At 62.8% G+C, this 56,715-nt stretch carries 53 protein-coding genes and 1 tRNA gene (1 of these 54 only partly in view); 28 read left to right on the top strand and 26 right to left on the bottom strand.

Annotated elements, in window-relative coordinates:
* The 18 genes from EG19_RS05930 to EG19_RS05845 all read left to right on the top strand — a co-directional run.
* On the top strand, positions 1-26 hold the 3' portion of the coding sequence (locus EG19_RS05930) for an acetyl-CoA carboxylase carboxyltransferase subunit alpha (protein ID WP_053334989.1). 928 nt of this gene lie to the left of the window's left edge; the window shows 26 of its 954 coding nt (coding positions 929-954); its start codon lies beyond the left edge, outside the window; it ends in the stop codon at positions 24-26.
* On the top strand, positions 23-1,972 hold the full coding sequence (locus EG19_RS05925) for an LptA/OstA family protein (protein ID WP_038048585.1): 1,950 nt from the start codon (positions 23-25) through the stop codon (positions 1,970-1,972). Before EG19_RS05930 ends, EG19_RS05925 begins: the two co-directional genes overlap by 4 nt.
* Entirely contained in the window at positions 1,957-2,697 is a 741-nt protein-coding gene (gene lptB / locus EG19_RS05920; RefSeq protein WP_081799965.1) for an LPS export ABC transporter ATP-binding protein, read from the top strand. Before EG19_RS05925 ends, lptB begins: the two co-directional genes overlap by 16 nt.
* A gap of 9 nt (positions 2,698-2,706) precedes the next feature.
* The gene (rpoN, locus tag EG19_RS05915) at positions 2,707-4,245 is read left to right on the top strand and encodes an RNA polymerase factor sigma-54 (RefSeq protein WP_161685434.1); all 1,539 of its coding nucleotides are present in this window, start codon (positions 2,707-2,709) and stop codon (positions 4,243-4,245) included.
* Positions 4,246-4,254: 9 nt separating this feature from the next.
* Positions 4,255-4,794 carry a ribosome hibernation-promoting factor, HPF/YfiA family gene (gene hpf, locus EG19_RS05910; protein ID WP_038048582.1) on the top strand — a complete coding sequence of 180 codons (540 nt, stop codon included), beginning with the start codon at positions 4,255-4,257 and terminating at the stop codon, positions 4,792-4,794.
* A gap of 20 nt (positions 4,795-4,814) precedes the next feature.
* On the top strand, positions 4,815-5,273 hold the full coding sequence (locus EG19_RS05905) for a PTS sugar transporter subunit IIA (protein ID WP_038048580.1): 459 nt from the start codon (positions 4,815-4,817) through the stop codon (positions 5,271-5,273).
* Entirely contained in the window at positions 5,270-6,223 is a 954-nt protein-coding gene (gene hprK, locus EG19_RS05900) for an HPr(Ser) kinase/phosphatase (RefSeq protein WP_053334971.1), read from the top strand. The genes EG19_RS05905 and hprK overlap by 4 nt, the downstream gene beginning before the upstream one ends.
* A complete protein-coding gene (gene rapZ, locus EG19_RS05895) occupies positions 6,220-7,089 on the top strand; it encodes an RNase adapter RapZ (RefSeq protein ID WP_038048579.1) in 870 nt (289 codons plus the stop codon). The genes hprK and rapZ overlap by 4 nt, the downstream gene beginning before the upstream one ends.
* A 30-nt stretch (positions 7,090-7,119) precedes the next feature.
* Positions 7,120-7,563, top strand: a complete 444-nt coding sequence (locus EG19_RS05890) for a PTS sugar transporter subunit IIA (RefSeq protein WP_038048578.1) — start codon at positions 7,120-7,122, stop codon at positions 7,561-7,563.
* Positions 7,529-7,813 (top strand): HPr family phosphocarrier protein, encoded by a 285-nt coding sequence (locus tag EG19_RS05885; RefSeq protein ID WP_038048577.1) that lies wholly within the window; start codon positions 7,529-7,531, stop codon positions 7,811-7,813. The genes EG19_RS05890 and EG19_RS05885 overlap by 35 nt, the downstream gene beginning before the upstream one ends.
* Entirely contained in the window at positions 7,810-9,579 is a 1,770-nt protein-coding gene (gene ptsP, locus EG19_RS05880; RefSeq protein ID WP_053334970.1) for a phosphoenolpyruvate--protein phosphotransferase, read from the top strand. The genes EG19_RS05885 and ptsP overlap by 4 nt, the downstream gene beginning before the upstream one ends.
* Positions 9,576-9,941: a cupin domain-containing protein gene (locus tag EG19_RS05875; protein WP_038048576.1), complete on the top strand. Its 366-nt coding sequence runs from the start codon at positions 9,576-9,578 to the stop codon at positions 9,939-9,941. Before ptsP ends, EG19_RS05875 begins: the two co-directional genes overlap by 4 nt.
* Positions 9,919-10,470, top strand: a complete 552-nt coding sequence (locus EG19_RS05870) for a hypothetical protein (protein WP_152543945.1) — start codon at positions 9,919-9,921, stop codon at positions 10,468-10,470. The genes EG19_RS05875 and EG19_RS05870 overlap by 23 nt, the downstream gene beginning before the upstream one ends.
* 108 nt (positions 10,471-10,578) lie before the next feature.
* Positions 10,579-11,964: a tRNA (N6-isopentenyl adenosine(37)-C2)-methylthiotransferase MiaB gene (miaB, locus tag EG19_RS05865; RefSeq protein ID WP_053334969.1), complete on the top strand. Its 1,386-nt coding sequence runs from the start codon at positions 10,579-10,581 to the stop codon at positions 11,962-11,964.
* 49 nt (positions 11,965-12,013) lie between these two features.
* Complete coding sequence (locus tag EG19_RS05860) at positions 12,014-12,505, top strand: bifunctional nuclease family protein (RefSeq protein ID WP_038048574.1); 492 nt, start codon at positions 12,014-12,016, stop codon at positions 12,503-12,505.
* A 135-nt stretch (positions 12,506-12,640) separates the two neighbouring features.
* A complete protein-coding gene (locus tag EG19_RS05855) occupies positions 12,641-13,393 on the top strand; it encodes a ParA family protein (protein ID WP_038048572.1) in 753 nt (250 codons plus the stop codon).
* On the top strand, positions 13,386-14,270 hold the full coding sequence (locus EG19_RS12550; protein ID WP_053334968.1) for a ParB/RepB/Spo0J family partition protein: 885 nt from the start codon (positions 13,386-13,388) through the stop codon (positions 14,268-14,270). Before EG19_RS05855 ends, EG19_RS12550 begins: the two co-directional genes overlap by 8 nt.
* Positions 14,271-14,564: 294 nt before the next feature.
* On the top strand, positions 14,565-16,904 hold the full coding sequence (locus tag EG19_RS05845; protein WP_038048571.1) for an LptF/LptG family permease: 2,340 nt from the start codon (positions 14,565-14,567) through the stop codon (positions 16,902-16,904).
* A gap of 73 nt (positions 16,905-16,977) precedes the next feature.
* On the opposite strand, the gene rocD is transcribed toward EG19_RS05845, so the two are convergent.
* The 3 genes from rocD to EG19_RS13650 form a co-directional block, all read right to left on the bottom strand.
* Positions 16,978-18,201: an ornithine--oxo-acid transaminase gene (gene rocD / locus EG19_RS05840; protein WP_038048569.1), complete on the bottom strand. Its 1,224-nt coding sequence runs from the start codon at positions 18,199-18,201 to the stop codon at positions 16,978-16,980.
* Positions 18,202-18,284: 83 nt separating this feature from the next.
* Positions 18,285-21,764, bottom strand: a complete 3,480-nt coding sequence (gene dnaE / locus EG19_RS05835) for a DNA polymerase III subunit alpha (RefSeq protein ID WP_038048568.1) — start codon at positions 21,762-21,764, stop codon at positions 18,285-18,287.
* A 121-nt stretch (positions 21,765-21,885) separates the two neighbouring features.
* The gene (locus EG19_RS13650; protein WP_161685431.1) at positions 21,886-22,338 is read right to left on the bottom strand and encodes a hypothetical protein; all 453 of its coding nucleotides are present in this window, start codon (positions 22,336-22,338) and stop codon (positions 21,886-21,888) included.
* Between the two features lie 19 nt (positions 22,339-22,357).
* Between EG19_RS13650 and EG19_RS12545 the strand changes: the two genes are divergently transcribed.
* Both EG19_RS12545 and amaB read left to right on the top strand, forming a co-directional pair.
* Complete coding sequence (locus EG19_RS12545; RefSeq protein ID WP_053334967.1) at positions 22,358-22,876, top strand: PaaI family thioesterase; 519 nt, start codon at positions 22,358-22,360, stop codon at positions 22,874-22,876.
* A 111-nt stretch (positions 22,877-22,987) separates the two neighbouring features.
* Entirely contained in the window at positions 22,988-24,511 is a 1,524-nt protein-coding gene (gene amaB / locus EG19_RS05815; protein WP_038048563.1) for an L-piperidine-6-carboxylate dehydrogenase, read from the top strand.
* 3 nt (positions 24,512-24,514) lie between these two features.
* Here the strand turns inward: amaB and EG19_RS05810 are convergent, their stop codons facing one another.
* Genes EG19_RS05810 through EG19_RS05800 form a run of 3 tightly spaced genes read right to left on the bottom strand, consistent with a single transcriptional unit; the run spans position 24,515 to position 26,653 of the window.
* Entirely contained in the window at positions 24,515-24,766 is a 252-nt protein-coding gene (locus EG19_RS05810; RefSeq protein WP_038048561.1) for a hypothetical protein, read from the bottom strand.
* Entirely contained in the window at positions 24,750-26,174 is a 1,425-nt protein-coding gene (locus tag EG19_RS05805) for an FAD-dependent oxidoreductase (RefSeq protein WP_235208708.1), read from the bottom strand. Before EG19_RS05805 ends, EG19_RS05810 begins: the two co-directional genes overlap by 17 nt.
* A gap of 23 nt (positions 26,175-26,197) precedes the next feature.
* Positions 26,198-26,653: an SCP2 sterol-binding domain-containing protein gene (locus tag EG19_RS05800; protein ID WP_152543941.1), complete on the bottom strand. Its 456-nt coding sequence runs from the start codon at positions 26,651-26,653 to the stop codon at positions 26,198-26,200.
* Between the two features lie 48 nt (positions 26,654-26,701).
* Between EG19_RS05800 and EG19_RS05795 the strand changes: the two genes are divergently transcribed.
* Together EG19_RS05795 and EG19_RS12540 are read left to right on the top strand one after the other, a co-directional pair.
* Positions 26,702-27,331 carry a hypothetical protein gene (locus EG19_RS05795; protein ID WP_038048558.1) on the top strand — a complete coding sequence of 210 codons (630 nt, stop codon included), beginning with the start codon at positions 26,702-26,704 and terminating at the stop codon, positions 27,329-27,331.
* 94 nt (positions 27,332-27,425) lie between these two features.
* Positions 27,426-28,088 (top strand): TetR/AcrR family transcriptional regulator, encoded by a 663-nt coding sequence (locus EG19_RS12540; RefSeq protein WP_053334966.1) that lies wholly within the window; start codon positions 27,426-27,428, stop codon positions 28,086-28,088.
* Between the two features lie 27 nt (positions 28,089-28,115).
* On the opposite strand, the gene EG19_RS05785 is transcribed toward EG19_RS12540, so the two are convergent.
* From EG19_RS05785 to EG19_RS05745, 9 genes are all read right to left on the bottom strand, one after another.
* Positions 28,116-29,330 (bottom strand): ABC transporter permease, encoded by a 1,215-nt coding sequence (locus EG19_RS05785; RefSeq protein WP_038048556.1) that lies wholly within the window; start codon positions 29,328-29,330, stop codon positions 28,116-28,118.
* Positions 29,331-29,972 (bottom strand): ABC transporter ATP-binding protein, encoded by a 642-nt coding sequence (locus EG19_RS05780; protein ID WP_081799980.1) that lies wholly within the window; start codon positions 29,970-29,972, stop codon positions 29,331-29,333.
* 65 nt (positions 29,973-30,037) lie between these two features.
* Positions 30,038-30,265 (bottom strand): type II toxin-antitoxin system HicA family toxin, encoded by a 228-nt coding sequence (locus EG19_RS05775; RefSeq protein WP_038048553.1) that lies wholly within the window; start codon positions 30,263-30,265, stop codon positions 30,038-30,040.
* Positions 30,262-30,453: a type II toxin-antitoxin system HicB family antitoxin gene (locus tag EG19_RS05770; RefSeq protein ID WP_038048551.1), complete on the bottom strand. Its 192-nt coding sequence runs from the start codon at positions 30,451-30,453 to the stop codon at positions 30,262-30,264. Before EG19_RS05770 ends, EG19_RS05775 begins: the two co-directional genes overlap by 4 nt.
* Positions 30,454-30,578: 125 nt before the next feature.
* On the bottom strand, positions 30,579-31,775 hold the full coding sequence (locus EG19_RS05765) for an efflux RND transporter periplasmic adaptor subunit (RefSeq protein WP_038048550.1): 1,197 nt from the start codon (positions 31,773-31,775) through the stop codon (positions 30,579-30,581).
* A gap of 4 nt (positions 31,776-31,779) precedes the next feature.
* A complete protein-coding gene (locus tag EG19_RS05760; RefSeq protein WP_038048548.1) occupies positions 31,780-32,517 on the bottom strand; it encodes a YIP1 family protein in 738 nt (245 codons plus the stop codon).
* Positions 32,518-32,527: 10 nt separating this feature from the next.
* Entirely contained in the window at positions 32,528-34,204 is a 1,677-nt protein-coding gene (locus EG19_RS05755; protein WP_038048546.1) for a TolC family protein, read from the bottom strand.
* A gap of 1 nt (position 34,205) precedes the next feature.
* Complete coding sequence (locus tag EG19_RS12535) at positions 34,206-35,165, bottom strand: ATP-binding cassette domain-containing protein (RefSeq protein ID WP_053334965.1); 960 nt, start codon at positions 35,163-35,165, stop codon at positions 34,206-34,208.
* Positions 35,158-36,210, bottom strand: coding sequence for an ABC transporter ATP-binding protein (locus EG19_RS05745; protein ID WP_038048675.1), 1,053 nt, complete (start codon positions 36,208-36,210; stop codon positions 35,158-35,160). The genes EG19_RS12535 and EG19_RS05745 overlap by 8 nt, the downstream gene beginning before the upstream one ends.
* A 135-nt stretch (positions 36,211-36,345) precedes the next feature.
* Here EG19_RS05745 and EG19_RS05740 point away from each other — a divergent pair, with 135 nt between their 5' ends.
* The gene (locus EG19_RS05740) at positions 36,346-36,891 is read left to right on the top strand and encodes a KdsC family phosphatase (protein WP_038048673.1); all 546 of its coding nucleotides are present in this window, start codon (positions 36,346-36,348) and stop codon (positions 36,889-36,891) included.
* Positions 36,892-36,901: 10 nt separating this feature from the next.
* The gene (locus EG19_RS05735) at positions 36,902-37,663 is read left to right on the top strand and encodes a glucose 1-dehydrogenase (protein ID WP_038048544.1); all 762 of its coding nucleotides are present in this window, start codon (positions 36,902-36,904) and stop codon (positions 37,661-37,663) included.
* Positions 37,664-37,754: 91 nt separating this feature from the next.
* Here EG19_RS05735 and EG19_RS05730 read toward each other — a convergent pair whose 3' ends face one another.
* The 4 genes from EG19_RS05730 to EG19_RS05715 are packed head-to-tail and all read right to left on the bottom strand — an operon-like array spanning position 37,755 to position 42,432.
* Entirely contained in the window at positions 37,755-39,128 is a 1,374-nt protein-coding gene (locus tag EG19_RS05730) for an acyclic terpene utilization AtuA family protein (protein WP_038048542.1), read from the bottom strand.
* Positions 39,129-39,148: 20 nt separating this feature from the next.
* Complete coding sequence (recO, locus tag EG19_RS05725; RefSeq protein ID WP_038048540.1) at positions 39,149-39,889, bottom strand: DNA repair protein RecO; 741 nt, start codon at positions 39,887-39,889, stop codon at positions 39,149-39,151.
* Positions 39,890-39,893: 4 nt separating this feature from the next.
* Positions 39,894-41,021: a ribonuclease D gene (locus EG19_RS05720; RefSeq protein WP_038048537.1), complete on the bottom strand. Its 1,128-nt coding sequence runs from the start codon at positions 41,019-41,021 to the stop codon at positions 39,894-39,896.
* A gap of 52 nt (positions 41,022-41,073) precedes the next feature.
* On the bottom strand, positions 41,074-42,432 hold the full coding sequence (locus tag EG19_RS05715) for a DUF4388 domain-containing protein (protein WP_038048535.1): 1,359 nt from the start codon (positions 42,430-42,432) through the stop codon (positions 41,074-41,076).
* A gap of 64 nt (positions 42,433-42,496) precedes the next feature.
* On the opposite strand from EG19_RS05715, the gene EG19_RS12530 reads away from it, so the two are divergent.
* The 3 genes from EG19_RS12530 (at position 42,497) to EG19_RS05700 (ending at position 44,582) form a co-directional block, all read left to right on the top strand.
* Entirely contained in the window at positions 42,497-43,282 is a 786-nt protein-coding gene (locus tag EG19_RS12530) for a TrmH family RNA methyltransferase (RefSeq protein ID WP_161685428.1), read from the top strand.
* 14 nt (positions 43,283-43,296) lie between these two features.
* On the top strand, positions 43,297-44,421 hold the full coding sequence (locus EG19_RS05705) for a baeRF10 domain-containing protein (protein WP_038048532.1): 1,125 nt from the start codon (positions 43,297-43,299) through the stop codon (positions 44,419-44,421).
* Between the two features lie 75 nt (positions 44,422-44,496).
* Positions 44,497-44,582: transfer RNA gene (locus EG19_RS05700), tRNA-Leu, on the top strand.
* A 173-nt stretch (positions 44,583-44,755) separates the two neighbouring features.
* Here EG19_RS05700 and EG19_RS05695 read toward each other — a convergent pair.
* From EG19_RS05695 to EG19_RS05675, 5 genes are all read right to left on the bottom strand, one after another.
* The gene (locus EG19_RS05695) at positions 44,756-45,316 is read right to left on the bottom strand and encodes a hypothetical protein (protein ID WP_038048530.1); all 561 of its coding nucleotides are present in this window, start codon (positions 45,314-45,316) and stop codon (positions 44,756-44,758) included.
* A 180-nt stretch (positions 45,317-45,496) separates the two neighbouring features.
* A complete protein-coding gene (gene carB / locus EG19_RS05690) occupies positions 45,497-48,694 on the bottom strand; it encodes a carbamoyl-phosphate synthase large subunit (RefSeq protein WP_038048527.1) in 3,198 nt (1,065 codons plus the stop codon).
* On the bottom strand, positions 48,691-49,797 hold the full coding sequence (gene carA / locus EG19_RS05685) for a glutamine-hydrolyzing carbamoyl-phosphate synthase small subunit (protein WP_038048523.1): 1,107 nt from the start codon (positions 49,795-49,797) through the stop codon (positions 48,691-48,693). Before carA ends, carB begins: the two co-directional genes overlap by 4 nt.
* A gap of 82 nt (positions 49,798-49,879) precedes the next feature.
* Positions 49,880-50,821 carry an efflux RND transporter permease subunit gene (locus EG19_RS05680; RefSeq protein ID WP_038048521.1) on the bottom strand — a complete coding sequence of 314 codons (942 nt, stop codon included), beginning with the start codon at positions 50,819-50,821 and terminating at the stop codon, positions 49,880-49,882.
* Positions 50,822-50,823: 2 nt separating this feature from the next.
* Positions 50,824-52,875 carry a M1 family metallopeptidase gene (locus tag EG19_RS05675; RefSeq protein ID WP_053334960.1) on the bottom strand — a complete coding sequence of 684 codons (2,052 nt, stop codon included), beginning with the start codon at positions 52,873-52,875 and terminating at the stop codon, positions 50,824-50,826.
* A 158-nt stretch (positions 52,876-53,033) separates the two neighbouring features.
* Here EG19_RS05675 and EG19_RS05670 point away from each other — a divergent pair, with 158 nt between their 5' ends.
* A complete protein-coding gene (locus EG19_RS05670) occupies positions 53,034-54,308 on the top strand; it encodes an acyl-CoA dehydrogenase family protein (RefSeq protein ID WP_038048519.1) in 1,275 nt (424 codons plus the stop codon).
* 909 nt (positions 54,309-55,217) lie between these two features.
* Here EG19_RS05670 and EG19_RS05665 read toward each other — a convergent pair.
* The gene (locus EG19_RS05665; RefSeq protein WP_038048516.1) at positions 55,218-55,628 is read right to left on the bottom strand and encodes a hypothetical protein; all 411 of its coding nucleotides are present in this window, start codon (positions 55,626-55,628) and stop codon (positions 55,218-55,220) included.
* A 644-nt stretch (positions 55,629-56,272) separates the two neighbouring features.
* Positions 56,273-56,560 carry a hypothetical protein gene (locus tag EG19_RS05655; protein ID WP_038048510.1) on the bottom strand — a complete coding sequence of 96 codons (288 nt, stop codon included), beginning with the start codon at positions 56,558-56,560 and terminating at the stop codon, positions 56,273-56,275.
* Between the last annotated feature and the right edge of the window lie 155 nt (positions 56,561-56,715).

The raw sequence follows: 56,715 nt of genomic DNA, 5'->3' as shown, positions 1-56,715 counted from the left end.
CGTTGGGAGTCTTCGCCGAGCGGTGAAAGCCCGCACCCGCCTTTATCGAACGGTCACCGCCAGCTTGCTGGGGGTTTGGCTTGGCTTGCTCGTTGGGCTTTTGATTTACCGCCAGTGGCAACGCCGGGCCCCGGTCACCGAAGCTCCCGCCCGGACGCCCACGACCGACCAAACCGAACAACCGGTGCGGGTGCAAAAGGGCTTCGTCTTTACCTACGCGCTGGGGGTGAGCCCCAGCATCCGCCTGGCGGCCAAGGAGTCGGTGGAGTTTGCCTCCGGCTGGCTGGAGCTCACCGACGTGGATCTCACGTTTTTCCAGGGCGGGGAAGTGGCTTACGGCCTGGTAGCCAAAAAGGCCCGCTTTCACCAGCGCACCAGCCAAGCGGTGGTGGAGGGGGATCCGCTTTTGAGCCTGGGGCACGGGGTGGTGGCCCGAGCCCAGGGTTTTTCCCTGGAAAGCGGCGAGCAGCTGCTGCGCTCCCGGGGGCCGGTGAGCTTTGCAGGGGTGGGATGGGGCGGTTTGGCGGGCTCGCTTTCCTCCGCGCTTTCCGAGGACCTGGTCACGGTGGAAAACGGCGTGAGTCTGGTGGCCGAGGAAAACGGCGGCCAGCGGGTGACGCTCCTGGCGCCGATGGCCCAATACCGGCGCAAGCAAGGGACGGTGGAGTTTCCCAAAGGGGTGATGCTCTTCCGGCAGAGCTTTCGCTTTGAAGCCCCGGGAGGAACCCTCTTTTTGGACGACGAGACCGGTTCACTTGAGAAGCTGGCGCTACAAGGCCCGGTGGCGGTGGTGGGGCAAACGGAAAACGGCGAAACCGTAGAAGGCCAGTGGGGTGACAGCCAAGCCCAGCGCCAAATTGATGGGACGTGGGCCTTTGTGGCGCAAAGCTCCAGCGAGAGCGGGTGGGCCCGGCTGCGGGTGCTCTTGCCCGGTGGCGAGGTACGGGAGCTTCAAGCTTGGCGTTTTGAAGGAGTCGCAGCGCAGGAGGGTTTGCAGAAGCTGGAGGGTTTGGGGCTAGCCTGCGCCCTCCGTTCGCGACCCCGGGAGCAGCCCTCCCGGCTTTCCGCCGAAAGGCTGGTGGTGGCCTTTGCCGAAGGGCAGGCCCAGGAACTGCGGGCGAACGGCAATGTCGTCCTGGAGGAGGCCGCCGGGCAAGCCAGGGGCGATACCCTGGTGGCCAAGCTGCCCAACGGTCCCGGTGAGCTCACCGCTGACCGGCAGGTGGAGTTTTCCTCCCGGGAACTTTACGGGGTGTGCCAGCGCATCGCCTTTGACGAGCAGGGGAACTTCACGGCTTCCGGCGGCGTGCAGGGCACAGTGAAGCAGCAAGGGCAAGCCCAGGAGCTGCGTTTTGCCGCAAGCCAAGCCAAAGGCGCCGTGGCCAGCAGCAACCGGGTCACCCTCCTGGGGGATGCCCGCATTTGGCAAAACGCCCAGGTGCTCCGTGCCGATGAGATGCTTCTCGACGAGGAAGCCGCCACCCTCCAGGCGCGCGGCAGGGTCCTTTCCAAAAGTGCCGGCGAAGGGCAGGTGGCAGGCACCATCGAGGCCTCCCAGCTCACCTACATGCGTGCCAAAGGGGAGGCTTTCTTTTCCGGAGGGGTTCGGGTTTTGGACCAGCGGGGGACCATCGAAAGCCAGACGCTGCAGGCCTTCCTCACGGAAAAGGGGGAAATCCTCCGGGGGGAGTTCCGCGAGCACGTGGTGATCCGGGAAAAGGCCAGCGGACGCCGCATCTTCGGTGATGTGGCGGTTTACGACGGCAGCAGCGAGACCCTGCTGATCACCGGTCAACCCGCCATTGCCGAGGAACCCTCGGGCAACCGCGTGCAGGCTTCCCGCATCACCTGGAACCGCAAGACGGGGAGCATGGACGTGGGCGGCGATGTGGATACGCCCTCGCAAACCTTGTACCATCCCGAAGGACCGGCCAAGACGCCGGCAAGGAGGACGCCATTACCGCAGAAGTAGCCAACGGAAGCCTCATCGCTCGCGGGCTCTGCAAGCGGTACGGAGCCAGAACGGTGGTGGACGGGGTCTGCCTCGATCTCCACCCGGGCGAGGTGGTGGGGCTTTTGGGACCCAACGGCGCCGGCAAGACCACCACCTTTTACATGCTGGTGGGCTTGGTTTGGCCCGATGGAGGCGAGGTGCGGTTGGGAGGCGTGGACATCACCCACGAGCCCATGTACCGGCGGGCGCGGCTGGGGCTTTCCTACCTGCCCCAGGAGCCTTCGGTTTTCCGCAAGCTCACCGTGGAGCAAAACCTCTTTGGCGTTTTGGAGCTTTTAGGGGTGAGCTGGAGTGAAGCGGAGGACCGGGTCAACCAGCTGCTGGCCGAATTCGGCCTGGAAAAAGTGCGCTTCCAGCCGGCGGAAACCCTCTCGGGAGGGGAGCGCCGGAGGCTGGAGATCGCCCGCGCCCTGGTGACGCAGCCCCGTTTTTTGCTGTTGGACGAGCCTTTTGCCGGCATTGACCCCATCACCGTTTTGGACCTGCAGCGCCTCATCCGCCACCTCAAGAAGGAGGGGTTTGGCATCCTCATTACCGACCACAACGTTCGCGACACCTTGAAAATCACCGACCGCGCGTCCATCATAAAAGACGGCAAGGTTCTTGCAAGCGGGGATCCGGCGAGCCTGGCTTCCGACCCGCTGGTGAGGCAAGTTTACCTTGGAGAGGAGTTTGAACTGTAGCCTATGCCGGTGAACCAAAAGCCCTCGCTGAAGCTTTCCCAAAAGCTTCTCATGACACCGGCACTGCAGCAGGCCATCAAGCTCCTTCAGCTGACGCGGCTCGAGCTGGAGCAGGTGCTGCGCCAGGAGTTGGAAGCCAACCCCCTCTTAGAGCTGGCCGAAGATGTGGAGCTAGAGGAGCAGGAGGAAGTTGCCGCGGCGGAAGCGGTGGGAGCGCCGGCAATGACGGAAGAGCCCGCCACCCCTGAGCTTCCGGCGCCCGAACGGGCCAACGGGGACGGCAACGAAGAGGCGGAAACCGCTCCCAGCTTTGAGGAGGTGGAGCTCTCGGCGCTGTTTGCCAACGACCTCCACGATGTCCCGCCCCTGGGGGATCCCTCCTTCGATGAGGAGGAGCTGGACCCGCTTTTCAACCTCCCCAACCCCGAACCCTCGCTAGCCGATGCCCTCATTGACCAGCTGCGCCTTTTGCCGGTTCCCCCTGAGCTTTCGCCGCTCTGCGAGTTCCTCATTGGCAACCTGGAAAACGACGGCTACCTCCGCATCCCTTTGCCTGACCTGGCGGCGCAGGTGGGTGTGTCCGTTGAAACGCTGGAGGAGGCCCTCCGCTGGGTGCAGATGCTCGATCCCGCGGGAGTAGGGGCCCGCGATTTGCGTGAATGCTTGCTTTTGCAGCTGGAACGCATTGCTAAGCCCACCGAGGAAGAACGGCTGGCCACGGCCATCGTGAAGGAAGCGTTCGGCCTGCTCCTGCAGCAGAACTGGGAGGGCATGGCGGCGCACCTTGGGGTGAGCCTGGAGAGCCTCCGCCGGGCTCTGGAGGTCCTGCGCAAGCTGCCGGCCCATCCCGGGGCGCTGGTGGGGGCCAGCGGCAGCACCGCCATCGAGCCGGACGTGGTGGTCAAGAAGGTGGGGGGGCGTTGGGTGGTGGAGCTGGTGGATGACAACCTGCCACAGGTCCACCTCTCGCCGCGCTACCTGCAGCTTTTGCAAAACCCCACCGCTGACCCGCAAACGCAGGCGTTTGTGCGAGAGCGCATGAAACAAGCGCTGTGGTTTTTGCGGGCGGTGGAGCAACGGCACAGCACCATCCTGCGGGTGGCGGAAACCATTGTCCGGCGGCAGGAGGCTTTCTTGGAGCACGGCATCCAGTACCTCCGGCCCATGGTTTTGAAAGACGTGGCCGACGAAATCGGCATGCACGAGAGCACCGTAAGCCGGGTGGTGCAAGCCAAGTACATGGCCACGCCCCGCGGTGTTTTTCCTTTTAAGTTTTTCTTCCATTCGGGCTTAAGCCACGCCCTGGAGGGCGATGTTTCCTCGGTGGCGGTAAAGGAGAAGATCCGCGAGCTCATCGAAAACGAGGACCCCGCCCGGCCGCTGGCCGATGCCCGGATTGCCCGCTTGCTCAACCGGCAAGGGATTAGGATTGCCCGGCGAACGGTTGCCAAGTATCGGGAGGAGATGGGCATCCCCTCCTCAGAGGTGCGCAAGCGGGGCCTGTGGATGAGAAACTCGGCAGAACCGTCTAAAATAGGGTCCAGGTAGGAGGGTACCGTGGAGTTTGAAATCGTCACCCGCAACGTGGAGCTCACCCCCAAAGACCAATCCCTCATCCAAAAAAAGGTTGCGCGTTTGGGCAAGTACTTCCGGGAGGTCCACGAGGCCCGGCTCACCTTTTCCCAGGAAAAGCACCGCATGCTGGTGGACGGCTACATCCGGGCCAAAGGCGCGGAAATAGCCGCCTCCGCGCAAAACCCCGAGTGGTCGGTGGCCTTTCAGGAGGTCGTGAATCGCTTGGAGGAGCAAGCGAGAAGGCTCAAGCAAAAGGTTCGCGACCGGCGGCAAAAGGGTGCCGGCCGGGAAGTGGCCTGGGAGCTGCGGGTGGTGGAAGCCGAGTCGGTGCGCTCAGGCACCCCGCGCATCGTGGAAACCACCTACGTGCCGGTGCGGCCCATGACCGTGGAGGAAGCGGCCTTGGAGCTCGATGCCAGCAAGCAGGACTTCATCGTGTTCCGGGACGCCGATTCGGACCAAATCAACGTGCTCTACCGCCGTCGGGACAACACCTACGGCTTGGTGACGCCGGAGATCTAGAAGGTCGCACGGAAAACCCTGTGAGGCTCGATCATCTCCTGCTGCCGGAGCACGTGCTCCTGGATATCCCCGCTCGTACCCGGGAGGAGGTTCTGTACTTCGTGGCCCAGGCTTTGGAGCGCAGTGGCCTGGTGAACAGCGCTGAGGACCTGGTGGACCACCTTTTGGAAAGGGAAAAGCTGGGGGCCACGGTGGTGGGCCATGAGGCGGCCATACCCCACTGCAAGCTACCGTCCCTCAAGCAGGTGGTGGTGGCCTTTGCCCGCACTCAAGAACCGGTTCCCTTTGGCCCCGAACCCAAGGACCGGGCCCGCTTTTTCTTTTTTGTGTTGTCCCCGCCCGATGAGCCGGCCGCGCACCTGCAGGTGCTCGCGGAAATCGCCAGGCTCCTGCGGGACCGGGACGTGGAAGCCGGGTTGGCCAAGGTCAAAACGCCGCAAGAGCTTTTGGTGCTTTTGGCCAAGCGAGACAACGCATGAGCCAACCACCAGCTCCTCTTAAGGTTTCCCAGTTCCTTGCGGACAAGAGGCTTGCCGGGCTTGAGCTCACACTTTCGGTGGCTTCGCCGGTGGGTCTGGAGCGGCCCATCCTTTCCCCCCGTTTGCAAAAACCGGGTTTGGCGCTGGCGGGTTTTTTGGCTTCTCTTCGGCCAGGGAGGGTGCAGGTCATTGGGGCCAGCGAAGCGGAGTTTTTAAAAACCCTCCCGGAGCCCACGCGGCAGGAGCGGGTGGCGAGTCTCGTCGCCAGCACCCCGCCCCTGGTGGTGGTGAGCAAGGGCAACTGGGAAACCGCGGAGCTTTTCGCCAACTTTTGCAAGGCCCATGAGGTGGTTTTGGCGGTAAGCCCGGCCAACACCTCGGAGGTCATCGAGCGGCTTTCCTCCGCCCTGGAAGTGCTTCTGGCCCCGCGAACCCGGATTCACGGCGACCTCCTGGACATCTTTGCGGTGGGCGTGTTGCTGCAGGGTGAATCGGGCCTGGGCAAGAGCGAATGCGCCCTGGAGCTCATTTACCGGGGCCACCGCTTGGTGGCCGACGACGTGGTGGAGGTCTTCCGGGTGCGGCAGGACCAGCTCATCGGCCAGGCCCCGGAAAAGGGGCGCGGCGTGATGGAGGTCCGGGGCCTGGGGATCATCAACATTGATCAGCTTTTTGGAGCCGCAGCCATCCGTGATTGGAAACCCATCGATCTGGTCATCCAGCTGGTCCCCGAGGAGACCCTGCCCGTGGAACGGCTGGGGCTGGACCAGAAGTTCACCGAGATCCTGGGGGTGCGTCGTCCGCTCCTGCAGGTTCCGGTGGCCGCCGGGCGCAGCCTCTCGTTGCTGGTGGAATGCGCGGCCCGGCGGCATTTGCTGCTCCAGCGGGGGGTCAGCGACATGGGCCGGGCCTTCGTGGAGGCCCACGACCACGTGCTCAAACCGGAATGAGCCAAGCCACCAAACCCCGAGCCATCATCGTCACCGGCCTTTCGGGTGCGGGTAAGTCCATCGTCACCCGCTGCTTCGAGGACCTGGGCTTTACCTGCGTGGACAACCTGCCCCTGGACCTCATCGAGCCGCTTTTTGAAAGGGCGTTTGAAGCCCAGGGGCCGCCCTGGGTGGTGGTGGTGGACGTGCGGACGCCAGCCTTTGCCGCCGGCTTTCCTGCGCTGGTGGAAAAGCTCAAGGCCAGGTTTCCGGGCATTGAGGTGCTGTTCGTGGATGCTGCCGACGAAGTCATCGTGCGCCGCTTCCAGGAAACCAGGCGCCCTCACCCCTTTCGTCATTTGGACCTGCCGGAAGCCGTGGCATACGAGCGTCAAATCCTCCAGGCGGTGCGGGCGGTGGCTTCGGCGGTGTTGGACACCTCCAACTACACCCCCCACGAGCTGCGTGCCGAGGTGGCCAAGCGGTTTGGCACCACCGAGCTGGCGCAACCGCTGGTGGTGCGCTGCGAAAGCTTTGGCTTCAAGTTTGGTTTGCCCCCCGACGCCACCCTGGTGTTTGACGTGCGCTTTCTGCCCAACCCTTACTTCGTCCCGGAGCTGCGCCCGCTGCCCGGCGATCACCCCGACGTGGTGGCCTGGCTTTCCAGCCACCAGGAGGTGGAAACCGTGTACGGCCGGCTCAAAGGGCTGGTGGAGGAGCTGTTGCCCTACTACAAGCGCGAGCAAAAGAGCTACGTGGTGATTGCCTTCGGCTGCACCGGTGGTCGCCACCGGTCGGTATACTTAGCTTCCCGATTGGGGGAGGACTTGCGGAGGGCGGGGTGGTTTGTGCGGGTCCACCATCGCGATCGGGATAGGGAAGCGTGAGCCGTTAGCAAGGAGGGGGCAGGCAAGAACATGGTGGGAATCCTCATCATTTCGCACGGTAGCTTGGCGGAGGAGCTCCTTTCGGCCGGAAGGAAGATTGACTCCACGTTGGCGCAGCAGGCCAAGGCTCTTTCCTTGGAGTGGAACGTCGAGCCGGCCAAGGCCAAGGCCGATATTGCCTCAGCCCTCAAGGAGCTGGATTCGGGCGAGGGCGTCATCGTGCTCACCGATATGTTTGGCGGCACGCCCACCAACCTCTCGCTGGCTTTCCTGGACCCTGCCCGCTCGGAGCTGGTCACCGGGGTCAACCTTCCCATGCTGGTGAAGCTTGCTTCCCTGCGCCGGGAGCAAAACTGGACGCTTAAAGCCCTGGCCCGGGCCGTGGCGGAAAAGGGGCAAAAGAGCATTTACGTGGTAAGCGAGGTGCTGGAGCACAAAGGTGGAAAGGGCAGCGAAGCATCAAAGAACAGTTGAGCTGGTAAACCGGCTGGGCCTTCATGCCCGCGCGGCTTCCAAGTTTGTGCAAGAGGCGTCCCGTTTCCAGGCGGAAATTCGGGTGCGCCACAACGACGAGGAAGTGAACGGGAAGTCCATCCTCGGCCTTTTGCTGCTTGCGGCTCCCTGTGGCTCCAAGCTTACCATTTCCGCCGAGGGTGTGGACGCTGAAGAGGCTTTGCAAGCGCTGGTCCAGCTGGTGGCCGATCGCTTTGGAGAGCCCAGTTGACGGCTTCTCGCACCCTTTCCGGCTTGCCTGCCTCCCCGGGTATCGCCATGGGCGAGCCGCTTTTGGTAGAAAACCAGCCACTGCCGGTCATCCGCGTGGCCATTCCCGAAGAGCGGGTGGAGGAGGAAATCGCCCGGCTGCACGAAGCCGCCTCGCGGGTGGCGGCCCGCTTGGCCGAGCTCAAGGAAGCCGCCGGCGCGCGCATGGGCCCCGAATTTGCCGCCATCCTGGAAGCCCACAGGCTCCTGCTTTCCGATCCCACCCTGGCCGCGGAGGTGGAGGAGGTCATCCGCCGGGAGCGGGTCTGTGCCGAGTGGGCCCTGGAGGAAGTGGTGCGGGGCCTCCTCCAGCGCTTTGAGCAGCTGGCGGACGTGTACCTGCGGGAGCGGCAGGTGGACCTTTTGGACGTGGCCGCCCACTGGCAGCGGGAACTGCAGGGAAAGCCGCAGCCCCGGCTCGTCAACGGGCAGCCCCGCATCCTGGTGGCCGATGACATCCCGCCTTCCCAGGCGATTCAGCTTGCCGCCGGAAGCGTCATTGGCTTTGCCTCGGAAGCCGGAGGGCTCACCTCCCACACCACGATCATCGCCAAGTCCCTGGGGATTCCGGCGGTGGTGGGTGTGGAAGGGCTGGTGGAAGCTACCCGTCACGGCAACTTTGTGATCGTGGACGGCTTTGAGGGCCACGTGCTCATTAACCCCGAGCCTGCTTTGGTTGAGGTTTACCGCTGGCGGGCCCAGGAACACCGGCGCCGGCAGCAAAACCTGCTGCAGCAGGCGGGGCTGCCCGCCGAAACCACCGATGGTCACCGGGTGCGGCTTTTGGCCAACGTGGACCTCCTCCACGAAATCGAGGACGCCCACCGCGCCGGCGCCGAAGGCGTGGGCCTCTTCCGCTCGGAGTTTTTGTTCATGCAAACCGCCCCGCTGTTGCCCGACGAGGAGGCGCAATACCAGGTGTACCGAAAGCTGGTGGAGGGCTTCCCCGGCCAGGTGGTGACCATCCGCACCTACGACCTGGGTGGCAAGAAGCTTGCCCGGGAGGTCCTGGGGCAATTGGAGGCCAACCCCGCCCTGGGCCTGCGGGGCGTGCGCCTCTCCTTGGCTAGGCCCGACTTCTTCCGCACCCAGCTGCGCGCCTTATTGCGGGTGGCCGGGGAGTTTCCCGGCCAGGTGCGGGTAATGGTGCCGATGGTGGGCCACCTGGAAGAGGTGCGCACCGTCAAGGTAATGCTGGAGCGCCTGCGGCACGAGCTCGAAGAGGAAGGGAAGGCAACGCCTCCCGAGCTGGCCCTGGGCGCCATGGTGGAGGTCCCGGCGGCAGCGCTCTTGGCCGAGCACTTTGCCCGGGAGCTGGCGTTTCTCTCCATTGGTACCAACGACCTCACGCAGTACACCTTGGCGGTGGACCGGGCCAACCGGGAGCTGGCCCGCACCTACCGGCCGCTGCACCCGGCGGTATTGCGCCTCATTGAGAGGGTCATTACCGCGGGCCGACGCGCCGGTATCCCCGTGTCCCTCTGCGGCGAGCTGGCCGCCGACCCCATTGCGGTTCCGGTGCTCCTGGGATTAGGGCTTACCGAGTTTTCCATGCACCCCCCGGCCCTTCCTGTGGTGCGGAGCCTCATCCGCGCTATTTCCTTTGCCGATGCCAAGCGCATTGCCCGCCGCGCCCTGAGCATGGCCAGCGCCAAGGAGGTGGAGGAGTTTCTGTGGGAAATCGTGGCGGGTCTTTTGGCCAAGCTGCAACTGAGGGTACGGATATGACGCGATTCGTGGAAAAACCGTGGGGTCAGGAAGAAATCTTTGCGGAAACCCCGTACTACGTGGGCAAGATCCTCACCGTGAAGGCAGGCCATGCCCTCTCCCTGCAGTACCACGAGCGGAAAATCGAAACCATGCGGGTTTTGGCCGGGGAAGGGGAGCTCCACCTGGGTACGCTCCCCTTGACCGGCCCCATGCAGGTGGTGGCCATTGCTCCCGGCTCGGTCTTTCACCTGGAGCCGCGAACCGTGCATCGGGTGGTGGCGGTGAGCGACCTCACCATTTTGGAGGTTTCCACCCCGCACCTTGACGACGTGGTGCGCCTGGAGGATCGTTATGGCCGTGAGGGCACAAACAAACCTTAGGCGCGGGGTGGCCCAGGCCTTGTTGGTTGTGCTGGTTGCCGGCGTAGGGTGGGCTCAAGAAGCCACCCCAACGCCGCCTCCTGTGGGTCTTTCTGACCTTGCCCGCGGCATCAAGCTCAAGCTGCCCCCGGGCACCCGCAAGCTGGACAACGAAGCGGTAAAGCGGCTCGGTAGCGAAGCCACGCTCACCAAAGGCCCATCGGCAAAAGAGGGGGCCTCGTCCCTTTCGACAATTGAGGCATGGCAAAAGCGGTACCAGGAGGCCAGGGCGCGGGTCCTGGGCCTGGAGCTTTTCCTGCAACAGGCGCGAGCGCAAGCGTACTCTCCCGGCAGTGCGGCCAGCGCTGTGCTGCAGCGCAGCATCCGCCGGGCGGAAACCGAACTGGAAATCATGCGCGGGGCTCCCGAGCAGGTGATCAAGCAAGCGCTGGCGGCGGGTGGCAAGCGCGAGTGGTTCTCGGACCTCCCCGTGCCCGAGCCGATCTTTCCATCGTGGGTTGATAGAGGGCAGGGCTCGCCGCAGCCTTAGCTCCGCAAGGGTTTGCACAAAGCAAGACTTGGTTGCAAAATGGTAGGGGCCAGCGGTCGTCCGCCCCTACTGGCGCGCACCACGGTGGCGAAAGGTAACGGGAGGAGCATGAAGACGTACTGGATTGAAACCTGGGGTTGTCAGATGAACGTGCTCGACTCCGAGTATCTGGCGGGGATGTTGCAAGCTTTTGGCCTGGCTCCGGTGGCGGACCCTCAAGAAGCGGACGTGGTGCTCTTAAACACCTGTGCGGTGCGCGAAAAGGCCGTGCAAAAGGTGCTTTCCCGCCTGGGGGAGCTGCGCTTCCTCAAACAAACGGTGGGAAAACCCGAGGTCATCGGCCTTTGCGGTTGCGTGGCCGAACAGGAGGGTGCCCGGGCCCTGGCTAAAAGCCAGGTCCTGGACTTCGTTTTGGGCCCCGGCCGCATTGCCCAGCTGCCCATGGCCTTGCAGGCGGTGCACAAGGGGAGGAGGCTTTCGCTTACCGGTTTTGAGGAAAGCCGGGATCTGGACACCCACCTCATCGCCCGCTCCCATTCGGCCCGGCAGTACGTCACCGCCATCCACGGTTGCAACCAGCACTGCACCTTTTGCATCGTCCCGTATACCCGTGGTCAGGAGATCAGCCGACCGCTTGCCGAAATCGTGAGCGAGGTTAAGGCTCTGGTGGCCCGGGGTACGCTGGAGGTTACGCTCCTCGGGCAAACCATCAACGCCTACCGCTGTCCCCAAACCGGTGCCGATTTTGCGGACCTTCTGACCGCGGTTTGTGAGGTGGAAGGCCTCTGGCGGGTGCAGTTCATTACCTCCCACCCCCGGTTCTTTGACGACAAGCTCATCCGCACCCTGGGTTCCCTCCCGCAGTTGGGCACCTACTTGCACCTGCCGTTCCAGGCGGGCTCCAACCGCATCCTCAAGGCCATGCGCCGCCGCTACACCCGCGAGGAGTACCTGGAGCTGGTGGCCAAGGTCCGCGAGGTGCGGCCGGAGGTAGCCCTTTCCACCGACGTCATCGTGGGTTTCCCTGGCGAAAGCGAGGAAGACTTCGAACAGACGTTGGATCTTGTTGAAAAGATTAGATTTAGCCAGCTCTACGGGTTCATCTTCTCACCCCGACCCAAAACCCCGGCCGCCAAGTACCCCGACAGGGTGCCGCGAGCGGTGGCCGGGGAAAGGCTGGAGCGCCTGTTTGCCGCGCAAGCGGCCATTGCCCTCAGCTTGAACCAGGCCCTCATCGGCAAGGTGGTGGAGGTTTTGGTGGATGGCCCGGCCAAGCGCGGGGAGGGTCTGTGGCAGGGGAGGGGCGAGGACCATCGGGTGGTGAACTTCCCGGGTTGGGAGGGCATTGCCGCCGGCCAGCTGGTGGAAATCCGCATTACCGGCGCCACCGCCCACGCCCTCTTGGGAGAGCGAGTGGCTACTGGTGCCCGCGAGAAGGAGGCGGCAGCCAACCCGCTTTTGCCGGTTGCCGCCAACGCCCCCGTTCGCCCTTGACAGGGGATCACCTCGGGTTGATCTTGGAAGGTGAGGGGAGGGAGGCGACATGGAGCAGCACCTTGTGGAAATCAAAGGCCTGATTTTGGATCCGGTCTCCAACACCCCCATTGTGATCCTCAAGAAAGCAGACGAGAACGTGCTTTTGCCCATCTGGATTGGGGTTTTTGAGGCCAACGCCATTGCCATGGAGCTGGAAGGGGTGCAAACGCCTCGCCCCATGACCCATGACCTCATGCGCTCGGTGATCGAAGCCCTGGGCGCAGTGGTGGAGGGCGTTTTGGTGCACTCCCTGGTGGAAAACACCTTCCACGCCACGGTGGCGCTCCGCACCGCCGAAGGTCGTCGGGTGGAGGTGGACGCCCGTCCCTCTGATGCCATTGCCCTGGCTTTGCGCGCCCGCGCCCCCATCAAGGTGGCCGAGGCGGTGTTCCAGCAGGCTCACGCCCTGGAAGTTCGGGATGAAGGTAGCGAAGAAGAAAAGCTCAAGGAGTGGCTGGACTCCTTAACCCCCGAAGACATCGGCAAATACAAGATGTAACCGGCAACCCTCCGGGAGCTCGCTGCACCCCGGAAACCCCGCAACGTGGTAACCTATCCCCACGCTGGGTTCGTGGGCAGTGCGAACTCAGGTTGGACCGGAAAGCCTCTGAACGGAAGGGGATGCGATCGCGCCATGATCATCACGATTGCCAATCAAAAAGGAGGAGTTGGCAAAACCACCACCGCCATTAACCTCGCCGCTGCTTTCGCACTAAAAGGGCTGGCGACGCTGCTGGTGGATTTGGATCCCCAGGCTAACGCCACCATGTCCTTTGTGGACAACCACGAGCTCGCCGCCAGTATGTACGACGTGATGGTGGGGCAAACGCCGCTGGAGGAAATTCTGGTCCCCACCCACCTGGAAAAGCTCCAGCTGGCGCCGGCGAAAATCAGCTTGGCCAAGCTGGAGGCGGCGCTGGTGGGGGAGTTGGACGCCCACTTTCGCCTGAAGGACCGCCTTAGCCCGGTGGCTGACCGTTTTGAAGCGGTGATCGTGGACACCCCGCCCACCCTCGGGCTTTTAACCGTAAACGCCATGGTGGCGGCTACCCACCTTTTGATCCCCATCCAGTCCTCCTACTTTGCGCTGGAAGGCACCGACGACCTTTTGGAAACCGTGGACAAGATCAAGGCCCGGGCCAACCCGGACCTGCAAATCCTCGGCGCGGTCATCACGCTCTACGACAAGCGCACGGTGCTGGCCCGGGACATCCACGAGCAAATCGCCAAGGTGTTTGGCGACAAGCTGTTCAGAACGGTCATTTCCCGTTCGGTGCGCCTGGAAGAAAGCCCGGCCTATCGGGCTTCCATCTTTGAGCACGCCCCTGAGTCCAGCGGGGCTACCGAGTACTACGCGCTTTGTGAGGAGGTTATGGCCCGTGTCTAGCCGCCGCGGTCTTCCCGATTTTCGCAAGATGCGTCACGACCGCCACTTCGTGGAGGAGCTGGCCTCCAAGTCGGTGGTGGGGGTAGGCGTCATGCTCCCGGTTTCGCAAATCGAAACCAACCGCGAGCAGCCGCGGACCAACCTTGGGGACTTAAGCGAGCTCACCGAATCCATCCGCCAGCGGGGCGTTCTGGAGCCGCTCCTGGTGCGCAAGGTGGCCTCCGGCCGCTACCAGCTGGTGGCGGGGGAGCGGCGGTTCCATGCGGCGGTGGCGGCGGGTCTTACGGAAGTGCCCTGCGTGGAGATGTCGCTGAGCGACCAGGAGGCCCTGGAGGTAGCCCTGGTGGAGAACCTCCAGCGCCGGGACCTCAACCCCTTCGAGGAAGCCGAGGGCTACCGCACGCTGGTGGAAAAGTACGGTTACACCCACGAACAGGTGGCGCAGGCGGTGGGGAAGTCGCGGACTTCCATTACCGAGACGCTTTCGCTCTTGAACATCCCTCCCGCCATCCGTGACCTCTGTCGGCATGCCGACATTACCGCCAAGAGCAAGCTGCTCATCATTGCCCGGGCCAAGAGCATTGATGAAATGGAGCGCCTGGTGCAGGCGGTGCTGGAGGAAGGCGCCGATCGCGAGGCTCTCCGTGCTTTGCAGGCCACGGATGCCAAGCAGCCTGAAAGTACGGGACCTACGCCTGCACCCCCGCGTTTCCGCCCAATTCAACTCCGTTACCGTCCCAGCCCCACGGCGCCAGTGCGGGTGTCCCTTACCGTCGCACGGCCGGGGGTAAGCAAGGAAGAAATCCTTCAAGCCTTGGAAGACCTCATCAGCAAGCTGCGCTCCGGCGAGTTCGACCAGCGCCTGGGGAACGGATAAACGCCAGCGCCAAAGAAACAACGCAAAGCAAAGCCAGGAAACCAACAGCCTGTGAGGAACACGACCACACCCAGAATCGCTCACAATTGCCGTTTCGGAGGAGAGGACCGAGACGGGTTGAGCGCCCTTGGCGTGCCGTTCATGCGGTTTCGGCATTCTGTATTTAACATAATATATCTTATCGGACCTTCGCTGGCGCGCTTGGGTTTGTGGAAAACCCCGGCCCTGTGGAAAACCCTGTGGAATCAGGTTCGCAGCCAGGCCTCGCCGCCGTGCGCTACACTTCGTGGCTGTATGAGGCGGTTTCCCTGGATTGTGGGTCGGGCGGTGGTTCGCGAGGCGCTGGGGCCGTTTTTCCTGGCGGCCTCGGTGACCACCTTTTTGCTGGTGATCAGGTTTCTTTTCACCTTTGCCGAGCTGCTGGTTTCCCGCGATGCATCCACCGCTGACGTCTTGCGGCTGTTGGCGTACTCCCTGCCGCACGTGGTGGTGCTCACGCTGCCCATGGCCTTGTTGTTTTCCGCAGTGCTTACGGTTTCCCGCTGGTCGGCGGATTCCGAGGTGATTGCCCTGCAGGCGTGCGGTGTGCGGGCCTCCTGGCTCATGCGACCGCTTTTTGGCTTTGGGGTTCTGATTTTTGCGCTGGATGTAGCGCTGGCCCTGTGGGTTTTGCCGGAGGCCAACCGCCGCTTTCAGGAAACCACCCGGCGCATGTACTTCGCCGCCGCCCGCGCCGCCCTGGAGCCCCGGGTTTTCAACTCGGCGTTTACCGGTCAGCTGGTGTACGTGGATCGCATGCATCCCGCCACCGGCCTCTGGGAAGGGGTCCTGGTTTTCGACCTGACCGATGCGGCCCAGGAAACGCTGATTACCGCCCAGCACGGCTTTCTGGTTGAGGACAGCAGCACCGGTGAGCTCTGGCTTTCCCTGCGGGAAGCCACCGTTCACACCCTTCGACCGGAGCGGCCCGACCGATACCAGAGGAGCCGCAACAGCGAGATGCGCATTTTGCTGCAGGCTCCCCCTTCCGCTTCTGTCACCATCCGCTACGGCCCCCGGGAATCCTCCACGGCCGAGCTCTGGAGCCGCGCCCACAGCCCTCAGGAATCGGAATCCGAGCGGCGGGAGTCCTGGGTGGAGCTGCACAAGCGGGTGGCGCTTCCGGCGGCCACCGTAGCCTTTTCGCTTTTGGGTTTCCCCCTGGGGTTGCGCAACCGGCGCGGCGGCAAAGGCTACGGGCTTACCGTTTCGGTGCTGGTGGTGGTGGGTTACTACGTGTTGTTCAACAACGGCGAGCTTCTGGCCCGCAGCGGCAAGCTGCCGGTGATGCTGGGGATTTGGCTGCCCAACCTGCTGGTGGTGGCTTTGGCGTTTGCTTTCCTGCAGGTGGTAAGCAAATCCCCCAGCGTGCGGAACCCCGGCCCTTCCCAGCTGGTGGCCTTGTGGCAGCGCCTTGCGGGGGTTTGGCGCCTCTTTCGGGCACGCCGCAACGCCGCCGCTGCCAACGGGCGAGCCTGGGCCGCCCAGCGCTGTGCGCCACCCCTGCTTTTGGGTTGCATTGACCGCTGGGTCCTGCGGCAAACGATGACCTTCTTCTTATTGGTCTTAGTGGCGGTTTGCGGGCTTTACATTGCCGTCAATTTTTCGGAACAGGTGGAGGAAATTCAAAAAAACCAGGTGCCTCTAGTGGTGGTGGCAAGCTTCTACCTGCACCTCCTCCCGCAAATCCTCCACGACACCCTGCCCCTGGCGTTCCTCATTGCTTTCTTAGGCACCGCCGCGGTTTTGGAAAAGAACAACGAAACCGTGGCCCTGAAGGCTGCGGGGATTTCTTTAGCCCGGGTGGCGCTGCCGCTTTTGGGCGTTGGCCTGGCCTTGAGCGTCACGCTCTTCGTCCTGGACGAAACGGTAGTGCAAAAGGCGAACCGCACCAGCGAGAAGCTGGAGGATGTCATAAAGGGCCGGCACGGACCCAGGAGCTACCGATTCACCGATCATTCCTTCCTGTTTTTGCCCGACGGCCGAACGGTGGTGAACTTCCTGCTGTTTGATGCCGAAAAGAAAACGCTGGTTCGCCCTTCGGTGTACGTTTTCGACGATGCGCTGGCGCTGCGGGCCCGCTGGTTTGCGCAAAAGGCCACCTATCAGGACGGCACCTGGTGGGGCGAAAACGTGTGGAGCCGCGTGTTCCTTCCCGACGGCGGCGAAGACTTCTCCCCCCGCAGCGGACGTGTGGCCCTCCCCATCACCGTGAGCCCCGAGTACTTCAGTCGGGAGTTCCGCAAGCCTTCGGAAATGAGCTTCCGCGAGCTGGAAAGCTACATTCGCCGTTTGCAAACCGCCGGCTACAAGGTGGACCGCTTGCTGGTGCAGCTCCACCAGAAGCTTGCCTACCCCTTGAGCCTGGTGCTGCTCCCCTGGCTGGCACTCCCCTACGCTTTCCGCCTGGGCCGCAAGGGTACGGTGATGGGTATTGCCACGGCTTTGGTGCTGGCCATGGCGTACTTTTCGCTCACGGCCCTGGCCAGCAAGCTCGGGGAGGTTTCGCTGCTGCCGCCGGTGCTGGCCGCCTGGACACCAACCATTACCTTTGCCCTTTTGGCCCTCAACCGACAGACCTCCCTGCGCACCTAGATGTCGGCATGCCGACAAAAGGAAGGGGCGACCGGATGGTCGCCCCCTGTGGCAAACAGAGCTTTACTGCCGCCTAGCTTGTCAGCACCTTGGCAATCCGCTCCAGCGCCCAATCCAGCTCGTCCCTGGTAATCACCAGCGGTGGGGCAAAGCGGATGGTGTTCACGTGGGTTTCCTTGCACAAAAGCCCTTCCTTTTGCAGGGACTCGCAGAAGCGGCGGGCACCCCCCGCTTCCGGGACCAGCTCCACACCAATCCACAGGCCCTTCCCCCGCACTTCCTTCACGTGGGGTGAGGCAATGGCCCGCAGCCTCTCCAGGAAGTAGTCGCCCAGGCGTGCCGAGTTTTCAATCATCCCCTCTTCCACCAGCACCTTTAGGGCCACCCGCGCCACCGCGCAGGCCAGGGGGTTGCCGCCAAAGGTGGATCCATGGTCCCCGGGGCGAAACACACCCATCACCTCGTCGTCGGCCAAGATGCCGGAAATGGGCACACAGCCGCCCCCCAACGCCTTGCCGATGATCACGATATCCGGGCGAATGCCCTCGTGCTCGTAAGCGAAGAGCTTGCCGGTGCGCCCCAGGCCCGATTGAATTTCGTCCACCACCAGCAGCACCCCATGCTTTTGCGTGAGCTCTCGCAGGCCTTTCAGGTAGCCCGCCGGCGGCACGATAATGCCGCCTTCCCCCTGGATGGGCTCCACCAGCACCGCTACGGTGTTCTGGTTGATGGCTGAGGCCACGGCCTCCAGGTCACCGTAAGGCACCACCCGAAAACCCGGGGTGAAGGGTCCGAAACCCTCGCGGTACTGCTCCTCGGTGGAAAAGCCCACAATGGTGGTGGTGCGGCCGTGGAAGTTGCCCTCAAAGGCGATGATTTCGGCCTGGTCCCGGGGCACGCCCTTGACCGTGTACCCCCACTTGCGGGCCGCCTTGATGGCGGTTTCCACCGCTTCCGCACCGCTGTTCATGGGCAGGAACTTGGCAAATCCGGTGAGCTCGGAGAGCTGCTGACAGAGGGGTCCCAGCTGGTCGTTGCGGAAGGCCCGGGAGGTCAAGGTCACGCGCTCCGCCTGGGCCTTGAGGGCCTCCACAATCTTGGGATGGCAGTGCCCCTGGTTGACCGCCGAGTAGGCGGCCAGAAAGTCCAGGTAGCGGTTTCCCTCCACGTCCCAGACCCAGACCCCCGAAGCGCGGGTAATCACCACGTCCAACGGGTGGTAGTTGTGGGCTCCGTACTTTTCCTCTAAAGCAATGAGTTGCTGCGCTGAAAGTTTTTCTTCTCCCACCTTGGCCATGCGTTTCCTCCTTGCGGCGAAATACCGCCGCAAAAGGTTAGTGAAAGTAGCACGCAAGCGCAAGTCGCTTTGCTTTTTTCCCTTTAGCCGTTGTAAAGGTACTCCACGTGGCCGGGACCCAAGAGGGCAAGGAGCCTCTTTTGCAGCTTTTCGGGATCCACCCCCAGCACGCGCGCCGGCAACACCTCGGCCCGGAAGCTTTCACCCACCAACCGCAGGCGCACGGGCAGATTTCCCTCGCATTCGGAAAGCGCATCCATGAGCTCCTCCAGGCGCTCTTTGCTTTCAAAGCGAGAAAGGGGAATGGTCAGACGAACGGCGCGGGCCTTGCGCAGCTCAATGCCCTCCAGGGGGCTGGCATCCTCCACCCGCAGCTCCACCTTGTCGTCCCGGCTGCTCTTGGCCAGGGTGCCCACCACCCGTAAGGCCTTGCCGTTTTCCAGCAAGCTCTGAAGGCGGGCAAAGGCGTCGGGGAACGCCACGGCGCGCACAGCCGCGGTTTGGTCTTCCAAAAGGAACGAAGCCATGGGGCGCCCCCCCTGGCCGTTCTTTTCCCGGGTCTTGTGCTGAGCCATCCCCGAAACAAGGCCCGCCACCGTCACCTCCCGCTCCCCTTCTTCCCACGCTTTTTCCAGTTGCGAGAGGGGCATGATCCCCAGCACCTGCAGCACGTTTTGGTAGCGATCCAAGGGGTGGCCGGAAAGGTAAAAGCCTAAGGTTTCCCGCTCCCCGGCCAGGAGCTCTTGAGAGGGCATGGGGGCCACGCTTTCCGGGGCAGGCAAGCCGTCCCCCTCTTCGCTTTCCAGGCCAAAGAGAAAGCCCTGCCCGGCGGCCAGCGACTGGCGCTGGTGGTTGGCCCTCTCCAGAAGCCAGTCCAGCTTGTCCAGCAGCACCCCCCGGTGGGGGTAAAGGGAGTCCAGGCTTCCCGAGCGGATGAGGCTTTCTAGTACCCGCTTGTTGGCCACCCGCTCGGGAAGGGCCCGCAAAAACCCCACCACCGAGGTAAATCGGCCGTGTTGTTGTCGCGCCGCCAGGATGGCCTTGGCCGCCGTCTCCCCCAGCCCCTTCACCGCTGCCAGGCCCACGCGGATGGCGTTGCCCTCCACCGTAAAGGTGTCCCGGGAGCTGTTCACATCCGGAGGCAGGATCGGGATGCCCTTGGCCTTGAGGGAGTTCACGTAAAAGGCCAATTGGTCGGTGTCGTCCACCTCGCTGGACAGGGTGGCGGCCCAAAAGTGCAGCGGGTAGTAAACCTTGAGGTAAGCGGTTTGGTAGGCCACAAAAGCGTAGGCCACGGAGTGGGACTTGTTGAAGCCGTACTGGGCAAAGGGCACGATTTGCTCCCAAAGGGCCTGCACCTTGGCCCGATCGTAGCCCTTGGCCACCGCTCCCGCCACGAAGGCTTCGCCCTGCTGGTCAATGAGCTCTTTGATCTTTTTGCCCATGGCCTTGCGCAGGGTGTCGGCGGCGGCCATGGTGAACCCCGCCAGCTCCACGGCAATGCGCATGACCTGTTCCTGGTAAACGATGACGCCGTAGGTTTCGGCCAGGATCTTCTCCAGCTCGGGGAAGATGTACACGATGGGGGTGCGGCCGGCCTTGCGGCTGGCGTAGTCGTTGATCCAGCTCATGGGTCCCGGGCGGTAGAGGGCGTTAAGGGCTGCCAGGTCCTCAAAGCGGTTGGGTTTGGTGGTCACCAGCAGCTGGCGCATGCCCGAGGATTCAAACTGGAAGATGCCGTCGGTGTCGCCGCTGGCAAAAAGCTCAAAGACCCTGGGGTCGTCCAGGCTCAAGTTGCGCAAATCCGGAACCTTTTCCCCGGAAAGCTCGATGCTCTTCAGGGCATCGTCCATGATGGTGAGGGTCTTGAGCCCCAGGAGGTCCATCTTCAAAAGCCCCAGCTTTTCGATGACGTCCTTGTCAAACTGGGTGACGATTTCATCGCGGCTTGTGCGGTAAAGCGGCACGATCTCACGTACCGGTTTGGGGGCAATGACCACCCCGGCGGCGTGCATGCCGCAGTGGCGCGCCAGGCCCTCCAAACGCTGGCCAATGGCCAGGAGCTGCCCCACCCGCGGGTCGCGTTCCGCCAGCTCCGCCAGCGCCGGTGAGTCGTGCAGCGCCTGCTCCAGGGTGACGCCCAGGGTTTCCGGGACCAAACGGGCAATGCGATCGGTTTCCCCAAAGGTCATGCCCATGACCCGCCCCACATCGCGGATCACCGAGCGGGCTTGCAGGACGTTGAAGGTGGCGATTTGGCAGACGCTTTCCTCGCCGTAAAGCTGCCGCACGTGTTGAATGACGTCCTCTCGTCGCCGCTTGCAAAAGTCAATGTCAATATCGGGCATGCTGATGCGGTCGGGGTTGAGGAAGCGCTCAAAAAGCAGGTCGTACTGCAGCGGGTCAATGTCGGTGATTTCCAAGGCGTAGGACACCAGGGAGCCGGCGGCGCTTCCCCTACCCGGCCCCACCGGGATTCCGGCCGTCCGGGCAAAATCCACAAAGTCCCAAACGATGAGGAAGTACCCCTCGAAGCCCACATCGTGAATGACCTTGAGCTCGTACTCCAGCCGCTGCCAGTACTCCTTATCCGAATGCCGGCGGGGTTGCGGTTGAGCCAGGCGCTTGGCCAGGCCTGAGCGTGCCAGCTGGTTGAGGTACTGCTCCGCGCTTGTTTCCTCGGGCAGCTTGGGATAGCGCGGCAACAGCAGCTTATGATCGGCAAAGGAAAAGCGGCAGCGCTTGGCGATTTCGGCGGTACGGGCGACCGCTTCGGGGATATCCCGGAAAAGCTCGGCCATTTCCTGGGGGGATTTCACGTAAAACTCGTCGTTGTAGGCGTAGTCTGAAGCCAGCTGCTGGAGGGTCTTGTTTTGCCCAATGCCGATGAGCACGCGATGGGCGTCGACGTCTTCCCGCCGGTGGAAGTGGCAATCGTTGGTGACCACCAGCGGAACGCCGGTGCGACGGCTTAGCTCCTGAATGGCTTCGCGCACCACCGCTTCCTCGGGAAGCCCGTGGTCCTGCACTTCCAGGAAGTAGTTTTGCGCTCCGAAGATCTCCCGGAACTCGGCCACCACCCGCTCGGCCCGCTCCCGATCACCGGCCAAAAGCGCCTGCGGCACTTCTCCCGCCAGGCACCCGGAAAGGGCAATGAGGCCTTGGGAGTACTGGGCCAGAAGCTCCTTGTCCACCCGTGGCCGGTGGTAAAACCCTTCCAGATAGGAAAGCGTGGAAAGCTGCATGAGGTTGTACCAGCCGGTTTCGTTTTCCACCAGCACCGTGAGGTGGTGGTAGGGCTTGTGGCGACCGAAGGGGTTTCCCTGCCGATCAAAGCGGCTTTTAGGGGCCACGTAGAGCTCACATCCCACCACCGGGTGAATGCCGTGCTTGCGAGCGGTGGTCACAAACTCAAAAGCCCCGAAGAGGTTCCCGTGGTCGGTGAGGGCCACCGCCTCCATCCCCAGCTGGCCCACCTGCTTGACCAGCTCCTCCAGGCGGATGGTGGCGTCCAGCAGCGAGTAGTGGGAGTGAAGGTGAAGGTGAACGAACGGCTCCGGCATGGCGCCATTCTAGTACCGGGCGGAAATGGCGGAATCAAGATCAAAATTCATATTTGCAAGCGCTTGCCTTAAAGTGCGAAAAGATTATGTCAACTTGCTGCAGCTTGGGGGTCACCCGTCGCTACCGCACCCGCTCCAACCGGGCCAGCCACCAGGTCACCGCTACCCCATCGGCAAACATCACTCCAGAGGTGAGGAGGACGTCAGAACCGGAAACCGCGTAGCTTTCCACGCCTAAGATTCGCCTTTCGGGTGAGCCGTAGTGAAACTGCAGGAGCTCGCGGTTCCACGCTCCCGTTCCCAGCAACACCGTGCCCAAAGGGATGGAGTTCATGTGAAAGCGGATGAGCCCTGGGGCCACCAGGTCCAGGGTGAATTCGGTGGCCACCGGCCGGGAGGTGGTGTCTTCGGCATCCCGCACCTCCCCCACGACCCGCAGGGTTTCCGGGAACTCCTCGTGGGCCTTGACCTCGGTGGTTCCCAACACGTTTTGGGTGGGCCCCTGCGCGGGGAAGTACTGTCCCTGCAAAAGCCAGGACCCCGGGACCAGAAAGGGGTGCAGTTTTTCCATCACAACGCTATTCTACGCCTCCATGATGCGTTCTCTCCCCTACCAGCCCTGGTGTCCCGTGTGCGGGGATCCCAACACCAATCCGAAAGCCTTGGGCTTGCGCTTTGCCCTTGACGAGGCCACCGGCACTGTTTTTGGTTCCGTGCGCTTTCAGGCCGGGCAGCTGGGCTACGCCGGGCGGGTGCACGGCGGCGTCGTGGCTATGGTGCTGGATGAGGCCATGGCCTGGGCCTGCGCCTTTCGCGCCAGAAGCTTCTGCACCACCGGCGAGCTGAAGCTCAAACTCAAGGCCGCTGTCCCACCGGATCAGGCCCTGACCGTAAAGGCCTGGGTGGAAGAAGCCCGGGGTCCCTACCTGCGCGCCAGAGGCGAGCTCGTTTCTGCAGAAAACGCCCTTTTGGTCACCGCTTCCGGTACCTTTGCAGCCATGCCCCGGGAGGAATCCTTGAACCTCCGGCGTTTCCTCCGCTTTCAGCCGCAGGATCTGGACGTGCTCACCGGCTTACCGTTCGGCGAGCAGAGCCCGGACGCTTGTCAGTAACAGGCCCGCTGCTTGCCGAATCGGGTACGGCCAGGGGTCGCCACCGGCACGCTTTCGGGTTACACTTTTCGCTTGTGAGCCGCCGGTACAAGCCGGCGCGGGAGGAGCGCGATGAACGAGGCACGGCAAATCCTGGAATCCCTTGGTATTTCTGAGGTCAACCCCGGAGCGTACGCCGCCGGATGGCTCTCCGGTAAAGGCGGGGAGCTGGTTTCGGTGAACCCCACCACCGGAGAACCTATAGCCCGGGTGCAACAGGCGGACGCCGCCACCTACGAGCAGGTTTCCCGCGTGGCTCAAGAGGCCTTTTTGAAGCTGCGCATGATGCCGGCCCCCAAGCGGGGCGAGATCATCAGGGCCCTGGGCGACGAGCTGCGGGCGCACAAGGAGCAGCTGGGGCGCCTCGTGTCGCTGGAGATGGGCAAGATCCTCAGCGAAGGGCTCGGGGAAGTGCAGGAGATGATTGACATGTGCGACTTTGCCGTGGGCCTTTCACGCCAGCTTTACGGCCTCACCATGGCTTCCGAGCGGCCCCGCCATCGCATGTTTGAGCAGTGGCACCCCCTGGGTCCGGTGGGGATCATCACCGCCTTTAACTTCCCGGTGGCGGTTTGGTCCTGGAACGCCGCCATTGCCGTGGTGTGCGGCGATCCCGTGATTTGGAAGCCCTCCTCCAAGGTGCCCCTTTGCGCCATTGCCGTGCAGCACATCTGCAACCGGGTGGCCCAGCGGTTCGGTGTGGAGGGCATCTTCAACCTGGTCATCGGCACCGGTCGGGAGGTGGGCCAGAAGCTGGTGGATGACCCCCACGTGCCCTTGATTTCCTTCACCGGTTCCACCGCCCAGGGGCGAAAGATCGCCACTTCGGTGGCGGGGCGCTTCGGGCGCACCATCCTGGAGCTGGGCGGCAACAACGCGGTCATCGTGCTGGAGGATGCCGATTTGGACCTGGCCCTGCGGGCCATTCTCTTTGCTGCCGTGGGCACCACCGGCCAGCGCTGCACCACCCTGCGCCGGCTCATCGTGCAAAAGGGCGTCTACGACCGCTTGCTGGAGCGCCTTATCAAGGCCTACAAGAGCTTGCGCATCGGTAACCCCCTGGAGCCCTCCACCCACGTGGGCCCGCTGGTGGACGAAGCGGCGGTGGCGGACATGATGGCAGCGTTGGAGAAGATCAAGGAAGAGGGCGGCGAGATTGTGTACGGTGGCCACCGGCTTTCCGGTCCGGGTTACTTCGTGGAGCCCACCATCGTAAAGGCCCACAAGGGGATGCAAATTGCCTGCGAGGAAACCTTTGCCCCCATCCTCTACGTGTACCAGGTGGACACGCTGGAGGAAGCCATCGAGCTCAACAACTCGGTGCGGCAGGGGCTTTCTTCGGCGATCTTCACCAACAACCTGCGGGCTGCCGAGAAGTTCCTCTCCCCCGAAGGCTCCGATTGCGGGATCGCTAACGTGAACATCGGCACCTCCGGTGCGGAAATCGGCGGCGCCTTTGGTGGGGAAAAGGAAACTGGCGGGGGACGGGAGGCAGGTTCTGACGCCTGGAAGGCCTACATGCGCCGGCAAACCTGCACCATCAACTACTCCACCGAGCTGCCCCTGGCTCAGGGGGTGCGCTTCGACGTGGAGTAGAGGTCAGGCGCTAAAAGCTTCAGCCTCAAGGCACCGGCGCAGGCGCTCTTCCAGCCCTTGACAGGCGGAGCAATCGGGCTCCAGCTCCTGGCAAGGGAGTCCGTCGGCTTGTGCCTGGGCGCAGCGCAGGTTTTCCACCTGAAAAGCCACCTGCAAAACCAGGCGGCCCAGCGCCTCCTTTACCGGGCACGGCGGCATGGCAAGAAACGCCCTCACTACCTGTTGTTCTTGCGTCAGGTTACCCTGCCAGCTCACGGGGCACCTCCTCGCCCTCCCGGGCAAACGCGGAAAGCTGAGCCGAAAGCAGCGTGCGGGCTGCGGCCAAACGGATCGCAGCAAGCCAGGCTCTGCCGTTTTCCGCCTCGGAGGCGAACGGCCAGGCCTCCAGCTCCTCCAAGCAGCGGGTCACCTCCTCCGGCGGCCGCACCACGGCCAAAGCGCCTAAGCGGCCATCCAGGAAAGCCTCCACCTGCGAGGGTTGGGTGGGCAGCGGCAGGAACCGGCTGGCTGTTTGGGACGGCGGGCTCAAGGGGGACTTAAGCAGGTCTTTAAACACCGCTTCGGCGGCCCGCAGCCCAAAGACCCGGGCTTCCAAAAGGCCGGTCCCCATGAGCCGCCGTGCCCCCTGCACCCCCCCGGCTGACTCCCCGCAGGCGTAAAGCCCCGGCACCGAAGTACGGCCCCAGGTGTCAACAGCCACGCCCCCAACACCGTGGTGCACTGCCAGCGTCAACGGCAGCCGGTGCCCATCCTCTTGCGGCCGGCTTTCGCGAATCCAGCGGGGGAGCAGGTTTTGGTGGGCCGCGTCCAGCTCCAGCCAGGCCTTTTGCCCCCGGCGAAGCTCGTGGGCCAGCTGCACGCTCAAGCTTTCCAGATCAGGAAGCTGCGGCAGGAGCTTCTCCCCCACCCAAATGCGGGAGGTAAGCAGCGCCGCAGTGGTGGGAAAGTACACCGGAGGAACGGCCAGCACCGGCAACGCTTGCGTGACGTGCGGATTATGGAGCAAGGCCTGGGCCAAAAAGCCCAAGGCCAGGCCTGAGCCGCGGCACCACCGGGGTACCGTGGAGGGGCCAAACAGCGCCCCCACCCCACCGCAGGCCAAAACCACGGCCTGACCGCGGTGCAGCCGCAGCTCCCCCTGGGGGCGGTGCCAGGCCCACACCCCCACCACTCGGCCTTCTGAGATTTCCACACCCACCGCCAAGGCCCGCTCGTGCACTTCGGCTCCCGGTTGGACGGCCGCCACCAGGCGACGCAGGAGAAGACCGGAACCCCGGGGAACCAGGCGCCGGCCCCGCGGGTACGAGTTGCCGGGGAGCAGCACCGGCTTGTCGTCCAGCGGTTCCAGGTCTAGAAGCTCCACCAGCTCTTTCGCTGCTTGCGGCGCTTTTTCGGCGAAAACCTCGGCCAGGCCGGGGCGCTGCATCCCCTGCCCTGCCCGCTTAAGGTCGGCGAAAAAGCGATCGGGGCTATCCCCCCTCTGGCACGGTGCGTTGAGCAAGATCCACGGGGCCAGGGCCCGAACCCGCTGGCTGGCACCGTCACGGCCCAGGTAACCGGGGGTAAGGATGGTCACCGCCAGGCCTTTTACCAGGAGGGCCTGGGCGCAGCTGAGCCCCGCCAGCCCCGATCCCACAATCACCACGCGCTGCTGTCGTTCCACCGAGAAAGAGGCCTCCCAGGGGTTCACGCCAGGCCCTCGAGAACGCCCTTGGCCGTTTCCAGAAGCAGCCGGGCTGCACCGGTGCGGGCCGAAAGCGCCATGACGTTGCCCCTGGCAACCTTCAGCTTGCCCATGAACACCGCTCCCACCGGATCCACCTGCCCGGAAAGGATGCCCCGCCAGAGTGACTCGCTGCCCCTGAGGACGAAATCCGCGTGCTCCAGCTCGGCCTCAGCAACCGGCCGTACCTCCTGGCAGGTGCCGTTTTCCAGCTTCACGAGCAAAGCCTGGCTGCCCGCGCTTTGCTCCACCACTAACCCCAAAGCCGCCGTCCAACCGGCGGCTTCCTTTTGCCACCGCTCCTGGGCGTTGATGGCGGCCCGCAGGGCCTCCCCACCTTCCTGGGAAAAAAGCTTGGCAAGCTCCATAAGATCGTCCTCCTTGAGGTCTTCGCTCCCAAGCCATTGTAGCGCCCGCACCGTTGGGAAAGGCTAGCGCACCACGGCAAAGCCGATCACAATAGGGCCATGCGCTGGCTTTTGGTTTTGCTGCTCGCTGCCCCTCCCTGGGCTGCTTTGCGAAGGTTTCTGGGGAAAGGACGCCGCATGGCAGCAACCCTGGCGGTGGGGACGTGGTTTGTAGCTTTCGCCCTGGCCCTGGGCTTACTGGAAACCCGCTGGCCGGGGTTGTGTGGCCGGCTTTTCCCGGGAGCGCAAACCTACGCCCAGGGCATGCTGGCCTGGGTGCAAACAGGGGTGGGCTGCGAAAGCACACCTTCCTGCTTTATCCCCCAGCACCTCACTCACCTGACCGCTTTCCTGCTGCTCACGCTGGCCACCGGAGGTCTGGGCGGCTTGGCCTTAGCCACCGTGCTTTTCGGCTGGATGGGTGCCTACACCGGGGGCCTGGCGCTTTTGAGCCAAACTCCCTGGGCCCTTGTTGCCGGATGGCACCCCTGGGCCCTGCTGCGGGTGGTGGGCTTTTTGCTTTTGGGCGTGGCGCTCAGCGAGCCCCTCATTGGTGGCGGGCTTGCCTCGCTCAAGCGCAACCGGCGCTGGTGGCTTGCCGGCCTTGCGCTTTGCGTGGCTGACGTGCTGCTCAAATGGGCTTGCGCCGAGGCCTGGCGGGTGGCGGTGCTGCAGCCTCTGCTTCGCTGAGAAAACCGCCGCTTACCAGGGCCGCTCTTGTAAGGCCTGCGTGTTTGACTTTAAGCAATCGTTTGATTAAAATTATTCTCGAAAGGGGGCAGGTGTGATTGCACCACCGGTTGGTGAGGAAACCCGACAGCGGTTGCTGGAGGTTGCTGCCGAGCTTTTTGCGCTCAAAGGCTTTTCCGATACCACGGTGCGGGAGCTGGCCAAGGGGGCGCGTTGCAACGTAGCCTGTATTTCATACCACTTCGGCAGCAAGGAAAAGCTTTACGAGGTGGTGCTGGTCCGCACCTTCCGCGAGCTGGCCCAGCGGCGGGTGGCAAGCCTCCAGACGGTTCTGGCCGAACACAACGGCCGTCCCCCCCTGGAAGCGGTGTTGATCTCTTTTGCCCGGGCTTGCCTTGATCCTCTCCTTACCGAGGAGAGGGCTGAGGTTCGTCTTCAGCTTTTGCTTCGGGAAATGGCACAGCAGCTCTTGCCCACGGAAGTCATGCAACGGGAATTGGTGACTCCGGTAAACGAGCTTTTAACTAAAGCTCTGATTTCTGCTGTGCCCGAATTGGATGAGGCTCAAGTTCCGCTTGTGGCCTACTCCTTCGTGGCACAGCTGGTTCACGTTTTGCAACTTCATTGGTTCTTGCCCAAGAAAGCACAGTTTTATCGGGCGTATGGGGACAAGCTCTTAGAGCACGTCGTGCGCTTCACCGCCGGCGGGATTTACTCCCTAGTGGCCGATGGGCAAGCGGCAGCAGCCGCCTCTTAGGTTACTCCTGCCGGTAAGCTTTCGGCTCTACTCGTAGCGTAGGGCCTCAATGGGGTTCAACGAAGCGGCCTTGGCGGCAGGATAAATGCCAAAGAAGATGCCTACCGCCGAGGCAAAGCCAAAGCCCAATAAAACCGCCCAGAGGGGCACGTGGGCGGCGGGAAAGCCGGGGATGGCCTTGGCACCCAGAAAGCCCAGGAACCAGCCGAAGAGGATGCCAATGGCCCCGCCAATGGCGGAAAGCAACACCGCCTCGATGAGGAACTGCATCAGGATGTCGCGCCTCCGGGCCCCCACCGCTTTGCGCACGCCAATTTCCCGGGTGCGCTCGGTGACCGAAACCAGCATGATGTTCATGATGCCAATGCCGCCCACGAGGAGAGCAATGCCCACCACCGCTCCGACCACCTGGGTAATGCCGCCCAAAATGGTGGAGGTGGTTTTGCGCAGTTCCTCCTGCAGCATGATGCGGAAGTCGTTGCCCTGGTCGGCCCGCAAGCCGTGCCTCCGTCGCAGAATATCGGTCATGAGGTCCTTGGCGCGATCCACGTCTTCCGGGGAGCGGGCCTTGAAGTCCAGGCGGATTTGCTTGGCGGCGTTTTCACCGTAAATTTCCCGGGCGGTGGAAAAGGGGATGATCACCACGCGGTCCCGGTCCTGACCCAGGAACTGCCCTTTTTGCTCCATCACGCCGATGACCGTAAACACCACCCGCCCGATTTGGATGTCCTTGCCCAAAGGCTCGGCCCCGAGACCCAGGTCCTCAATGAGCTTTTCCCCCACCAGGCAAACCCGAGCGTGGTTGGCCAAATCCAAATCGGAAAAAAAGCGACCGCGGGCCACCCAGTGGTTGACCACCTCCTGGTAGCTGGCGCCCACACCCAAAAGGAACGGCGTGGAGGTGCGCTTGCCGTAGCGCACCCGCTCACCCTGGAAGTAAATGGGGGTAAAGGCCACGATTTCCGGCACCCGCTCCAGGATGGCTTGCCCGTCTTCGTAGGTGAGCTGCACTTCCCTTCCGGCAATATCGGGGTTGTTGGGGTCCCGTTCGGGGAAAACCATGATGTATGTGGCACCCACACCTTCCAACTGCCCGGCAATCCAGAAGTTTAAGCCCTGAACGATGGAGACCACGCCAATGACGGCAGCAACACCGATGATGATGCCCAGGGTGGTCAGGACCGAGCGCAGCTTGTGAGCGGCAATGGAGCGCAGGGCCATGCGGAGGTTTTCGAAGAACATTTAACCCTTCCGCCGGTCGTCCAGGATTTGGCCGTCCCGCAACCGCACGATACGGCGGGCGTGGGCGGCAATGTCCTCCTCATGGGTGACCAGAACGATGGTGTGCCCTTCGCGGTTGAGCTGATCGAAGAGCTCCATGATTTCCGCCCCGGTGCGTGAGTCCAGGTTGCCGGTGGGTTCATCGGCCAAAAGCAGCGAGGGGTTGTTCACCAGGGCCCGGGCAATGGCCACCCGCTGCCGCTGGCCTCCGGAAAGCTCGTTGGGCTGGTGGTGGATGCGATCGCCCAGCCCCACCCTCTCCAGCATTTCCCTGGCCCGGCGGTGCCGCTCCGCCCGCGGCACCCCAGCGTAAATGAGGGGGACCTCCACGTTTTCCAGGGCGGAAGCTCGCGGCAGGAGGTTAAAGGTTTGGAACACAAAGCCAATTTCCTGGTTGCGAATGCGGGCCAGCTCATCGTCGGTGAGCTCGTTGACCAGCTGCCCGTTAAGGCGATAGCTCCCCGAGGTGGGCGTGTCCAGGCAACCGATGATGTTCATGAGCGTGGACTTTCCTGAGCCGGAAGGGCCCATGATCGCCACATACTCGCCTTTTTCCACCTGGAGGCTCACTCCACGGAGCGCCTGCACCGCCACCGCCCCCATGTCGTAAACCTTCACGACGTTTTCAAGCTCGATGAGCACCTGCGGTTCCTCCTACCCCTTTTTGCCTACCTTGGTTCGTCCCCAGCTTCATTGACGTTTGACCCTCCGCGCGGGTTTTCGCCCTTAAGCGTCTTGATGATGTGCCTGGCCAACGTTTCCTTGATTTCGCCGTGGCGAGGAACGGGCTGCGAGACCTTGGTCTTGGGGTTTTGGTACCAATCGTGCCTCGCACCGTGACGAATGAGGATGCACCCCATCTGTTCCAGCTCGCGAATCAGATCCTTGCGCTTCACGCCACCTCAAGCTCGGCCACTTTCCGTACGCAGGGAATCGAGCCGCTGGTGAGCTCGTGGAAAATGTCGCGTAAGTTTTCCTCCAACTCTTCCCTGGTTGAACCTTGCGTCCAATAGTCCGGGAACTCTTCCAGGTAGCCAAGCCAAACATCGTCTTCTTGCCAGTAAACGTACCTAATTTTGCTCATGCCCGTCGCTCCTTGCCGGCGCCCATTGCTAAACCCTAATAAGCCTTTCAAGCCCTAACATAGCACGACCACCTTGCCGCGGAACTCCAACGTTTGGCTCAGGTTCGTCACCGCCTGGGTTCCTCCTACCCCTTCTTTCCCGGTTTTTCCTCGTGCACGGCGTCGCCGTCCTTGAGGGTTCGCAGGGTCTTATACGGCCCGGCGATGACCTTCTCCCCTGCTGCCAAGCCTTCGCCGATTTCCACGTAAAGCTCGTCCTGGACTCCGGTTTTCACCTCCCGGCGGACCGCACGGCCCCGCTCGAACAGGTAAACCACCTCCACCTCCCGACCGGTGGCTTGACCGAACACCTCCTTGCCTTTGTCGTCCAAAAAGCGGGTTTGCACGGCCTGCAGCGGCACTGCCAAAACGTTTTCCGCCCGCTTGGTGGTGATTTCCACTTTAGCGGTCATCTCCGGCTTCAGACGGGCATCCGGCTGGTTTAAAGCCACCTTGACCTTGAACTTCACCACGTCCCCCACCTTGGTACCCGAAGAGGCAATCTCCACTACCTTGCCAGCAAAGGAGGCGTCGGGGATGGCGTCCACCTTCACCTCGGCTTCCTGCCCCAGGCTCAGCTGCACCACATCCCGCTCCGGAACCTCCACCTCTGCCACCAGCTCCGAGAGGTCGCCGATGACCATGAGCACCGAGCCGGGGAAGTTGGTGGTGCCCATGATGGCGGTTTCCCCCACCTCCGCCCGCCGCGCAATCACCACACCGTCCATGGGGGCGCGAATGGTGGTGCGGTCCAGGTCCTCCAGGGCCCGACGGTAGGCAAAGCTGGCTTGCTCAATGGCCCTTTCCTGGGCCCGCACCGCCACCTGCGCTTGCTCCAAGGAAAGCCGCGCCCGGTCTCTCGCCTGCTCGGAGAGCACACCCTCGGCGAAGAGCCGTTCTGTGCGGGCGGCCTCCAGCTCGGCGTTGGCCAGCTCAGCTTGCGCCCGCTCCAGTTGCACCCGGGCTTGCTCCAGGGCTGCCCGGGCTTGATCGCAAGCCGCCTGGTAGAGCTTCTTTTCGATTTCCACCACCACGTCTCCGGCCTTCACCGTATCCCCCTCGCGAAACGGCAGGGCCACAATTTCGCCAATGACCTTGGATTGGATTTCCACCTTCTTTCGGGGGCTGATGTTACCGGAAGCCTTCACCTTAGCCACCACCGTGCGGGGCGAAACCGCCACCACCTCCACCGCCACCCCCTTGCCGTTGTTGCCCTTGAGGGAAAGAAAGAGGATGAGCCCCAGAACCACCACCGCCAAAACGGCCAAGCCAAACTTTCGCATGGGCTTACCTTAAAAGTGCCAGGACCACCTGAAGCAGCGCCCAGGCACCCCAGAGCACCGCGACCGCGCCTGCGGATTTGCGCAGCGACACACCCCCCACCGCCGCCAAACCCCAGGCCAGAAGCAGCCAGTACCAAACGTTGAAGACATCCAGAACACCACCCAGGGCCGTAAGCACCCTAGGGGCATCCTCAGGCAAGAACGCCGCCACGTTGGACTTCAAGAGCCTGGGGATTTCCTGGGCGGGAAACGGCTCGCGGGTGGAAGCCACCACCGAAAGCAAAACCGACTGCGTAAGACCCGGCGGAAAACCGGCGTGGGCCACCGCCGAAAGCACCGGTGGGTATTCGGCTTCCGAGCCTGCCACTTTTAGCCCCAGGAAGTACACGCCCCCCAAAAGCAAGGTCACCGCCAAGGCACCCAAAGGGGCCAGCACCAAGCCAAAGGTGCGGAAACGGTTGGCAGTGTTCACCGCTTCCCGCACCTGTTCTTCCGGAATCTCTTTCCCGGCCCGGCTTATCCCCTGGAGCACGGTGGCTTCCATATCAATGCGCGGGGCAAGCACCAGCTGTACCCCTAGGCTCAGCACCACCGTGAGCAGCAGCACCCAGAAGAACGTGGGCCGCGCCGCAATTTCTGCAAACACCGCGCGCGGCTCGGTAAAGCATCGGAACACCCGGCCCAGGGCCTTACCCGAGAACTCACCCACGGGGGCTTTTTCCGCAAGCGGGTTGCTTTCCATACCTGCCTCCTTACCTTTCCTCGCTGGTCCAGTGGGAAAGCTGGAGGAACGGCACGTCCTTCCAGTAGGTGTGGACCTCGGGTTCAGGAACGGTGTCGGCGAGCTGAATGCCCATGGTGTCCAGGAGCGTCCCCACCGCCACCTGGTAGGCCACCATGGATTGGCGGTAGGCCACCCGCGCCTGCAGCTCGGCCACTTGCGCGGCAGCCAGGTCCTCCTGGATCTTGAGCACCTGGTAGTTGGTGGACATGCCGTTTTCGAACTTCTTAAGCTCGGCCTCCAGGTTGCGCTCGGCCAACTCCCGGGCCTTCACCGCCGCGGCAATGGCTTTGGCTGACGCTTCCAGGTTGCGGACGGCCGCCCGGACCTCGGCGATCACCGACTGCCTCTGGGCCGCCAGGGCTTGTTGCGCGGCCGCCAGCTCAAAGCGACGCTGGGCCAACTGCGCCTTGGCCTGGTTGTTGCCCAGGGAGTAGCTAAAGGTTAGGGTGGTGGACCACTGGGCGTAGTCCCGGTCGCGGATTTGCTTGAGGGCGTCGTCCCAGTTGCCGGGGATCACCGCCACGATTTGGCCGGTGCGGGAATCCCGCTGGGTGAACGTCCCCCCTACACCCACAAACCCGTAGTTCACGCCCCAGTCCAGCTGTGGCAAAAGCGCGCTGCGTGCCAGAAGCAGGTTTTGCTCCACGATTTCGCTTTGTACTTGCTTGGCTTTCAGCTCCGGGCGCCGCTCCAAGGCGGTTTGCACGGCCTTCTGGAAATCCACAGGCTCCGGTACCGCCTGCAGGCTATCGGTGGGCACAATTTCCGCCAGGAAGTCCTGGGGATCTTCAAACCCAAGCAGGATCTTGAGGTTGTCCGCGGCCGCTTGCACCGCGTTTTCGGCAATGATGATGTCCTGCTCCCGCGCTGCCACCGTGGCTTCCGACTGCACGATGTCAATGGGAGCCGATGTGCCCACCCGCACGCGGATGCGGGTCTGCTCCAGAAGGTCCTGAGCGAGCTTCAGGGACTGCTGCTTCACCTTCAGGTTTTCCCGGGCGTACACCAGGTTCCAGTAGGCGCTTTCCACCTGCTGGAGGGTGGTGATCACCAGCCGTTCAAAGTCCAGCAAGCTCAAGTGGCGGTTCTTGCGGGCAATTTCGATGCGGGCGCGGTTGACGTCGGTACCAAAAGAGCGGAGCAGCGGCTGGCTTACGGAAAAAGTCAAGCCCGAGTTGTACGAGGGATTGAGGAAGAAGAACGTGGAGTTGGTCTTGCTGCGGGTGTTGGTCCAGCCCACCGTCGCCTGGCCACCGGTGGGCAAAAGCGTACCCAGGTTGAGGTTGAAGGTACGACGGTCCTGCTTGTTCACCTGGGCCCCCACCAGCTGGTTGGTGGCCGGGCTTTCTGAGGAGCTTTCGGAAAAGTCAACCCTGACAAAAGGGTCGAACACCCCGCTGGCCGCCAGCACCCCCTGGGACGCGGAAGCCAAGGAGAGGCGAGAGATTTCCAGGTTGATGTTGTGCTTCAGGGCCATTTCCGTGGCTTCCCGCAAGCTCAAGGTGAGCTGGCGTTCGGGTGCCAGGCGCTGCCCGCGAACTTGGGTGCCCGACGTTGTCTCCACGGCTTGCTGTTGGGCCCCAGCGGAGCCGGGGATGGCAAAAACAGCCAGAAGCACAAGCGGAAAGAATCGGTTTCCAGCCACGTCAACCTCCCTCACGTTGGGTTTGTACGAGTTTTTCACGAGAAATGTTTCCGGACAACGGGTGAAAACAAGCCACCCGGCGTTCGCCTGAAGCCTCTAAGCGGGGCTTGGCGAGGCACGCCGGAGAGGCCCATGGGCAGGCCAGGCGAAAGGGACAACCGGAAGGCGCCGGCACGAAAAAGTGGCGAAAGCCCAGCACGTTTTCCGAGGCGTCCAGCAAAGCGCGGGTGTAAGGGTGCATGGGCGAGCGCTTCACCTCGCCCCAGGGACCTTCCTCCACGACCCGCCCCGAAAGCAACACCACCACGCGGCTGGCCAGTCCGTCCAGGATGCTCAGGTCGTGGGTCACCAGGAGCACGGCCAGGCCGGTGCTGGCCACCAGCTCCGCCAGGGAATCCAAGAACCGCCGGCGGACCGGCACGTCCAGCGAGGCCACCGGTTCGTCCAGCAGCAGGACTCTTGGCTCGGCGGCCAGGGCCCGTACCAAGCTCAAGCGCTGCCGCTGCCCACCGGAAAACTCGGAGATGCGCCGGGCAAGCATCTCTTCGGAAAAGGGAAAGCCCACCAAAGAAAAGAGCTGGACCAGCCTTTCCCGCTGGAAAGCTTCGTCGTTTCCCGACCGCTTTTTTGACCGGTGCAGGGCTTCGCGCAGGGCAAAGCCCACGGTATGCCGGGGGTTGAAGGAGCTTCCCGGCTCCTGGAATACCACCTGCACCAGGTGGCGAAAAGGGCGGCGCTGGCTTTCGGGCAGATGATCCACACGCAAGCCTTGCCAGTAAACCTCACCGGCGTTGGCGCCTTCCAGGCAGGCCAGCACCTTCACCACCTCCCCTGCCTCCACCGCTACGGAAACGTCGCAAAGCGCCACCACTCCCTCATGGCCAAATACTGGCACGCCCCTTCCACCCCGGGGGGCAAAGGCCAGGTGCAACCCCCGGCCTTCCAGCAGAATCTCACCCATGCTCGCCCTCCCGGTGGTGCAGAAAGCAGCGAACCCACCGCCCTGCCCCCACCGGCGCCAGGGCGGGATGCTCGCGAAGGCAGCGGTCAAAAACCCACCGGCAGCGAGGGGCAAAACGGCACCCCGAAACGGCAGGCAGCTCCAGCGGTGGCTTTGGTGAGCTAAGCGGTTCGCTGTCCGCTGGCGCTGGGCGTTCTGTCCTTTCTTGGCCCACCTCACCAAAAGCAGGCTTAAGCCCGGGGAGCTGCCCTTCAGCCAATTGTTGTCGAGCTTGAAGGCTTCGGCCGGTTAAAAACACCGTGGCGGGGTGCAAGGGTTTTTGCAGGACCTCGGTGGCGGGGCCCTCCTCCACGGTTTCCCCTGCCGCCAGTACCACCAGCTTCTGACATAGCGCTGAAAGCAACGAGAGATCGTGGCTTGCCAAAAGGAGCGCCAAGCGGTAACGCTCCGCAAGCTCCTTCAGCAGACTCACAAAGGCGGCTTGAGCTAGCGGATCCAGGGCCGAGGTGGGCTCGTCTAGCACCAGCGCTTGGGGTCTTCCGGAAAGCGCGGCCGCCAGCGCGGCCCGCTGGAGCTGGCCTCCGGAAAGCTGGTGGGGGTAGGCGCGGAAGAAATCCAGCGGTGGGGTAAGCCCCACCGCCGCCAAAAGCTCCAAAGCCCGAGCTTTCGCCTGGGAAGCCGCAAGCCCGTGGAGCACCGCCGCTTCCATCACCTGTCGCCCCACCGAAAGCACCGGGTTAAAGGCCAGCGCCGGGTGCTGAAAGACAAACCCCAGAACCCCGCCGCGGATCCTCCGCTGCTGGGCCTCGCTGGCGGCGAGCACGTTGACCCCATCCACCGTAACGCTTCCCCCCACCACCTGGCCCGGCGGCGGTACCAAAGCACCCAAGGCCATGAGGGACAGCGTCTTGCCGCTCCCCGATTCCCCCGCCAGGCCCAGGGCTTCTTCCCTCTCCAGGGCAAAGGAAACCCCGTCCACCACCTTCCGCACACCGGAAGGCGCAGGGAAAACCACCGCCAGCTGGTTGACCTCTAACCACGGCATCGCCGGCATTGTAAACGCGGGAGCACCGGGCCCACAAAAAAGCAGCTGCAAGAAATCCACGTGCACGCCGCACCGAAAACAAGGGCAAAACGCCAAGAAGCTCCCATGCGCTAGGATATGGCCCGTGGGGGCAACGTGGCGGGTGATCCTCTTCTGTTAGCACGTGCACAAAAGATCCGCGCTTTGATTTTGGACGTGGACGGCGTGCTCACCGATGGCCGGCTGTACTACACCCGACAAGGGGAAAGCGTCAAGGTGTTCTTTTCCCGCGACGGTTTTGCCCTGAAGCTGGCGCAAAACGCTGGCATTCGCGTGGGGATCCTCTCCGGTCGGGGGGGCGCGGTGCTCCGCCGCCGGCTTCACGATCTGGGCGTGGACCCCGACCTGGTGGTGGAAGAAAGCCGGGACAAAGCCGGCGATTTTGCCCGCCTTTGCCAGAAGCTGGCACTGGATTTCCCGCAGGTAGCCTACATGGGCGACGACATCCCCGATTTGCCGGTGTTTTCCCTGGCGGGGCTGGCGTTGGCCCCCGCCGATGCCCCGGAGGAGGTGCGGGCACGCGCTCACGTAGTGGTTCCCGCCCCCGGGGGGAGAGGGGCCGTGCGGGAAGCGGTGGTTTTCCTGCTGAAAGCCCAGGGCATCTGGGACGAGGTGCTGCGAAGCTGGGAACGAAGGGTGTAAGGGAGGAAGCATGGAGCAGGAGTTTGCGGGAAAGGTTGCGCTGGTCACCGGGGCTTCCAGCGGCATCGGTAAGGCCACGGCGCTGAGGCTCGGCCGGGCGGGGGCCGCGGTGGCGCTGGTAGGACGCAATCGGGAGCGCCTGGAAGAGGTCAAGGCCCTGTTGCCCAACGCCCACGTCTTCGTTTGCGATCTGGGTGACAGAAGAGCCCGGGCTGGGCTGGTGGACTCGGTGGTGAAGGTGTTCGGTCGCCTGGACATCCTCGTCAACAACGCCGGCATCATCGGTTCGTGTCCTTTTGAGAAAACCGAGCTTGCCACCTGGGATCAAATGCTGGAGATCAACCTTTTGAGCCTGGTGGACCTCACCCGCCAAGCCCTCCCCTACCTGAAGGAAACCCGGGGCTGCGTGGTGAACCTCTCCTCGGTGGCGGGAATCCGCGCGTTCCCGGGGATTGCCCCTTACGCCGTGTCCAAAGCCGCGGTGGACCAGCTCACCCACTGCTTGGCGCTGGAACTGGGGCCGTTGGGCGTGCGGGTGAACGCCGTGAACCCGGGGGTGGTGGTCACCGAACTGCACCGGCGGGGGGGCATGGATGAAGCTTCCTACCAGGCGTTCCTCCAGCACTCCCTCACCACCCACCCCCTGGGGCGGGTGGGTCAGCCCGAGGAGGTGGCTGAAGCCATTGCGTTTTTGGCTTCAGACAAGGCCGGGTGGATTACCGGGGTTTCCCTCCCCGTGGACGGCGGCCGCTCCCAAACCTGCTTGCGCTGACAGGTGTGTACCAAGAGCACTGGGGCTATAGCCTTCGCTGTGACCTGGCTTAAGACCCTAGGGATTGCCGTATCTTCCACTCGTAGGGCAGCTAAATTTCTTCCACGCTGACCCGGACGTGAGAGTCCACCAGCTCCCGGGGCACTAACGCGGGCCAAAAAGAAACGATTTCCTGCGGTTTTGGCCGTCCACCCGAGAAACCCGTGACCCCAGGGGGACCCGAAGTGATGAGGGGTGCCAGTTCCATCCCGAAGCGCTCGACTTTGCTCCGGTCATCGCTCTTCACGGCAATGCGCAACACCACCTCCGGCAAGTCCTGGGGAGTAGGAGCTACCCCGGGGTGACAAACGCCGGTCCCTAAAAGCTCCACCACCCGGTCCTCCGGTGGAAAGCACACTCCAGCCTTTTCCAGCCGGCGAAAGACCAGCTCAGCGCACAGCCTGGCTTTTTCCACCGCCCGGGGTCCGGAAATCACCAGCTGCCCCGCGGCTTTGAAACCTCCCTGCACCGAGGCGGAAACTTTGTAAAAATCGGTTCGGGGCTTTCCCTGGATACCGGAAACCAGCACCCGGTTTTCCCCCACTTGCTCCAAGCGAATTGAGGTGAAATCCACGCGGCAATCGGCGGTGATGTAGTCCGTGGGATCCCCCATCTCGTAAAGCAGTTGCTCGAAAACCGTAGCCACGTTCACCAAACCGCCGGTGCCTGGATGCTTGGTCACCACAAAACTGCCATCCTCGTGGCACTCCAAAACCGGATAGCCCACGTCCCAAAGATCGGGCACCTCCCACCACCGGGAGAAGTTTCCGCCGGTGCACTGGGCCCCACACTCCACGATGTGGCCGGCCACGGTGCCGGCGGCCAAAAGGTCCCAGTCCTCGGGACCCCACCCAAACTCCGCCACCAGCGGACCCAAGACCAGGGCCGTATCGGTAATGCGCCCGGCGAGGACGATCTGCGCGCCCTGCTTCAGAGCCTGGGCTACCGGTATGGCCCCCAGGTAAGCGTTTGCCGAAAGCACGCGGTCCCGCGGGACATCGGAAAGCCGCGCTCCGGTTTCCATGTGCACCAGGGAGACCCCGGCGGCAAAGAGCTCGTCCAAACGGGGGAGCAGATCATCCCCTTCCACGATCCCCACCTTAAGCCCACGAACGTTGAGTTCTTCAGCGAGCCGGAAGATGCCTTCGCGGCATGCCCGGGGGTTGAGCCCTCCCGCGTTGGTCACGATCTTGACGTTGCGGGCCATGATTTCCGGCAAAACGCGCCGCAGCAGGGTTAGAAAATCCGTGGCGTAGCCCTTGCTGGGGTCCTTGAGCTTTTGGCGCATCATGATGGAGAGGGTGACTTCCGCTAGGTAGTCGAGCCCTACGTAGTCCACCGGTCCCCGGGTGATGAGCTCGTAAGCGGCGTCCGGCGAATCCCCCCAGAAACCCTGCCCATTGCCGATGCGAACGATGCGACCCATGTTCCCCCCGGGCGGAAAGTCTAGCAGGTGCTCGTTCCTGGGCCTGTCAGCTGTCGAAAGACCGAAAGGGAACGCAAGGGCTTCTCCAAAAAATGCTCTAAGAGCGTCACCAGCGTGGGGATAAGCTCCGGACCCGGTTTGGCGGTTACTTGGTCCAGAGGTTTTTTCAAAGCTTCCCTTAAGAAACGCTGGGAGTTGGCGGTGAGCGTGACCCCTCCGGTGCTGTGGGTGGGGCAACAAAACCCCACATCCCTCACAAAAACCACCACACCGTTTTCCAGCGGTTCGCCGCCCAGCGCGCAGGTCGCCAAATCAGGAAGCACGCCGGCCAGCTTCAGCGACCAGATGAGCACGTAAGCCACGGCAAGCTCTGGATCCGCTCCTCCTTCCAGCCAAAGCAGGGTTTTTTCCAGCAGGCGGAAGAAGGCCTCTTGGCTGGTCCCCGGGGGACACAGCTCTAACGCTAACTCCGCCGCCACCAGGCTTGCCGCCCAAGCTTGAGGCCGCGCCGCCAGGTCCAAAGCCGAGCGCTCCAGCACTACCTCGTTGACCGTGGCCAGCTCCCGCCGCGGGGAGGCGAAAAGCGTAACCTTCACTTTGGCCAAAGGCTCCAGCGCCACACCGCCCCCGCTTCTCCCCCGGGCCACCCGGGCCACGGCCCGAATAACCCCTTTCCCCCGGCACAAGAACACCACCACCGCCGATTTTTCCTTGAAAGGGTAGCGGGCAAGCACGATGGCTTCTTCAGTAATGAGCGACACGGCTCTAGGTTTCCGCCAGCACTTTTCCCAGCGGTTCCTTCAACACTGCCACCCGCCAGCGTCTCTTTAAGCATTCAAACCATGCCTGGTCGTTTGCCGGGCGGCGATCCGCCACCGCTTCCAGGCTTGCCCGCGGTGCCAGAAAACCCGGGTCCAGGGCCAGTGCCTGCGCCACCTGGTCGCGAACGGCTCGAAGTTTCTTCACCAGGCGCTCCCTGGCTTCATCCGGGCGGGGACGGAGGCTCGCGGGCGGGAGCGTCACCTCTGAAGCCTGAGCCAGCACCTGCAGGATCGCCGCTCCCCACCGCCGGGCCACCCGCGGTGGCATCCCTGGCGTTTGCACCAGCTCCGAAAAATCGGAAGGTGGGTTCAGGGCCAGCCGCAATAGCAAATCCGAAGGCAAAACCCGAAACGGGGCCACGTCCAGAGCCTGAGCCACGCTTTCCCGCCATTCCCACAGCACCTTGAGTCGTCCCAAAGCCTCTGCGGAAAGCGCCCTCGCCCCTTTGATGCGCAAAAAGGCCCAGGGGTCCGGGTCCGGGGGCTGGTAAGCCACCTGCTCCAGCGCTTGGCATTCCTCTTCCCACCATTCAAGGCGCCCCAAGGCTTCCAAGCGGGCTTTGAGCCTGGTAAGAAGTGCCTCCAGGTAGCGGGTATCGTCCACGGCGTAGCGCAGCATTTCCGAAGAAAGGGGGCGGACTGCCCAATCGGCCCGCTGCTGGGATTTGTCCAGCTCGAACCCCAGCTCCTTTTTCACCAAAGCCGCTAGGGAGGTCTGCGGTTCGCCCAGCACCTGCGCCGCGGCTTGCGTATCCGCCAGGTTTCGAAGGTGGAAGCCAAAGTCCTTTTGCAGCATCCGCAGGTCGTAGTCAGCCCCGTGGAGCACTTTGAGAGTTTGACCATCCGCCAAAAGCTCACCCAACGGAGCCAGCTCCTGGGGGGAAAGCTTTAAGGTATCCACCACCGCATGGCGCCCGGAAAAGGAAAGCTGCACCAGGCAAACCTTTGGGTAATAGGAGTGAAAGGAGTCGGCTTCGCTGTCCACCGCCACCACGCCGGCGGCCCTCGCATCCTTACAGACCTGCTGCAGCCTCGCCGCCGAGTCAACCCAGAGGATCACGTCGTTGCCCACGGCGTGGATGGTAGCACCGGGTTGGAAGCAATCGCGAAAAGCTTTGCGCTTACTAATGGCGCGCGGAAGCGGCCGCTAACAGCGCTTCCAGCAGCCTCTTGGCCAGCCACTGAGGATCGGCGTCGCCCAGGGAAGGCACCGCCAGCACGGCTTCCGGGTATTCCTGCCAGGGACGGAAGGAAGCCCCCTGATCCCAACCCACGATGAGCGGTCGCCAGCCAAAGCCTGCGCCTTCGGCCATTTGCCGGAGCTTGGCGAGCTTTTGCTCCTCTTCCGAGCTAGCCGAGGTGCGCACCAAAACCACCGCGTCGCAGCGGCCCAACACACCCGCCAGTGCGGCCGGCGAAAGGATGTCCGGCTGGAGCGCCAGAAGGTGCAGCCGGGCGTTGGGTCCCACCGCCACCGACCGCGCCAAAAGCGCCACCGGAAGCTCCGAGTTGTGAAACACCAGCTCCACCTGCTCCCCGCCCATTTTGGCCACCAGGCGCGTGGCCTCTTCGCTCCGCGCCGAAACCACCACCACCCACAAACTGCGAACCAAACCACCGCTGTCCCCGCCCCGGAAGCGCAGGAGGATTTCCGAAACCATCTGGCTGGCCCACAGATCCCCGGAGGACGCCTGGGACATGGAAATGGGCGCCAGCTCCACGCGGGGATACATGACCAGCACCTTGGCGGAAACCAGGTCCAGCACGACCTCCAGCACCAAATCGTCGTCCACCAGAAGGCGGGCCATGAGCTGCGGGAGCAACAGCGGCTGGGATAAAACCTCAAAGATTTCCCTGGCCAAGCCCGTGGCCGGAGGTTCAGCGCCCCGCTTGCGCCGCACCACCACATGGGCCGGGGCACAGGGCAACCTGCCCAGAAAACGCGGCAAGCGCTCGGCACGGCTCTTGGCGCGGTTTTGGAGGGCCTCAATGCTGGGCAACTGCAGCCGGTAAGTGGTCTCGCCGCCGCCGGTGTACTCCGCAAGCTCGAAAAAACCCTGCTGCCAGGCCAAGCAATCCAAAAGCCTCAACCTTGCCTGGTAGTCCAGGAAGCGCTGGACCTCGCCGTGGGTGAGGTTGGCCCGTTCGGTAAGCAAACGCTCAAGGGAGGTAGAGGAAGCGCGCCGCTCCTCCAGCAGCCTGGCGAGCTGTACTTCATCCAAGAGCCCCGCCGCCACCAGCATCTCCCCCACCGAGCGGCCATCCCCAGGGGAAAACACCATGGTGGGTTCGCCCCGGCGGAACACCAGCACCACCACCTGCCCGGAATCCAGCTCGCGCATGGAAAGCCGCAGGTCCCGCTTGGCGGCCCGGGCCGCGTGCAAAAGCACCGCCGGCGGCAGCACCGCCAGCGAACCGCTCACCTTGCGGGGAAGTTCCTCGGCCAAGTTCCGGGGCGGCCACAGCAAGCGTTCCTGTGCCATGCTCTGTTATGTTCCCACACCCGGCGGTCCAGCGCAACTCGGCCTTGCGTGGCAAACTAAGCCTATGGCGTGGACCTCTGTAGGCAAGCACAACCCCCGTGTGGCGGCGTTGCGCAGCATCGCTCAAGGCAAGGACGAGCACCGCACGCTGGTGGACGGTTTGAAACTCATCCGCGATTTATGGCGGCGAGGCCTTTCCCCCGAAGCGGTTTTTGCCTCCGAGGAGGTTGCGCAAGCGCTAACCCATGATCCCGAGCTTGCAAGTCTTTCGGCCAGGGTCCCCTGCTTCCAGCTCCCCGCTTCGGTGTTGGAGCGCCTGGCACCCACCCAGCACACCCAGGGCGTGGTGGCCGTGTTTCCAGTGCCTCACTGGGAAGAGCCTCAGGGGGACCTCATCGTGTACTTGGATCGCGTGCAGGACCCTGCCAACGTGGGCGCGGTGGTGCGGGTAGCCGCAGCGCTGGGGGCTTCCTCCGTGGTTTGCTCGCCGGGTTGCGCCAACCCCTTTTCTCCCAAGGCGCTGCGGGCCTCCGCCGGAACAAGCCTGTTTTTCCCCGTGCTTCGCGACTTTCCATTTACGCGGCTTCGGCACTGGACCAGCAACCGCTACAGCTGGGTAGCTGCCGCGGCTTCCGGTGGCACGCCGCTTTCGCAGTGGCAACCCCAGCGGCCGTTGGTGCTCGCTTTAGGCAACGAGGGCCAGGGTTTGGACCCCGAGCTTGCCGCTGGCGTGACCCATTCGGTAACCGTCCCGCTGGCCCACGGGGTGGAGTCCCTGAACGTGGCCGTAGCCTGCGGGATCCTCTTGGCCTGCCTCACCGGGGCTTGCCACACCGCCTATACTGGGTAAAGGAGGAGGAAGCCATGATCCGCCACCGTGACATCGAGCAACTGCAAAAGCTTTCTCAAGCCCCCGGAAACACGCTCACCGTTTACTTGGACGTTGACCAATCCAAACCCGCCAACCGCAAAAGGGGCTTCGAAACCCAGCTTAAGGACATGCTCAAGCAGCTCATCGCGCAACACCCCGGTGACGAGGAACTGGTAACCACCGCCCAAGAAGTGGAGGACATCGTCAAAAGGGTCGAACCCACCGGCAAAACGCTGGTCCTCTTCCGCCACCGGCGCCTGGGCTTTACCTTCCGCAATGTACTCAAGCTTGCCCTTCCCCCGGCAGCGTACTGGACCCGTGGGGCCATGCTCCGCCCGCTGGTGGAGGCGCTGGATGAGTACGAGCGGTACGCGGTGGTGCTGGTGGACTCCCAACGGGCCCGGTTGTTCACGGTGTTTCTAGGCGAGATCGAGGAGCACAAGGACCTGGTTTCCTTCATTCCGCCGCGCCCGGACTCCCCCTCCTCCGACAAGCTTCGCTCTCAATCGCGCATGGAGCGCCACCATGATGAAAGCGTTTCCGCCCATGTGAAAACTGTGGCCAAGGAGCTCTCCCGTCTGGTGGACGAGCTGGAGGTGGACCGCCTGGTTTTGGGCGGCAACAACGAAGTGGCCAACGCCTTGGCCCGCTTGCTTCCCAAGCGTCTCCAGGGGCGCCTGGTGGAAATCCTGCCTCTGCCCATCAGCGCCACTCACGAAGAAATCCTGCAGCGCACCGCGGAGGTTCAGGAGCGGCTGGAGCGGGTGGCGGAGCTGGAGCTGGTGCGGGACCTGCTGCGCGAGGTGAGGAAAGGCGGGCGGGCAGTAGCCGGGCTTCCCGCCACCTTGGACGCCGTGAACACCAAGCCGGTGTGGAAGCTGGTGTATGTCCGGGGTCTCTCGGTGGAAGGCCAGGAGTGTGGTGAGTGCGGGGGGTTGTTCACCATGGCCGAAGAAAAATGCCCGCAGTGCGGCAACACCCTGCACCACGTCAAGGCCTTTGTGGATCGCCTCAGCCACCGGGTCATTGAAGCCGGCGGCAGCGTGGAGGTGGTGAGTGGGCCAGCCGCCGAGACCCTGCGACAGGTGGGCGACATTGCCGCCATCTTGCGGGGCTGAACCCGGTTTGTACCCGGCCCAAAGCCTTTTGCAGCCGTAGACCGTGCCGTTTTTGTCAATTAAACTTCACCCGGCGCCGGAGTGGCGGAATGGCAGACGCCGGGGACTTAAAATCCCCTGTCCGAAAGGGCGTGCGGGTTCGAATCCCGCCTCCGGCACCACATTTTTCCGCCGTAATTGCACGGATTCCGCGTACCCTGGGCGCAGCGTTGCCGGTGTCTTAGAGACGTTCACTAAGCAAAGCGCCTTCCCTGAAGACACACATCACCCGCAGCGGCCGAAACGCTCGAAAGCACGTGGCAGCCGCAGCGGGTGTCGCCAGTAGAAAAAGGAATTAGCCTTCCAGCGGCGGCAGCGAGTAGAGGATGTACTCCCCCTTAAACGGCACCAGCACGACCCGCTCGTGGGCCTTCAGCACCTCCGGATCGGGCCAGGGCTTGCCGTCCTTGGTCACCGGGCGAAAACCCCAAGGCAGATCCGCCTCTTCCGGCGCCAGCCACTCGGGGAGGATGAGCTGAGGCGTTTCCTCTTCCTCCGAGATCAGCTCAAAAGAAACCTCGGAGCTGGGCTTGCGGTCCAAGACCTTGGCGCCAGCGGCGTCCTTTTGGGCCTCAGCCACCTGCTCGTCCACCAGGTCCATGAGGGCATCCCGGGCCGCTTCCAGGTACTCCTCGGGACCCTCCAGATCGGCGTACACCGCCAGGCGGTACACCTTGCCGTCCAGGGCATCGGAAGAGCCCAGCCAGGCTTCCACCGTGTTTTTCGGGTCGTCCTCGGGCTCCAGGGTCACGTTTTGCCCAAAAACCCGGTCCCGGGCGGCCAAACCTGCCAAGAGCTCCTGGGCGCTGGTCCCCGGCAGCTCGATTTCCCATTCGTGTTCAAGTTTTGCTGTCATCCTTCACTCCCACTCCAGCTCATTTCCGGCTAGAGATAGCGAAGTGTAGCCCAACCCATGCCCCAAAGCAAATTGCTGAGGAAGGTGCCGGGGCCAGAAGAGCACCCCTAGTGCAAGCTCCGCATTGGTTTTCCGAAAACCGCGCTGAATGGCAGCCTACCAGAGTTTTGAGGGTCGGAGTTAGAGATGGGGGAAGTCCAGGCGCTGGAGGGGTCGCAGGCGGATTTCCCGGCAGGCGATGGCTTCGGCGGCGGCAAAGGCGCCGGGGACCGTGGCCACGTAGGGGATACGGTGCTCCAGGGCACCCCGGCGGATGAGGTGCCCGTCCTGGTGCGCGCGGCCACCGGTGGCGGTGTTCACCACCAGGTGGATGTCGCCGTTGACCATGAGGTCCACCACGTGCGGGCGCCCCTCGGAAACCTTCCTCACCTCCCGGGGAGAAAAGCCCGCCTCCCGCAGCACCGCAGCGGTCCCCTTGGTGGCCAGCAAGCCAAAGCCTAGCTCCTGGAAGCGAGAGGCCAAAGCCGCCGCGCGGGGCTTGTCAGGGCCCGCCAGGGAAAGAAACACGTTCCCCTTTTTGGGCAAATCCAGGCCCGCTGCCAGCGCTGCCTTGGCAAAGGCCTCACCGAAGCTCGCCCCCAGCCCCATGACCTCGCCGGTGGAGCGCATTTCCGGGCCCAGAATGGGGTCAGCTCCCGGGAAGCGATCAAAGGGAAACACCGGCATCTTTACGGCTACCGCTTGCGGTTTGCCGTCGCCCAATCCCAACTGCTTGAGCTTGGTGCCACAGCAAACCCGCGCGGCTACCGCCGCCCAGGGGACGCCGGTGGCCTTGGAAACAAACGGCACCGTGCGGGACGCCCGGGGGTTGGCTTCCAAAACCCAAACCTGCCCGTCCTTCACCGCCAACTGCAGGTTCAAAAGGCCCACAACCTGGAGCTCGCTGGCCAAAAGCCGGGCCACCCGGCGAATTTCCGCTAAAAGTTCCAGCGACAAAGACGAAGCACCCATGACGCAGGAGGAGTCTCCGGAATGGATGCCCGCTTCCTCCACGTGCTCCAAAATCCCGGCAATGGCCACGCTTTCCCCATCGGCCACCAAATCCACATCCAGCTCCAGGGCCCGCTCCAGAAAGCGGTCCAAAAGCACCGGGTGTTCCGGCTCGGCCCGCAGCTCCCTCTCCCAAACGCTTCTCAGCTCGGCAGCCGAGTACACCACCTGCATGCCCCGGCCGCCCAGCACGTAAGAAGGGCGCAGCAAAACCGGGTAGCCAAGATTGGCGGCGGCCCGTTCGGCTTCCGCCAAGCTGATCACCGTTTCACCTTCCGGCTGATGCAGGCCAAGCTTTCTCACCACCGCGGAAAACCGCTGGCGGTCTTCAGCGAGGTGAATCGCTTCCGGAGAGGTACCCAGGATCCTCACCCCGTGTTGCAAAAGCGCCCGGGCAAGCTTGAGCGGGGTCTGGCCCCCAAACTGCACCAGAACACCGTGAGGCTTTTCCTGCTCAATCACTTCCAGAACGTCTTCCAGAGCCAGAGGCTCAAAGTACAGGCGGTCGGAGGTGTCCCAGTCTGTGGATACGGTTTCCGGGTTGCAGTTCACCATTACCGCGGCAAAGCCTTCCTGCCGCAGACCGGCCACGGCGTGGACGCAGCAGGCATCGAACTCGATGCCCTGGCCGATGCGCACGGGGCCGGAACCCAAGATCACCACCCGCGGGCGCGGGTCTTCCTCCCGCTCGTTGCAGGTACCGAAGCTGCCGTAGTAGTACGGTGTGGAGGCGGCAAACTCCGCAGCGCAGGTGTCCACCTTGCGGTAGCGTCGGCTCAAACCCTGAGCTCTCCGCAACGCCCGCACCTCCACTTCAGAAATGCCCGCCACCCGGGCAATGGTCCCATCCGCAAAACCCAACCGCTTGGCCTGCGCCAGCGCTTCGGGATCGGTGGAAGCCCTGGGAAGCAAGGTCTTTTCAGCCTCCACCAGAGAGGCAATTTTCCGCACAAAAAACGGGTCCCAGCGGCTGGCCTGGGCGACCTCTTCCACGCTCACGCCGCGCCGGAGGGCTTCCGCCACCGCCCAGAGGCGGTCCGGGTTGGGGATGCTGATGCGTCGGAAGAGGGCTTCGCTATCCAGAGCGCCAACGGAAGGTGGCGCAAGCAAATCGTCCCAGCCCCGCTCCAGGGACCGCACCGCCTTTAAAAGCGCTTCCTCAAAGGTGCGGCCGATGGCCATGGCTTCCCCCACCGATTTCATGGAGGTGCCCAGGGTGTCGGGAAGTTGGGGAAACTTTTCGAAGGCAAAGCGCGGGACCTTGACCACCACGTAGTCCAGCGCCGGTTCAAAAGCCGCCGGTGTGGAGCGCGTAATGGCGTTTTGGATTTCACAAAGCCGGTACCCCAGGGCCAGCTTGGCGGCAATGCGGGCAATGGGAAAGCCGGTGGCTTTGGAAGCCAATGCTGAGGAGCGGGAAACCCGCGGGTTCATCTCGATGACCACCCACTCCCCGTTTTCCGGGTTGACCGCAAACTGCACGTTGGCGCCGCCGGTCTCCACCCCCACCGTGCGCAAGCAGGTGGCCGCTGCGTCCCGCAGGACCTGGTACTCCTTGTCCGTGAGGGTGAGGGCTGGAGCTACGGTGATGGAGTCCCCGGTGTGAACGCCCATAGCGTCCAGGTTTTCAATGGAGCACACCACCACCACGGTGTCGGCCCAATCCCGCATGACCTCCAGCTCGAACTCCTTCCAGCCCTCCACCGAGCGCTCCATGAGCACTTCGCCCACCGGCGAAGCAGCCAGGGCTTGCCGCAAAGCCCCGGCAAACTCTTCGCGGTTGTACACCACGGCTGCCCCTTGCCCGCCGAGGGTGAAGGATGGGCGAAGGATGGCCGGCAGACCCACCAGCTCCAGGGCCCTCTCCCCTTCCGCCAGCGAATGGACGGTCACCGAAGGCAAGACCGGCAAACCCGCCCGGCGCATGGCCTCCCGGAAACGCTCCCGGTCTTCGGCGGTTTGAATGGCGGAAAGGGAGGCCCCTAAGAGCCGCACCCCCAGGCGGTCCAGCACCCCGCCTTTGGCCAGCTCCACCGCTACGTTGAGGGCGGTTTGTCCGCCCAGGGTGGGGAGCAAGGCGTCGCATTGCTCCTGTTCCAGGATTTGCGCCACGATTTCCGGGGTAATGGGCTCCACGTAGGTGGCATCGGCCCGCTCCGGATCGGTCATGATGGTGGCGGGGTTGGAGTTCACCAGCACCACACGCAAACCTTCTTCCTTGAGGGCCTGCACCCCTTGCACGCCCGAGTAGTCGAACTCGCAGGCCTGGCCGATACGGATCGGCCCCGCCCCCACCACCAGCACGTTGCGCACGTCTACCCTTCTCACCGCTTGTGCTCCCGAAAGGCAAGACACCTCTGCACGAACTGGCCAAAAACCCCCAACGCATCGTGGGGCCCCGGACCGGCCTCAGGGTGAAACTGAATCCCCTCGGCCCAGACCTCATGGGCCAGCAAGCCCTCCACCGAGCCATCGGTGAGGTTGACCATGGTCACCTGCACCTCCGACGGCAAGCTCTCCGCCGCCACCGCGTAGTTGTGGTTTTGCGAGGTAATCCACACGGCCCTGGTGCGTTCGTCCCGCACCGGATGGTTGGCGCCGTGATGCCCAAACTTGAGCTTGTAGGTGCGGCCCCCCAGCGCAAGACCCAAAAGCTGGTGCCCAAGGCAAATGCCAAGGATCGGAAGGCGCCCCAGGTTTTTCTCTAGCCACCGCACCGCGTGGGCCACCGCCGCCGGGTCTCCCGGACCGTTGGAAACCACCAGCCCGTCCAGGTCCTCAGGGATGTCGTCCAGACCACGCTTTCCCGGGATCACCAGCACTTCGGCTCCCGCCGCCACCAGCTCCCGCAAAATGGACGCTTTCACGCCAAAATCCAAAACGCCCACCCGCACCTGACCGGGGGGCACCCGCCGCCGCCAAGGACCCTCGGAAAAGCGCTGGATTTCACCGGTGCTCACCTCCTCCGTTAAATCCAAACCGTCGGTGGAACGGGCCTTGCGGGCCAAAGCTTGAGCTTGTGGGGCGTCCACCCCCGCCACCAACACCCCCGGCAGGCTGCCGTGCTGGCGCAGGTGAAGCACCAACGCCCGGGTGTCAAACCCGAAACCCACCGGCACCCCCGCTTGCGCCAAGAACTCCGGCAAGCTGGCCCGGGAACGCCAGGAGGAAGGCTCGGCCACCAGGTCCGCCACCACCAGAGCCGCCGCCCATACGTGGCGGCTTTCCCAATCCTCGGGGTTGGTCCCCACCACCCCCACGTGCGGGGTGGTCAACACCAGAATTTGCCCCCGGTAGGAAGGGTCGGTGAGCATCTCCTGGTAGCCGAACATGGAGGTGTTAAAAACCACCTCCCCGGAGGCTTCTCCCGGCCCATGCATGAACCCTTCGAACACACGGCCATCGGCCAGGGCTAAGTACGCTTTCTCCAAGGACCCCTACCCCTCCCAGTCGCGGGGAGACTACCGAAACTCCGTCTCAGGCACAACCCAGGGTCCCCAACCCACCGGGGGGCTAGGCAAAAACATCCTCCACCGGGGACGGTTCCGCTACAGCTTGCTGGGGTTGGGTCTTTGGTTGACAGTAGCCTGCTTCTCCAAGCAGAAGGTAGGCCTCTTTGTTGGCCGCCATAAAGCCCAGCTGAAGAAAAGCCCGCACTGCCATCACGAGCTGGTGGGCCAGGGCCACCGCGAAAATTCCAAGCCAATTGCTGACGGTAAACTCGGAGCGCACCAGGCCGAAAGCTCCGTGCAGGGCAACGACGGCCATGAAGAAAGCGGCATAGAGCGGGAAAAACAGCAGCGGATGCCGCAGCACCGAGCCCAGGGCCCGGAAAAAACCCCGCAACGTTTTTCTGTCCCCGTGACGTACCACGGCCATGCGCGAAAGCTCGTACGCTCCCCGCAGGGGCACGTAAAGCAAGGCAAACAGCAAGCTGCCAACCAGCACACCCACCACATCCCAGCGGGCATCGGCCTGATTTTCCGCAAGCTTGAAAAACCTCTGCATGACCACCCCACAAGCCCCGGCCGCCAGGGCGAACCCAATGAAAAACCAGAGAAAACTCCGGAAAAAAGGCCAGGCAAAATGCCGTATGCCGGTGAAGAAATCGCCACCGCGAGCGGCGCGGTCGCCGAATAACGAGGTGATGACGCCGGCGGAAAGCAGTACCTGCAATATTACCGTTGCAAAAAACGCCAAAGCCAGACCGGGACCAATCACCAACGACAGGTGGTTTTCCGGGCTTTTAGCAAAATCCTGCCAGACGCCAAACCACCGCCCCGCAATCACCTCCTGGGCAAACAAGGAATGACCCAGAGCGGGAGCAAGGCTTGCCCATGCCAAAAAAGAAAGCGCCAGAGCTCCAACGAGCGGCACCAGGTAAAGCACCAGCACCAGCTTGGGCCGCTTACTTGCCTGCCGCAAACCTTCGGAAAACACGTGAATGGATTTCATACTCACCCCAAAAGCCCCGCAAGGCTTAACACGTTTTGCACCCAAAACATGAGGTGCACCACCGCTTTGGCCACCGGTGTCCAAAAAGCTTCCACACACTTGCTGTTGTTGAGCCGGTTGCAATCCAAGGCCATGATATGATCGGGGTCTACTTCCGCGGAAACCAGCTCGGAAGGCGTGACGACTCCAATGACCGTCCACTTTTCCCGCCCGTCCCACCGGTGGCGCTGCCGGCTGCCATCGGCAAACACCAGCTCCACCTCCACCGGGTGCACAAACTCCCCCAGTCGTTCCAGCACCACCCGGGAACGGTACGGGGCTTTGTCTTCGCTGCCCTTCTCCTCCTTCTCGGCCGGTGCCAGCGTGGGCTCGCCGTTGCCAAAAACGTACCCCTTTTGCTTGCTTAGCTTTTTGCAGTCCACGCTGCGTACCCCGTAATCCAGGGCGGCCGGGGAATAAAAAGCTTGCGAGAAAAACCAGGAAAGGTCCTGCCCCACCGATTCCTGAAAGGACTTAATGAAATCTTCGCTGGATGGGTGGCGAAACTGCCACTCGCGGAAGAAACGCCGCATGGCCCGATGGAAAGCCGCAGGGCCCACCAGGCCCTCCAGGTTTTTGAGGGTCACAGCCGGCCGCGGGTAGGAATGAAAACCGTAAGTCCCGGGCCGAAACTTCCACGCTTCCCGCACCATGGGGTCGGAGTATTGCTCCGGGCGCAAAGGCGCGCGGTTGCTCTCGAAGGCCGAAACCTCCAAGCCCAAAAAACGCTGCTCCGCGCCGTACACCTCGTCCATGATGATCATGTCGTAAAAGCTGTTGATGCCCTCGTCCAACCAGGATTCTTCAAACTCGTTGGAGGCAATCATGCCCATCCAGTAGTTATGGCCAAACTCGTGAATGGTGACCCCTTCAGGCGAGCGAATTTCCCGAAAGAAAGGCAGGTTAAAAAGAGGGTGGGTGCCCAGGGTAATGAACGTCATGTACTCCATGCCGCCGGCCCCCATGGCGCCCCGGGGCGGATCCACCAGCGTAATGTGCGGGTAGGGATAAGCGCCCAGGCGCAGCCCGTACCCCCACATGGCCACCTTCACCGCCTCAAGGTACCGTTGCGCCTGGGCGCGGTTGGCCGGTTGCAGCAAGAGCGTAATGGCCACCGGAGAGAGGTTCAGCTCCTCCGGCGGCACACCCAAAAGCCTTGCCAGCTCTTGCTGTTTTTCTTTTGGCACATCCCGCTTGGGATCGAAGAAGTCCTCCACCACCACATAGCGCGGGTCGGCGGTCCAGGCAAAATCCGTTACCCCTTCCTGCACGAAGCGCGCAGTGACCCTGTCGGCCTCGACTTTTTCTTCAACCTTTCTTCCGGTAGCACCAATTTTTCCGGCGTAGCGGGCAGGCAAGATCACGGTCACATCGTAGTTGCCAAAATCGGCGTAAAACTCGCTGTGGGCGTGGTACTGATGGCAGTTCCAGCCGGCCTCTTTCCGTCCCCGCACACCAGCATCCTCGAAAACCGCAATTTTGGGAAACCACTGCGCGGCCAGAATGAAATCGCGGTGAATCCCGTTGCGGGCAAAAACCCGGGGGAGCCGGCCGTGGAAGTTGATCTCCAGCGCCACCGTTTCACCGGGTGGCAACGGCCCCGGCAACCGGTAGCGCACCACCGTGCGATCGTCGGGGTTGCCATCGTCGGGCTGCAGGAACTCTTCGGTTGGCTTTAAATCGTGGCCATCGGCGGTTTTGAGGCCGTCCACCACGATCAACCCCCACCCGTCCTTGGGCATGCCAATGTTCCGCAGCGATCCCCCGGACTCCCGGAAAAACGTGCTGCGGTCGTTGGCAAAGGCGTTCAAGTAAAGGTGAAACTGCAGCTCGTCGGTGGGCTGGCTGGCGGTGTTTTCCCAGCGCAGCATCTCCCTGCCCCGCAGGGTGCGGTCTTCGGGGTTCACCGTGACCTCCATGGTCACCTGGTACACCGGCGGCGGAAGGCGGTGCAATTCAAGCCCACCCTGCTGGGCTGCCACTGTGAGCAAAAGCCAAGCAACCTGGTGAAGCATGCGGTCCTCCTGGGGGTTTTTACGTTTTTGCTGGCCCCAGGGTTTTTGCCTTCTGGCCCCTGCCTTTACCCTCCAGCGTTTTTCTCACCTTCGCGACATCCGCACTTTGCAAAGCGCTGGGCTTTCGTGAGTATCATAGCCTTTGGGAGGTGCTCCCCATGCTCACCGACAAGACCTTAAATCCCCAGCAGCAGGCCATTCGCAAGGAAATGAGGGATTTCGTGAAGTCCGTGCCCCGGCAGCTGCTTTTGGACATGGACGCGGAAAAGGTGGTCTTCCCCCGGGAGTTCCTGCAGGAAGCGGGGCGGCGCAACCTTTTGGGGTTGCGCTTCCCGCAAGCTTACGGCGGTCGTGGTTTGCCTTGGACCGTGGAAATGGTGGCGCTGGAGGAAGTGGGGGTTCTGGGCACTAGCCTCGCTTGCCTGTGGTCGCTGGTTTCCATCGTGGGCGAGGCCATTGCGGTTTTCGGAACTGAGGAGCAAAAGCAGCGCTACCTGGTTCCCATGCTCAAAGGTGAGCTGGCGGTGGCCGAAGGGCTCACTGAGCCCCGGGGTGGCTCGGATTTCTTTGGCGCCACAACCACCGCTCGCCGCGACGGCAACAGCTTCATCCTCAACGGGCAAAAGCGCTTTGTGGTGGGTGCGGAAGGGGCGGATCTGTTTTTAATTTACGGGCGCCTGGCCGACGAACCCGACCCCAAGAAGGGGATGACCGCCTTCCTGGTGGAACGGGGGCCGGGCGTGGAGGTCCATCACGTTTACGGCCTCATGGGTACCCGCGGCGGAGGCACCGGCCGTCTGGTGTTTAGAGACTGCCGGGTGCCGGTGGAAAACGTGGTGGGAGGGGAGGCGGGGATTGGCCGGGGTACGGAGGTTTTCCATCAAATGATGATCCCCGAGCGGCTCACTTCTGCCGGTGGGGCCGTGGGCATGGGTCGCGCTGCCATCGAAATTGCCGCCCGCTACGCCCACCGCCGGCGAGCCTTCGGGCAAAAGATCCGCCAGTTTCAAGGCGTTTCCTTCAAAATTGCCGAAAGCCTCACGCTGCTCGACGCCGCCCGCGCCCTCAACCAGGGAGCAGCAGCAGCGGTGGATGTCGGCGAAGACCCCTCCCTGGTGCGGCGCTTGGTTTCCGAGGCCAAGATGTTTGCCACCGACACGGCCTGGACCGTCGTCAACCACGCCATGCAAATCCTCGGCGGCATTGGCTACACCAACATTTATCCGGTGGAACGGCTTCTGCGCGACGTCCGCCTCATTACCATTTGGACCGGCACCAACGAGGTCATGCGCGCAGTGATTCAGCACGAATTCTATCGGCAATTCCTCCAGCAAAAAACCGACGCCCGCGACTTGGAAGATGACGCCGCCGGCGCCCACTTTGTGGAGGAAAAAGTTTACGGGGACGAGGGTGCTTCGGAAAGCAAGCTGTAGTTTATGCACGGTACGCTTGTAAGCGGAGGTGTGGCGATACCCAGCCAAAACCCCGAATGTTCCGTCGCACCGCTTTTTTGCGCGAGGAGGTTTCCCAAGGCATCGTAGCTTGCTCCCGTGAGCCTGTTGGTCGCCGCATTCGTGTCAAGTGTCCGCTTGTCGTAGCCGATGAGGTTGCCAAAAGCATCGAAGGTTTGAACTTGTCACTGACCTCAGCTCCCGCAATTCGTGGTACCCGGGTTTGGCACTTTCAGCCAATTGCTCGCGAACCTCTTTCTCTGGGTCGCTCCGCGGATAGCCTTCTTCGGTATTCGCCCCCTAATAGCCGGAAAAAAGGAAACACAGGCACCATCACGCAGCCGTATGGCTTCGGTGCCGGCTCGGGATCTCTTGCGGTTTCGCCCGAAAAAATTGTGGAAAGGCACTCAACTACGGCATCCCTCAGCGAACACTCGGGATAATCCTCGGACTCAAAGCGAATATACCGCCCGCGCCAAAACACGGCAGCTGCCTCTCTTCCCACGTATAATTCGCACTCCCCCGATTTGGTAACAAAATGCCACCGTTTCAGAATAGGGGGGTGTTCGCCAGATTCATCCCACCACTCGGGCGGAGGGACATTTTCCACACATCCAACCTCTACACGAAGTTTCTCCGCTAAAGCTAACAACTGAGCATCCGGCACCGCGGTTTTCCCTGCCCAGTCCATATCTCCCCTCCAAAACCGCTAGACACAGGCACCACCTTCTACAGGCGGTCCAACGAGTGAGCTCGGCACGGAGCTGGAGCCGTGAGGGGTGGTTCCTGGCCCGCATCTTTCTTAATTAACCCTAAGAAACTTTACACGAGCCGTTTTCCACGTTCAGCCAAAAGCCCACCCCACCATGCTGCAGACATTCGAATGGCACGTCACCTTTCACCTCGGGGCGGCCGAACAGTGAACGAGAAAACAATCGGATCAGAGCATCCTTCCAGCGCAACCGCCACGTCCTCCGACCATAGAACTACTCGAAACTCAAAAGAATCGTTCGTAAAGTAGAGATCGTGAGCTAGCCCTGCCAGCGCCTCTATATTGGTAATGTCGATTCCATGAACCATCGGGACCTTGCCCTTGAGAAAGCGAGATAAAAACCGTTCATTGTCCTCCCTTTTCTTTGCCTCCCAGATTGCACGCGTAACACCGAACCACTCTATCAAAAGGCGAACAACTTCCGTGAGCGCAGTCTCAAATCCTTGAAAATGCTCTTCATTACTCAGGCGCCTAGCCCAACCAAAATCAAAGCTCCCTTGCGAAAGGATGTTCCTCATCTCCACCGCCATGGTCCCCCCCGTCTAAGCCAATCCAGCCAGTTGAAACGTCCTCGCCCAAAATTGGGATTTTTCGGACCAAAATGGTACCGTGGGTGCTTGCCCCCAGGAAGATATGGACCGTAATGAAGGTGAGGGTCCAGGTTTCCGTGTGGCGGGTCCACGGTAACATCCCACCTGGTTCCATAACCGCTGATTTCCAGCAACGCGAAAGGACCGCCAACGAGCGCTAGGCCCACCCAATAATCTCGGCCCAACCCCACCCAGGGCTCGCTCCTTCTGGCCACCTCCTGCAACACCGCCAACGTCTGCGGGGAGTTTCTCGAAACCCAGAGGTTCCCCCTAATCGGAGGCGCGAGCAGCCCTATCATCACATCGCTCGTCATTCGCGGCTCACCAAAACACGTGTCGCTGGCCACGTATCGGTCGATGTACATCTCCACGCTGGCAATCCACACCCCGGGAACCCCCACCCCCAGCCTCCCCCCGGGCCACGGCTTTTCAAACACGTCGACAAACTCGTGAAACGTCCGGCAATCAGGATCCTCCAAATCCCCGGAACAGTACCCGTCTCTCTCCTGAGAAACGTTCCCACCGCCCTCTTGCTGCGCCGCCAAACCCCACGGGTCCACGAAATTGACTGGGTTCCCACTTACTTACGCGAAAAGATTAAAGCTCTGCGGAGAAAACACATCCCCACGCACGAGGTCGGGGGAAAGGAACCTCGCCACCTGCGGGAAGTACCAGCGAGCGTGCAAGAAGTACAAATCATCGGTGTAGGTGCTGGCCGTGTCTTGATGCTCCAACTCGTACCCCGAAAACCAGCTCCCCGAAAGCCCCGTCGTGGCCGCAGGAAGACCAAAGGGGTAAAAGTCGTTCCTGGCTACCAGCTTCCCCGAACTGTCCGTAATCTTTCGTGGGCTGCTGACGGAATCCAAATGCATTTATTGCATCTCAAAAGCGTAACTGAAGACCGTTCAAGAAGATCTTTCCAACGCCCTTCCTCCCGCCAATGCAATATGAGAGACCCGCGTAAATCCTCGATAACGGAGAACGCGTTCTTCCTTTCGCGAAAATCACAATGGCACCCTGGCCTCAC

Origin of the sequence: Thermoanaerobaculum aquaticum, from assembly GCF_000687145.1 — a bacterium.
Lineage (GTDB): Bacteria > Acidobacteriota > Thermoanaerobaculia > Thermoanaerobaculales > Thermoanaerobaculaceae > Thermoanaerobaculum > Thermoanaerobaculum aquaticum.
Note: the sequence above shows the minus strand (reverse complement) of the source record. Positions and strands in the feature narration are given on the sequence as shown.

Coding starts and splice junctions, on each gene's coding strand:
- EG19_RS12535 (WP_053334965.1), bottom strand. CDS start 35,165: ATGGGTGAGATTCTGCTGGAAGGCCGGGGGTTGCACCTGGCCTTTGCC.
- EG19_RS12530 (WP_161685428.1), top strand. CDS start 42,497: ATGGCGTGGACCTCTGTAGGCAAGCACAACCCCCGTGTGGCGGCGTTG.
- EG19_RS05890 (WP_038048578.1), top strand. CDS start 7,120: ATGGTGGGAATCCTCATCATTTCGCACGGTAGCTTGGCGGAGGAGCTC.
- amaB (WP_038048563.1), top strand. CDS start 22,988: ATGAACGAGGCACGGCAAATCCTGGAATCCCTTGGTATTTCTGAGGTC.
- EG19_RS05745 (WP_038048675.1), bottom strand. CDS start 36,210: ATGCCGTGGTTAGAGGTCAACCAGCTGGCGGTGGTTTTCCCTGCGCCT.
- EG19_RS05780 (WP_081799980.1), bottom strand. CDS start 29,972: ATGGGGGCGGTGGCGGTGCAGGCGCTCCGTGGAGTGAGCCTCCAGGTG.
- hprK (WP_053334971.1), top strand. CDS start 5,270: ATGAGCCAACCACCAGCTCCTCTTAAGGTTTCCCAGTTCCTTGCGGAC.
- EG19_RS05675 (WP_053334960.1), bottom strand. CDS start 52,875: ATGCTTCACCAGGTTGCTTGGCTTTTGCTCACAGTGGCAGCCCAGCAG.
- EG19_RS05765 (WP_038048550.1), bottom strand. CDS start 31,775: ATGCGAAAGTTTGGCTTGGCCGTTTTGGCGGTGGTGGTTCTGGGGCTC.
- EG19_RS05795 (WP_038048558.1), top strand. CDS start 26,702: ATGCGCTGGCTTTTGGTTTTGCTGCTCGCTGCCCCTCCCTGGGCTGCT.
- EG19_RS12545 (WP_053334967.1), top strand. CDS start 22,358: ATGATGCGTTCTCTCCCCTACCAGCCCTGGTGTCCCGTGTGCGGGGAT.
- EG19_RS05760 (WP_038048548.1), bottom strand. CDS start 32,517: ATGGAAAGCAACCCGCTTGCGGAAAAAGCCCCCGTGGGTGAGTTCTCG.
- EG19_RS05855 (WP_038048572.1), top strand. CDS start 12,641: ATGATCATCACGATTGCCAATCAAAAAGGAGGAGTTGGCAAAACCACC.
- EG19_RS05770 (WP_038048551.1), bottom strand. CDS start 30,453: ATGAGCAAAATTAGGTACGTTTACTGGCAAGAAGACGATGTTTGGCTT.
- rocD (WP_038048569.1), bottom strand. CDS start 18,201: ATGGCCAAGGTGGGAGAAGAAAAACTTTCAGCGCAGCAACTCATTGCT.
- rapZ (WP_038048579.1), top strand. CDS start 6,220: ATGAGCCAAGCCACCAAACCCCGAGCCATCATCGTCACCGGCCTTTCG.
- EG19_RS05670 (WP_038048519.1), top strand. CDS start 53,034: ATGCTCACCGACAAGACCTTAAATCCCCAGCAGCAGGCCATTCGCAAG.
- EG19_RS05655 (WP_038048510.1), bottom strand. CDS start 56,560: ATGCATTTGGATTCCGTCAGCAGCCCACGAAAGATTACGGACAGTTCG.
- EG19_RS05730 (WP_038048542.1), bottom strand. CDS start 39,128: ATGGGTCGCATCGTTCGCATCGGCAATGGGCAGGGTTTCTGGGGGGAT.
- EG19_RS05785 (WP_038048556.1), bottom strand. CDS start 29,330: ATGTTCTTCGAAAACCTCCGCATGGCCCTGCGCTCCATTGCCGCTCAC.
- EG19_RS05705 (WP_038048532.1), top strand. CDS start 43,297: ATGATCCGCCACCGTGACATCGAGCAACTGCAAAAGCTTTCTCAAGCC.
- EG19_RS05860 (WP_038048574.1), top strand. CDS start 12,014: ATGGAGCAGCACCTTGTGGAAATCAAAGGCCTGATTTTGGATCCGGTC.
- EG19_RS05680 (WP_038048521.1), bottom strand. CDS start 50,821: ATGAAATCCATTCACGTGTTTTCCGAAGGTTTGCGGCAGGCAAGTAAG.
- EG19_RS05875 (WP_038048576.1), top strand. CDS start 9,576: ATGACGCGATTCGTGGAAAAACCGTGGGGTCAGGAAGAAATCTTTGCG.
- EG19_RS05845 (WP_038048571.1), top strand. CDS start 14,565: ATGAGGCGGTTTCCCTGGATTGTGGGTCGGGCGGTGGTTCGCGAGGCG.
- miaB (WP_053334969.1), top strand. CDS start 10,579: ATGAAGACGTACTGGATTGAAACCTGGGGTTGTCAGATGAACGTGCTC.
- dnaE (WP_038048568.1), bottom strand. CDS start 21,764: ATGCCGGAGCCGTTCGTTCACCTTCACCTTCACTCCCACTACTCGCTG.
- EG19_RS05715 (WP_038048535.1), bottom strand. CDS start 42,432: ATGGCACAGGAACGCTTGCTGTGGCCGCCCCGGAACTTGGCCGAGGAA.
- EG19_RS05665 (WP_038048516.1), bottom strand. CDS start 55,628: ATGGCGGTGGAGATGAGGAACATCCTTTCGCAAGGGAGCTTTGATTTT.
- EG19_RS05695 (WP_038048530.1), bottom strand. CDS start 45,316: ATGACAGCAAAACTTGAACACGAATGGGAAATCGAGCTGCCGGGGACC.
- EG19_RS05735 (WP_038048544.1), top strand. CDS start 36,902: ATGGAGCAGGAGTTTGCGGGAAAGGTTGCGCTGGTCACCGGGGCTTCC.